The organism is Streptomyces sp. NPDC057950 (genome assembly GCF_042887295.1).
GTDB classification, from domain to species: Bacteria; Actinomycetota; Actinomycetes; order Streptomycetales; family Streptomycetaceae; genus Streptomyces; species Streptomyces kaempferi.
The window spans coordinates 167,120-224,790 of record NZ_JBHVPP010000010.1 but is presented as its reverse complement, the minus strand read 5'-3'; the positions used below and the strand labels follow the sequence as shown (position 1 = coordinate 224,790).

At 68.4% G+C, this 57,671-nt stretch carries 46 protein-coding genes and 3 pseudogenes (2 of these 49 running past the window's edge); 29 read left to right on the top strand and 20 right to left on the bottom strand.

Features of this window, described 5'->3' with window-relative positions; translation table 11 throughout:
- The 7 genes from ACFVTC_RS18835 to ACFVTC_RS18805 form a co-directional block, all read right to left on the bottom strand.
- Nucleotides 1–600, bottom strand: partial view of an alpha/beta fold hydrolase gene (locus ACFVTC_RS18835; protein ID WP_390128265.1) — the 5' portion only. 303 nt of this gene lie to the left of the window's left edge; 600 of the gene's 903 nt are visible here — the first part of the coding sequence; the start codon lies at nt 598–600; its stop codon lies beyond the left edge, outside the window.
- 165 nt (nt 601–765) lie between these two features.
- Entirely contained in the window at nt 766–1,641 is an 876-nt protein-coding gene (locus ACFVTC_RS18830; protein ID WP_390128263.1) for an alpha/beta fold hydrolase, read from the bottom strand.
- Nucleotides 1,642–1,791: 150 nt separating this feature from the next.
- Nucleotides 1,792–2,571, bottom strand: a complete 780-nt coding sequence (locus ACFVTC_RS18825; protein WP_390128261.1) for an SDR family oxidoreductase — start codon at nt 2,569–2,571, stop codon at nt 1,792–1,794.
- Between the two features lie 189 nt (nt 2,572–2,760).
- Nucleotides 2,761–3,051, bottom strand: coding sequence for a putative quinol monooxygenase (locus ACFVTC_RS18820; protein WP_390128258.1), 291 nt, complete (start codon nt 3,049–3,051; stop codon nt 2,761–2,763).
- Between the two features lie 263 nt (nt 3,052–3,314).
- Nucleotides 3,315–3,788 carry a VOC family protein gene (locus tag ACFVTC_RS18815; protein ID WP_390128256.1) on the bottom strand — a complete coding sequence of 158 codons (474 nt, stop codon included), beginning with the start codon at nt 3,786–3,788 and terminating at the stop codon, nt 3,315–3,317.
- A gap of 1 nt (nt 3,789) precedes the next feature.
- Nucleotides 3,790–4,047: an SDR family oxidoreductase gene (locus ACFVTC_RS18810; protein WP_390128254.1), complete on the bottom strand. Its 258-nt coding sequence runs from the start codon at nt 4,045–4,047 to the stop codon at nt 3,790–3,792.
- Between the two features lie 164 nt (nt 4,048–4,211).
- Nucleotides 4,212–5,153 carry an SDR family NAD(P)-dependent oxidoreductase gene (locus tag ACFVTC_RS18805; RefSeq protein WP_390128252.1) on the bottom strand — a complete coding sequence of 314 codons (942 nt, stop codon included), beginning with the start codon at nt 5,151–5,153 and terminating at the stop codon, nt 4,212–4,214.
- 176 nt (nt 5,154–5,329) lie between these two features.
- Between ACFVTC_RS18805 and ACFVTC_RS18800 the strand changes: the two genes are divergently transcribed.
- Nucleotides 5,330–5,914 carry a TetR/AcrR family transcriptional regulator gene (locus ACFVTC_RS18800; protein ID WP_390128250.1) on the top strand — a complete coding sequence of 195 codons (585 nt, stop codon included), beginning with the start codon at nt 5,330–5,332 and terminating at the stop codon, nt 5,912–5,914.
- A 181-nt stretch (nt 5,915–6,095) separates the two neighbouring features.
- Here the strand turns inward: ACFVTC_RS18800 and ACFVTC_RS18795 are convergent, their stop codons facing one another.
- The gene (locus tag ACFVTC_RS18795) at nt 6,096–6,971 is read right to left on the bottom strand and encodes a helix-turn-helix transcriptional regulator (protein ID WP_390128248.1); all 876 of its coding nucleotides are present in this window, start codon (nt 6,969–6,971) and stop codon (nt 6,096–6,098) included.
- 190 nt (nt 6,972–7,161) lie between these two features.
- Between ACFVTC_RS18795 and ACFVTC_RS18790 the strand changes: the two genes are divergently transcribed.
- From ACFVTC_RS18790 to ACFVTC_RS18775, 4 genes are all read left to right on the top strand, one after another.
- Entirely contained in the window at nt 7,162–7,950 is a 789-nt protein-coding gene (locus ACFVTC_RS18790; RefSeq protein ID WP_390128246.1) for an SDR family oxidoreductase, read from the top strand.
- A gap of 278 nt (nt 7,951–8,228) precedes the next feature.
- Nucleotides 8,229–9,272 carry a zinc-binding dehydrogenase gene (locus tag ACFVTC_RS18785; RefSeq protein ID WP_390128244.1) on the top strand — a complete coding sequence of 348 codons (1,044 nt, stop codon included), beginning with the start codon at nt 8,229–8,231 and terminating at the stop codon, nt 9,270–9,272.
- Nucleotides 9,273–9,366: 94 nt separating this feature from the next.
- Nucleotides 9,367–10,389 carry an LLM class flavin-dependent oxidoreductase gene (locus ACFVTC_RS18780; RefSeq protein ID WP_390128243.1) on the top strand — a complete coding sequence of 341 codons (1,023 nt, stop codon included), beginning with the start codon at nt 9,367–9,369 and terminating at the stop codon, nt 10,387–10,389.
- Between the two features lie 571 nt (nt 10,390–10,960).
- Complete coding sequence (locus ACFVTC_RS18775) at nt 10,961–11,701, top strand: alpha/beta fold hydrolase (RefSeq protein WP_390128242.1); 741 nt, start codon at nt 10,961–10,963, stop codon at nt 11,699–11,701.
- Nucleotides 11,702–11,929: 228 nt separating this feature from the next.
- On the opposite strand, the gene ACFVTC_RS18770 is transcribed toward ACFVTC_RS18775, so the two are convergent.
- The gene (locus ACFVTC_RS18770; RefSeq protein ID WP_390128241.1) at nt 11,930–12,661 is read right to left on the bottom strand and encodes a haloacid dehalogenase type II; all 732 of its coding nucleotides are present in this window, start codon (nt 12,659–12,661) and stop codon (nt 11,930–11,932) included.
- A gap of 275 nt (nt 12,662–12,936) precedes the next feature.
- Between ACFVTC_RS18770 and ACFVTC_RS18765 the strand changes: the two genes are divergently transcribed.
- The gene (locus ACFVTC_RS18765; RefSeq protein ID WP_390128238.1) at nt 12,937–13,434 is read left to right on the top strand and encodes a cupin domain-containing protein; all 498 of its coding nucleotides are present in this window, start codon (nt 12,937–12,939) and stop codon (nt 13,432–13,434) included.
- A gap of 223 nt (nt 13,435–13,657) precedes the next feature.
- On the opposite strand, the gene ACFVTC_RS18760 is transcribed toward ACFVTC_RS18765, so the two are convergent.
- A complete protein-coding gene (locus tag ACFVTC_RS18760) occupies nt 13,658–13,948 on the bottom strand; it encodes a hypothetical protein (RefSeq protein ID WP_390128236.1) in 291 nt (96 codons plus the stop codon).
- Nucleotides 13,949–14,136: 188 nt separating this feature from the next.
- On the opposite strand from ACFVTC_RS18760, the gene ACFVTC_RS18755 reads away from it, so the two are divergent.
- Complete coding sequence (locus tag ACFVTC_RS18755) at nt 14,137–14,724, top strand: VCBS repeat-containing protein (RefSeq protein WP_390128233.1); 588 nt, start codon at nt 14,137–14,139, stop codon at nt 14,722–14,724.
- Between the two features lie 184 nt (nt 14,725–14,908).
- On the opposite strand, the gene ACFVTC_RS18750 is transcribed toward ACFVTC_RS18755, so the two are convergent.
- The 3 genes from ACFVTC_RS18750 to ACFVTC_RS18740 all read right to left on the bottom strand — a co-directional run bounded on the left by ACFVTC_RS18750 (nt 14,909) and on the right by ACFVTC_RS18740 (nt 21,344).
- Complete coding sequence (locus tag ACFVTC_RS18750) at nt 14,909–18,124, bottom strand: family 78 glycoside hydrolase catalytic domain (RefSeq protein ID WP_390128231.1); 3,216 nt, start codon at nt 18,122–18,124, stop codon at nt 14,909–14,911.
- Between the two features lie 940 nt (nt 18,125–19,064).
- Nucleotides 19,065–19,610, bottom strand: a complete 546-nt coding sequence (locus ACFVTC_RS18745) for a hypothetical protein (protein WP_390128228.1) — start codon at nt 19,608–19,610, stop codon at nt 19,065–19,067.
- Nucleotides 19,611–20,645: 1,035 nt separating this feature from the next.
- Nucleotides 20,646–21,344: a type 1 glutamine amidotransferase domain-containing protein gene (locus ACFVTC_RS18740; protein WP_390128227.1), complete on the bottom strand. Its 699-nt coding sequence runs from the start codon at nt 21,342–21,344 to the stop codon at nt 20,646–20,648.
- A gap of 175 nt (nt 21,345–21,519) precedes the next feature.
- On the opposite strand from ACFVTC_RS18740, the pseudogene ACFVTC_RS18735 reads away from it, so the two are divergent.
- Nucleotides 21,520–21,603 (top strand): annotated as a pseudogene (locus tag ACFVTC_RS18735) (integrase); the annotation flags it as partial.
- Nucleotides 21,604–21,636: 33 nt separating this feature from the next.
- Here ACFVTC_RS18735 and ACFVTC_RS18730 read toward each other — a convergent pair.
- Nucleotides 21,637–22,893 carry an MFS transporter gene (locus ACFVTC_RS18730; protein WP_390128225.1) on the bottom strand — a complete coding sequence of 419 codons (1,257 nt, stop codon included), beginning with the start codon at nt 22,891–22,893 and terminating at the stop codon, nt 21,637–21,639.
- A 558-nt stretch (nt 22,894–23,451) separates the two neighbouring features.
- Here ACFVTC_RS18730 and ACFVTC_RS18725 point away from each other — a divergent pair.
- The gene (locus ACFVTC_RS18725) at nt 23,452–23,661 is read left to right on the top strand and encodes a cold-shock protein (protein WP_390128224.1); all 210 of its coding nucleotides are present in this window, start codon (nt 23,452–23,454) and stop codon (nt 23,659–23,661) included.
- Between the two features lie 318 nt (nt 23,662–23,979).
- Here the strand turns inward: ACFVTC_RS18725 and ACFVTC_RS18720 are convergent.
- Nucleotides 23,980–24,084: pseudogene (locus tag ACFVTC_RS18720) on the bottom strand (phosphate transport system regulatory protein PhoU); the annotation flags it as partial.
- A gap of 1,541 nt (nt 24,085–25,625) precedes the next feature.
- Here ACFVTC_RS18720 and ACFVTC_RS18715 point away from each other — a divergent pair.
- The gene (locus ACFVTC_RS18715; RefSeq protein WP_390128222.1) at nt 25,626–26,015 is read left to right on the top strand and encodes a VOC family protein; all 390 of its coding nucleotides are present in this window, start codon (nt 25,626–25,628) and stop codon (nt 26,013–26,015) included.
- A 53-nt stretch (nt 26,016–26,068) separates the two neighbouring features.
- Here ACFVTC_RS18715 and ACFVTC_RS18710 read toward each other — a convergent pair.
- Both ACFVTC_RS18710 and ACFVTC_RS18705 read right to left on the bottom strand, forming a co-directional pair.
- Nucleotides 26,069–26,409, bottom strand: a pseudogene (locus ACFVTC_RS18710) (IS5/IS1182 family transposase); the annotation flags it as partial.
- An 86-nt stretch (nt 26,410–26,495) separates the two neighbouring features.
- Complete coding sequence (locus tag ACFVTC_RS18705; RefSeq protein WP_390128220.1) at nt 26,496–31,076, bottom strand: CHAT domain-containing protein; 4,581 nt, start codon at nt 31,074–31,076, stop codon at nt 26,496–26,498.
- Nucleotides 31,077–31,212: 136 nt separating this feature from the next.
- Between ACFVTC_RS18705 and ACFVTC_RS18700 the strand changes: the two genes are divergently transcribed.
- From ACFVTC_RS18700 to ACFVTC_RS18630, 15 genes are all read left to right on the top strand, one after another.
- Nucleotides 31,213–31,584 (top strand): hypothetical protein, encoded by a 372-nt coding sequence (locus ACFVTC_RS18700; RefSeq protein ID WP_390128218.1) that lies wholly within the window; start codon nt 31,213–31,215, stop codon nt 31,582–31,584.
- Between the two features lie 6 nt (nt 31,585–31,590).
- Nucleotides 31,591–32,397: a hypothetical protein gene (locus ACFVTC_RS18695; protein WP_390128215.1), complete on the top strand. Its 807-nt coding sequence runs from the start codon at nt 31,591–31,593 to the stop codon at nt 32,395–32,397.
- Nucleotides 32,398–33,031: 634 nt separating this feature from the next.
- Nucleotides 33,032–33,496 carry a nuclear transport factor 2 family protein gene (locus ACFVTC_RS18690; protein WP_390128213.1) on the top strand — a complete coding sequence of 155 codons (465 nt, stop codon included), beginning with the start codon at nt 33,032–33,034 and terminating at the stop codon, nt 33,494–33,496.
- A 1,003-nt stretch (nt 33,497–34,499) separates the two neighbouring features.
- Nucleotides 34,500–35,693, top strand: coding sequence for an acyl-CoA dehydrogenase family protein (locus ACFVTC_RS18685; RefSeq protein ID WP_390128211.1), 1,194 nt, complete (start codon nt 34,500–34,502; stop codon nt 35,691–35,693).
- 372 nt (nt 35,694–36,065) lie between these two features.
- Nucleotides 36,066–36,764 carry an alpha/beta fold hydrolase gene (locus ACFVTC_RS18680; protein ID WP_390128209.1) on the top strand — a complete coding sequence of 233 codons (699 nt, stop codon included), beginning with the start codon at nt 36,066–36,068 and terminating at the stop codon, nt 36,762–36,764.
- A complete protein-coding gene (locus ACFVTC_RS18675) occupies nt 36,719–37,939 on the top strand; it encodes a DUF6518 family protein (RefSeq protein WP_390128207.1) in 1,221 nt (406 codons plus the stop codon). Before ACFVTC_RS18680 ends, ACFVTC_RS18675 begins: the two co-directional genes overlap by 46 nt.
- Before the next feature lie 179 nt (nt 37,940–38,118).
- Nucleotides 38,119–38,802 (top strand): TetR/AcrR family transcriptional regulator, encoded by a 684-nt coding sequence (locus tag ACFVTC_RS18670; RefSeq protein WP_390128206.1) that lies wholly within the window; start codon nt 38,119–38,121, stop codon nt 38,800–38,802.
- An 846-nt stretch (nt 38,803–39,648) separates the two neighbouring features.
- A complete protein-coding gene (locus ACFVTC_RS18665) occupies nt 39,649–41,130 on the top strand; it encodes an MFS transporter (RefSeq protein WP_390128203.1) in 1,482 nt (493 codons plus the stop codon).
- 135 nt (nt 41,131–41,265) lie between these two features.
- On the top strand, nt 41,266–42,228 hold the full coding sequence (locus tag ACFVTC_RS18660) for a zinc-binding alcohol dehydrogenase family protein (protein WP_390128201.1): 963 nt from the start codon (nt 41,266–41,268) through the stop codon (nt 42,226–42,228).
- Nucleotides 42,229–42,421: 193 nt separating this feature from the next.
- Complete coding sequence (locus ACFVTC_RS18655) at nt 42,422–43,006, top strand: TetR/AcrR family transcriptional regulator (protein ID WP_390128199.1); 585 nt, start codon at nt 42,422–42,424, stop codon at nt 43,004–43,006.
- A 947-nt stretch (nt 43,007–43,953) separates the two neighbouring features.
- On the top strand, nt 43,954–45,267 hold the full coding sequence (locus ACFVTC_RS18650; protein ID WP_390128197.1) for an ABC transporter substrate-binding protein: 1,314 nt from the start codon (nt 43,954–43,956) through the stop codon (nt 45,265–45,267).
- A 1-nt stretch (nt 45,268) separates the two neighbouring features.
- Nucleotides 45,269–46,222, top strand: coding sequence for a carbohydrate ABC transporter permease (locus tag ACFVTC_RS18645; protein ID WP_390128195.1), 954 nt, complete (start codon nt 45,269–45,271; stop codon nt 46,220–46,222).
- 2 nt (nt 46,223–46,224) lie between these two features.
- Entirely contained in the window at nt 46,225–47,127 is a 903-nt protein-coding gene (locus ACFVTC_RS18640) for a carbohydrate ABC transporter permease (protein WP_390128193.1), read from the top strand.
- A gap of 31 nt (nt 47,128–47,158) precedes the next feature.
- Nucleotides 47,159–48,340 (top strand): mandelate racemase/muconate lactonizing enzyme family protein, encoded by a 1,182-nt coding sequence (locus ACFVTC_RS18635; protein ID WP_390128191.1) that lies wholly within the window; start codon nt 47,159–47,161, stop codon nt 48,338–48,340.
- Between the two features lie 76 nt (nt 48,341–48,416).
- On the top strand, nt 48,417–49,253 hold the full coding sequence (locus ACFVTC_RS18630) for an amidohydrolase family protein (protein ID WP_390128189.1): 837 nt from the start codon (nt 48,417–48,419) through the stop codon (nt 49,251–49,253).
- Here ACFVTC_RS18630 and ACFVTC_RS18625 read toward each other — a convergent pair.
- The gene (locus tag ACFVTC_RS18625; RefSeq protein WP_390128187.1) at nt 49,238–50,020 is read right to left on the bottom strand and encodes a FadR/GntR family transcriptional regulator; all 783 of its coding nucleotides are present in this window, start codon (nt 50,018–50,020) and stop codon (nt 49,238–49,240) included. The two genes, ACFVTC_RS18630 and ACFVTC_RS18625, sit on opposite strands and share 16 nt — an antisense overlap.
- Before the next feature lie 538 nt (nt 50,021–50,558).
- Nucleotides 50,559–51,575 carry a LacI family DNA-binding transcriptional regulator gene (locus ACFVTC_RS18620; protein ID WP_390128185.1) on the bottom strand — a complete coding sequence of 339 codons (1,017 nt, stop codon included), beginning with the start codon at nt 51,573–51,575 and terminating at the stop codon, nt 50,559–50,561.
- 284 nt (nt 51,576–51,859) lie between these two features.
- Between ACFVTC_RS18620 and ACFVTC_RS18615 the strand changes: the two genes are divergently transcribed.
- The 4 genes from ACFVTC_RS18615 (at nt 51,860) to ACFVTC_RS18600 (ending at nt 56,786) form a co-directional block, all read left to right on the top strand.
- Nucleotides 51,860–53,173, top strand: a complete 1,314-nt coding sequence (locus tag ACFVTC_RS18615) for an ABC transporter substrate-binding protein (RefSeq protein WP_390128183.1) — start codon at nt 51,860–51,862, stop codon at nt 53,171–53,173.
- A gap of 121 nt (nt 53,174–53,294) precedes the next feature.
- A complete protein-coding gene (locus ACFVTC_RS18610; RefSeq protein WP_390128415.1) occupies nt 53,295–54,284 on the top strand; it encodes a carbohydrate ABC transporter permease in 990 nt (329 codons plus the stop codon).
- A gap of 13 nt (nt 54,285–54,297) precedes the next feature.
- Nucleotides 54,298–55,239, top strand: coding sequence for a carbohydrate ABC transporter permease (locus tag ACFVTC_RS18605; RefSeq protein WP_390128180.1), 942 nt, complete (start codon nt 54,298–54,300; stop codon nt 55,237–55,239).
- An 86-nt stretch (nt 55,240–55,325) separates the two neighbouring features.
- Nucleotides 55,326–56,786: a GH1 family beta-glucosidase gene (locus tag ACFVTC_RS18600; RefSeq protein ID WP_390128178.1), complete on the top strand. Its 1,461-nt coding sequence runs from the start codon at nt 55,326–55,328 to the stop codon at nt 56,784–56,786.
- A 766-nt stretch (nt 56,787–57,552) separates the two neighbouring features.
- Here the strand turns inward: ACFVTC_RS18600 and ACFVTC_RS18595 are convergent.
- Nucleotides 57,553–57,671, bottom strand: partial view of a PadR family transcriptional regulator gene (locus tag ACFVTC_RS18595; protein WP_390128177.1) — the final stretch only. It continues 499 nt past the right edge of the window; 119 of the gene's 618 nt are visible here — the last part of the coding sequence; its start codon lies off the right edge, out of view; its stop codon occupies nt 57,553–57,555.

Here is a 57,671-nt window from a genome sequence, read left to right as displayed (position 1 = left end):
GCGCTCCGTGTCCGCGATCGAGATCGCATCGGGGTTCGCACTCAGTCTGACGTAGAACGAGCGCAGGTAGGGGAACTCGTGGCCTTCGATGAGCATCTCGGCAGCGTTGTCCGCTGCTCCGTGCAGGTGGAAGTGCCAGATCCTGTTCTCGCTGTACTTGCTCGTCGCCACGGCGCTTTCGTATCCGGCGGTGCCCGGGATCGGCGCCTCCGACATCATGAGGCGCGTGACCTCGTCAGGCCAGAGGGACGCGTAGGCGTAGCCGACCAGCATCCCGAGGTCGTGGCTGACGATCGTGATCGGCTTTCGCACGCCGAGGTGATGCAGCAATGCCCTGATGTCGCCTGCCATCGTTTGTTTGTCGTAGCCGCCTGGGGGCTTCGATGATCCGCCGGCGCCTCGGACGTCTGGTGCCACGACGAACCAGCCGTCAGAACGCAGCGGTTCGATGATGTGGCGCCATTCCCACCAGGTCTGCGGCCAGCCGTGAATCAATACGATCGTCCGGTCGTCCCCACCCTGAGCCGGGGATGTACCGGCGGTCACATAGTGGATACGGACACCCTCGTGCTCGAACATGTTGTGGTGAAAGTCAGGCATTGCGCTTCTCCTGATGAGGTCTGGCGGTCTCGGGCTGAGGCTCCGCCGGTTATGTGGCAGAAGCCCCCTCTCGACGCCGTCGCACTTGCGAGCCGGATTCACGGACATATCCAGTTGGGGCCACCCTGAACGCAACCGCTCCAGGGCATGCTTGGCATACGTCCGCTACTTCGAGGCTGCCCGCACGTGCTTGCGGATGTGTTCCGCCCAGGTCTCCGGGGAGTCGACGGGGCTGAAGTGTCCGGTGTTCTCCATGAAGTGGAGGTCGTAGTCGCTGTAGTAGTCGCCGAGCGTGTCGCTCCATTCCGTGGGGAAGAGCGCGTCGCTGTCCGGCCACAGGATGGTGATGTTCTTCGAGAACCTGTCCTCGGGCGCCGGTTTGGTCTCGTTGGCGTAGAAGGTGATGGGGTTGCCCTCGGGGTAGCGGAACCACATCGCGCTGGCCACGAACTCGCCCGGCTTCGAGTGGTTCTCGGTGAGGTGGTCCAGGAGCACGTCGACCGCGGGGGAGCCGGGAGGCGACCAGCTCACCAGGTTCTCCCGGAGCGCGGCGCGGACGGCTTCCGGTTTTCCGTCGATCAGGTCCTCGACCAGCCGGGTTTTGTACATGATGGCGTGCAGGAAGGCGTTGACGGCCTTCTCCTCCAGGATCCGCCGGCCGACGCCCAGAGTCGGCGGCGCGATGACCAGGGAGTGCGCCAGGTCCGGGCGTTTCATGGCGATGGTCTGGACGCTGAAGCTGCCCACGTCATAGCCGCACAGCACGGCGTTGCTGATGCCCAGGTCGTCGATGAGTGCGATGAGGGCGTCGACCTGCCCGGTGAGCGAGTAGGCGTTGCCGACATCCTCCAGATGCTTGTCGGATTTCCCGTACCCGCGCAGGTCCGGTGTCACCACGTCGACGTCGTCGCCCAGAAGCGGCACCACGCGGGAGAACTCCATGTGATCGCCCGGGTTGCCGTGGACGAGGACCACGGGTGTTCCGCTGCCGGAGCGTTCGTAGTAGTTACGGAAACCCTGCACGGGCTGGGAGAAAGGCATGCGGATCGCCTCCGTGAAGGGTCAGGAGGATTTCGTCTGATAGGTCGGTGGCTTCCTTGAGTTTTGGCCGAAGGTGACGATGGTCGGCAGAGACCCGTTCCTGCTTCGCGCCGTGGAGTTGGGGCGAAAGCAGGCGGGGCTTGGCCTGGGTCAGCTGGGCTGGGCGGTGGGCATGATGAAGACCTGCGGGAGGTTGACGCGCAGCGGCAGGGAGGCGATGAAGCCGACCGTGCGTGCGATGTCGTGGGGCTGGAGCCAGTCGATCGTCTCCTTCGAGCCTTCCAGCCAGGCGGTGGCGCCTTCGTCGGTGACATGGGACTGCAGCTCCGTGCCGACGATGCCGGGCTCGATCGCGGAGACCCGCACCTTTTTCGGGCCCAGTTCCATCCGGAGGTGCTTGGACAGGTGGGTGACGAACGCTTTGGTGGCGGCGTAGACGGCGAAGGTCGGGTAGAGGTTCTGCGCGGCGCTGGAGGAGTTGTTGATCAGGTCGGCGACGCCGCGTTCGGCGGCGGCCCGTACCAGTTGGGGGGTGAAGGCGCCGATGACGTTCATCAGGCCGGAGATGTTCAGGTCGATCTGGCGCTGCCACTGGTCGGCGCGCAGCTCCTCGATGGGTGCGGGGAGCATGACGCCCGCGTTGTTGAAGAGCAGGTCGGCGTCGCCCAGCTCCGCCTGCACGCGGTCGGCGGCGGTCTGCACGGCGGCGGTGTCGGTGACGTCGACGGTGAGGGCCATAGCCGTACCGCCGTTCTTGCGGATGCGCGCGACGAGGTCGTCGAGGCGGTCCGCGCGTCGGGCCAGCACGGCGACCTTCGCGCCCAGCGACGCCAGGTGCTCGGCCGACGCCTCACCGATACCGCTCGACGCGCCGGTGACGACAGCCACCCGACCGTCCAGGGAGTCGGTGGCAGAGATCTTCGTGGTCATGGAAAGAACACCTTCTGGAAGCTCGGTGGGTAGAGGGTCTGAGGGCGCCCGGCGATGTCTTGACCGGTTCGGTTAGGGTCCAGCCGGATCACGTGGCGGAGTCGTGGCCTCGCAGCGCCGTGCTTCCGGCGAATCGGGGATCCAGCCGAACCAGAGACGGGATTCGCGCAGGCTGTGCAGGTACTCAGCTCAGCGCGGGATCTCTTCGTAGTGGTGCTCGTCGTAGTTCGACTTCAGATAGCCGTTGACGATGTCGTTGAAGTGGATCCAGTGGGGTGTCTTGCCATGCGCGGCCAGATGCTCCTGCGACTCCCAGTGCTCGATCAGGGCGTAGCTGTAAGGGTCGTGGGCGTTGCGCCACAGCTGGTACAGGCTGCATCCGTCTTCCTTGTTGGACTCCACCACCATGTGGTTCAGCAGCTTCAGGAACTCCGCCTCATGGTCCTGAGCAACGTCGAAGTACACATTCAGGATGATCATCAGGTTCCTCCTGCGGTACACCCCCAGACAACATCGTCCGTCGTGGCACTGCGCCACGCACCTCGGCACGGACTCCGCGCGGAGTCGCGACCGGACCTGCTGGCGCGCGAGGCGTTGGGCCGCCGCCTGTGACGAGCTCGCCCACGACCACGTTCCCGCAGAGGCCGGCTGAACAGAGCGCGGCAAGCCCGCTTCAGGGAGTGGTCGGCGCGGCTCGGACAGCGTCGCGGACGGACGTTGATCTGCCGCTCAGGGCTGGTCGGTCAGGCTGCGGAGGAGGCCGGTTGTGTCGGCGAATCCGTGGCCTGGGTGGGTTCGAGGAGGTTGCCCTCGAGATCACTGCCGTACGCGAACACGATTCCGGGCCGTGTCTGGACGAGGGCCGGCTCTGTGATCATGCTGCCGCCGAGCGTGATGACCGCGGCGAGGACGGTCTTGAGGTCCTGGACACGCAATGCCCAGTGGAACCAGCCCTGGGTCGCTGCTCCTTCGGTGACGCTGGAGTGTCGCGTGGTGCTGGTGTGCCGCGTGGGTCGCGAGCCGGAGATCTCGGTGAGCTCCCGGCAGAGCCCGGAGTCAGAGGTGAGCAGCGCGGTCCGCACCGCTCCGCCGGCGAGCACGTGAATGCCGTTCGCCCGCAAGCCGAAGGCCCCACAGTAGAAGGAGGCGATGCTGTCCAGGTCGCCGACGGACAGGCCGACGTGGTCGCTGGATGTGGTCTCGCTGAATGTGGTCATCTCAGCGCACCGTGTATCCGCCGTCGACAGGGACGATGGCACCGGTGACGAAGGTCGACCGTCCCGAGCAGAGCCAGACGATCGTGTCGGCGATCTCCTGCGGTTGGGCGATGCGCCCGATGGGATGTCGGGCGATGCGAGCGGCCATGACCTCCGGCGAGGCCCCGCGCTGGGCGAGCGTTACCGGGGTGGCCCGGCCGATGCCGCCGCCGCTGACGAAGGCGCGCAGCCCCTCGAAGCGATCGGTGTCGGTTGTCATGTGACGTTTCACTTCGTGTGGGTCTGGCCGCCTGCGTTGAACGGCCGTTGTCGCGGCGGCGCGCACCTGTGGTGACGCGGAGGTGTGTGACGGGGAAGTGGGGGGCGCTGTCGCCCGGGGCGGGGCGGGGCGGGGCGGGGCGACAGCGCCAGATCCAGCTGTGGCTACCGGCCGCCGGTGGTGAGCTGTATGGACAGGTCCCAGAGCTTGCGGGCGTTGTCGGGGTCGAGGGCGTAGTCGGCGACGCCGCGGCGGACGCCGGGGGTGAAGGAGCCGGCTTCCTGGCAGTCCTCGAAGTACTTCCCGGTGACGTCCTGGACCAGAGGGGATGCCGCCAGGAGGACAGATGTGGCGGCGCCCTGGGCGATGGTCTTCTCCGTGACGCCGGTCTTGCCCGACGGGTCGAACGAGGCGGGCGGGGCGTCCATGTGGCGGCCGAGCCCGGTTCCCCAGATCCGTCCGGGGTTGAGCGCGTTGACCGCGATGCCGTCGGCTGCCCAGCGCTTGGCGGCCTCCACGGCGAAGAGGATGTTCGCGGTCTTGGACTGTGCGTAGGCCAGCCAGGGGTCGTAGGGTCCCGCGGTGAAGTCGGGATCGTCGAAGCGGACCGGGCCGTTGACATGCCCGACGGAGCTGAGCACCGCCACCCGGGCGCCGCGGGCGGCGGCCAGGGCGTCATGGAGACCGACGGTCAGCGCGAAGTGGCCCAGGTGGTTGGTGGCGAACTGCAGTTCCCGGCCGGCCGGGGTGCGCAGTTCGGGGGTGGCCATGATGCCGGCGTTGTCGACCAGGATGTGCAGCGGTCCGGTCCAGTCGGACACGAAGGCCGCGACGGAGGCGGGGTCCGCCAGGTCGAGCCGGGCGGCCCGGGTGCGGGTGTTGCCGGTCTCGTCGGCGATCTCCCGGGCGGCGGCGGTACCGGCCTCCAGGGTCCGTGCCGCGATGGTGACCTCGGCGCCGGCCGAGGCGAGCGCGCGGGCGGTCTCGCGGCCGAGGCCTCCTGCGCCGCCGGTCACAATGGCGCTGCGCCCGGTGAGGTCTACGCCGGCGACAACCTCGGACGCGGTCGACTGCGCACCGAAGGGGGTGGTGACGAGCTGTGTCATGTTCCTGTTCCTGTTTCTTCCCGCCGGACGGTGCCGGGGACGGGTGCAGGCGCAGCGACCGCCTACACTGGCCGTAAGCGGATGCAAGTCCGCTTCCTGGCCGTCGTAAGCGGAGCCGAGTCCGCTTCTGCCTTCTCACCGTAAGCGGACGCGGCTCCGTATTGCAAGGAGATGTGATGCCCCGCTCAATGCGCGCGGACGCCCGGGCGAACCATGAGCGCCTGCTGGAGGTCGCTGCCCAGGCTTTCGCCCAGGAGGGCACCGAGGCGTCGATGAAGGCGATCGCGGCCGAGGCCGGCGTCGGAATCGGGACCCTTTATCGCCGGTTCCCCACCCGCGAGGACCTCATCGAGGCGACCTACCGCAACGAGACCGACCGGCTGTGTGCGTCGGCGCGGCAACTGTTGAACGAACAGACCCCGTCGGCCGCGCTGCGGGCATGGATGGAGGCCTTCGTCGACTACATGCTCACCAAGCGGGGCATGGCGGACGCCCTGCCCGTCATCCTCGCCACCCGCGAAGGCCTGCGCCTGCACAGCCGCGACGCCCTGAAGGCAGCGATGACGACGCTCCTGGAGGCCGGGATTGCCGCCGGACAGGTACGCCAGGACGCGGCACCGAACGACATCCTCATGGCGCTCGGCGGCATCACCCTCATCAGCGGACACGAACGCGAGCGCGATCTCGCCTCCCGGCTCATCACCCTCCTCCTGGACGGCCTCACACCCGGCCGCCACACCGACCCGGCGGCCACCGCGTAGCCAGCCGGGGCCGACAGTCGCTGCCGGCCCCTCTCAAGAGACTATTTGACTAGTCAAGTAGATCGCCTGGGACCCCGGGGGACGGCAGACGGCGAGAGGCGGGCCCCGGGGTGCTCCCTGCATGCGGCGTAGGGCACGGACCCGCCTGTGGATCCGCCTGAGGGGCCGGGGCCGGGGCCGCTCAGCTCCCGGGACCGGTCGGGCGAGGGTCCGGTGTGGTGCCAGTGGTGGATGCGTTCCAGCTGCTGAGGATGCGTAGGGATTCGGCTGTGGTGGTGTCCGGCTCGGCCATGTAGACGCAGAGGGTCTGGTTGTCGTCGGGCAGTTGCATCGACTCGTACGAGAAAACCAGATCGCCGACGAGCGGGTGCCAGTAGCGCGCAGCCCCGTGAGTGTGGCGCAGCACGCGGTGGTCGTTCCACCAGCTACTGAACTCGGGTGATTTTAGGGTCAGTTCGCCGATCAGGTCGGCGAGCCGGCGGTCTCCCGGACAGCGGCCCGCTTCCAGGCGCAGCATGGCCACGGTCTCGCACGCGACCTGTTCCCAGTCGCGGGTGCGTTCGCGGGCCTCGGGGTCGAGGAGGTAGTAGCGGGCGAGATTGCGCCGGGGGACGGGCAGTGCGTCGAAGTCGGTGAGGACGGCGTGGGCGAGACGGTTGGAGGCCAGCACGTCGGTGCGTCGGCCGATGATGAAGGCGGGCACGTGGTCGAGGGTCTGCAGCATGAGGTGCAGGCCCTGGCGGACCCGCTGCGGGTTGACCGGGGCGCGCCGGGCGCCGGGGCGGGCGAGGAGGTCGGTGAGGTGCTCGCGCTCGGCGGTGTCCATGCGCAGAGCGCGGGCCAGGGCGTCGACCACCTCGGGCGAAGGGTGGGCGGCCCTGCCCTGCTCGAGGCGGGTGTAGTACTCGGTGCTCACGCCCGCGAGGCGGGCGGCCTCCTCGCGGCGCAGGCCGGGGACGCGTCGCGGGCGTCCGTCGGCGGGCAGCCCCGCTGACTCGGGAGTGATCCGCGCGCGGCGGGTACGCAGGAAGTCGGCGATCTCGCTGCTGCGGTCCATGCATCCAGTCTGGACCGACCGCACGCCGGTCGTCTCCCGCTGGGTGGTACTGCCGGTACCTGTCTGACCAGGGCCATATCCGGGCCGTTCGGGCCCTTCCCCCGGTGGTCAGCTTGAAGCCGAGGAGCCACCGCGGACGTCGGCGGCACCCCGCTTCGAACCCCGCTGATCTTCCGGAAGGTGTCATTCCATGACCATCGAAACCTTTGCTCAGGCCTCCACCAAGTCCCTTCATGGTCGGGTGGCTGTCGTCACCGGCGCGTCGAGCGGTATCGGTGAGGCGTCGGCCGAGCACCTGGCGTCGCTGGGCGCGAAGGTCGCCGTGCTGGCCCGGCGCGCGGACCGCCTCGACGACCTCGTCGCGCGCATCCGCAAGAACGGCGGTACCGCGGTGGCGGTCACCGTCGACGTCACCGACACCGCCGCCGTGCAGGCCGCCGCCGACCGCGTGCAGGCGGAGCTGGGTGACGCGGACCTGCTCTTCAACAACGCGGGCGTCATGCTCCCCGCACCCATCGAGGAGCTGCGCGCCGACCAGTGGCAGCGCCAGATCGACCTGAACATCTCCGGCCTGATGAACGTCATCGGCGCCTTCACCCCCCAACTGGTACGGGCCGCCGCCGAACGCGGCGTCGCCGACCTGATCAACAACTCCTCCAGCGCCGCGCAGAACCTCTACCCGACCTTCGCCGTCTACGCCGCCACCAAAGCGTTCGTCACCCACCTGTCCAAGCATCTCCGTGTCGAGCTGGGCCCGAAGAAGGTGCGGGTTTCCGCGATCGAGCCCGGCATCGTCGGCACGGAGCTGCAGTCCCATGTCACCGACGAAGGTGCCAGTGCATGGCTGGAGGGGTCGAAGGAGACGATCGACTGGCTCCGGTCGGAGGACATCGCACGCACGGTCGGCTTCATCGCCTCCCTGCCGCTGCGCGTCAACCTCCCGCAGGTCTTCATCATGCCGACGGCGCAGCCGAGCTGACCCGGCCAGGCCGACGCCGTACAGGACACGGAAGAGCAAATCTTCGCAAATGCCTGTATGCACCTTCAAAAGGGGTGAGGGTGGTCGCGACTGTCCCTCACCCCTCACAGCAAACCCCCTTCCACGGATCTCTTGAGATGCCTCGACAGCGCCGTCACGGCCGCCCTGATGCGCACGGGCTGTCGCAAGACCAGCAGACCGTCGGCAAGACCTTGCTCTCGAAGGGCAGTTGACCCACACCACCCGCTCACGAACCACTCGGAAATGGAGCATCACCGATGCGCGCAGCTCTCATGTACGGCGCCGGCGACGTCCGCGTCGAGAACGTCCCCGACTCCGTCATCAAGTACCCGACCGACGCCCTCGTCCGGATCACCGCATCCTGTGTCTGCGGCACCGACCTGTGGCCCTACGCCTCGATGAAGCCCGAGGACGGACCCGCCCGCATGGGACACGAGTTCATCGGCATCGTCGAGGACACCGGCTCGGAGGTGACCACCGTCAAGCGCGGCGACCTGGTCGTCTCCCCCTGGGCCATCTCCGACAACACCTGCGCCTTCTGCCGCGAGGGCCTGAACACCTCGTGTTCCCACCCGCAGGCGAACTTCTGGGACGAGGTGGCGCAGGAGGGCGGTCAGGCCGAAGCCATCCGCGTCCCGCTGGCCGACGGCACCCTCGTCAAGCTCCCCGTCGCCGCGGACTCGGCGCTCATCCCCTCCCTGCTGACGCTCTCCGACGTCTTCGCCACCGGTTACCACGGTGCCGTGTCAGGCGGTGTCAACGAGCGCACCCGCGTCACCGTGATCGGCGACGGAGCCGTCGGCCTGATGGCGGTCCTGTCCGCCAAGCGGCTGGGCGCCGAACAGATCATCCTCATGGGCCGCCACCAGGGCCGCACCGGCCTGGGCCGCGAGTTCGGCGCCACCGACGTCGTCTCCGCCCGCGGCGAGGAAGGCGTCGAAGCGGTCCGCGAGCTCACCGGCGGCCACGGAGCGCACGTGGTCGTGGAAGCCGTCGGCACCAGGCCCGCCTACGAGCAGGCCCTCGGCATCATCCGTCCGGGCGGAACCATCAGCCGGCTCGGTGCCCCGCAGTACGAGGAGGCACCCGTCGGCTTCGGCAGCCTCTTCCGCCACAACATCCGACTCGCTGGAGGCCCTTCGCCGGTCCGCGCCTACATCGAGGAACTGATGCCCGCCATCATCAACGGCGCGATCGAGCCCGGAAAGGTCCTCGACGCCACCACCGACCTCGACGGCGTCCCCGCCGGCTACCAGGACATGGCCGACCGCAAGAGCCTCAAGGTCCTTATCAAGCCCTGACTCCGAGACACCGCTAGGGGTGCGGCCTGCGCCGCACCCCGCCCGACCGTCGAACCTCGGCAGACACAGACACCCTCCCCCCACAGGACATGACGTGAAGAACATCGGATTCCTCTCGTTCGGCCACTGGTCGTCCAGCGCCCATTCCCAGGCCCGGTCGGCCGCGGACGTGCTGAACCAGTCCATCGACCTCGCCATCGCCGCCGAGGAACTCGGCGTGGACGGCGCGTACTTCCGGGTGCACCACTTCGCCCGGCAGGCGGCCAGCCCCTTCCCGCTGCTCGCGGCCGTGGCCGCGCGGACCTCGAAGATCGAGATCGGCACCGGCGTGATCGACATGCGCTACGAGAACCCGCTCTACATGGCCGAGAACGCCGGTGCCGCCGACCTCATATCGGCCGGCCGGCTGCAACTGGGCCTCAGCCGCGGCTCACCGGAACAGGTGATCGACGGCTGGCGCCTGTTCGGCTATCACCCCGCCCCGGGCGAGACGGACGCCGACATGGCCCGCCGCCACACCGAGGCATTCCTCACGGTTCTCGCCGGTGACGGTTTCGCCCGCCCCAACCCGCGGCCGATGTTCCCCAACCCGCCCGGACTGCTGCGGATCGAACCGCACTCCGAGACACTGCGCGAGAGGATCTGGTGGGGCTCCGCGTCGAACGCGACCGCCATCTGGGCCGCAGAAAGGGGCATGAACCTGCAGAGCTCGACACTCAAGGTCGACGAGACGGGTGAGCCGCTCCACGTCCAGCAGCGCAAGCAGATCGACGCCTACCGCGAGGCCTACAAGAAAACCGGTCACACCCGCGAGCCGCGGGTATCGGTCGCCCGTAGCGTCTTCGCCCTGACCAACGACCTCGACCGCGCCTACTTCGGCCACGACCGCAACTCCCGCGACCAGATCGGCACCCACGGCGACGTCACCCGGTCCGTCTTCGGGCGCTCCTACGCCGCCGAGCCGGACAGACTGGTCGAGCTGCTCCGGGACGACGAGGCGATCCAGGCCGCGGACACCCTGCTGCTCACCGTCCCGAGCCAGCTCGGGGTCGACTACAACACCCATGTGCTGGAGAGCATCCTCACCCACGTGGCACCGGAACTCGGCTGGCGCTGACCCTCCGCCGACAGGCGACCCGGCTGACGGGTCCCCGCCCTCCGCGGAGCGAGGGCCACGGGGCCGCCATCCCCGCGAGCCTCCCGATCACGCGACCCAGGCGGCTCTTCTCGCCGTGCACCGCACGGCCCGTATCGCCGCGGACGGCGCCCGTCACGGCGCACCACTGCCTGGCCGCGGCTGCGGCCGCCGGCCACAGCCGCCCCGCCGAGTAGGTCGCATGCGGCCTGCGTGCTTCTGCGGGGTATCGCGTGGTTACCAGCGTGCCGCCCGGGCGACCGCGAGTGGACGAGACGGGCGCCCGCCCCTCCGGTCTCTCCTCCCGCGTCGCGGATCTCAGCGGAGGGCCAACTCGATCGCTCGACAGACGGTTTCGGCTGAACCCTGCCAGGCCCGAGCGGGGCTGCGGATGAGCGCCGCAGAGCGGTCGGGCTCAGGAAGATTTCCGCACGGTGAGTTGTGCACAACTAAGTTGTGCGCAATGTGATGTGACGCTAGGTTTCTCTCTGTCGGCAGCGCCCACGCGGCGGACCGGCAGCAGAAGCAGGCCGCAACACTCAAGGAGAACGCCATGAACGGCACCACCGCCCTTCCCGCCTCGCACAAGCCCACCATCGTGCTGGTGCACGGTGCGTTCGCGGACTCCTCCAGCTGGAACGGAGTGATCGAGGACCTGCGGCAGGCCGGCCATCGGGTCCTCGCGCCGGCCAATCCGCTGCGAGGACTCGCGAGTGACGCCGCATACCTCGCCAGCGTGGTGAAGAGCGTGGAAGGCCCCGTCGTCCTCGCGGGCCACTCCTACGGCGGCGCCGTCATCAGCCAGGCCGCCGCCGGGGAACCCAAGATCAAGGCACTCGTCTACATCGCGGCCTTCATACCCGAGAAGGGCGAGAGCGCCCTGGAACTGTCGAACAAGTTCCCCGGGAGCACTCTCGGCTCAGCCCTGAACGCAGTGCCCTTCCCCCTGGCCGACGGCCACACGGGAACCGACCTCTACATCAACCCGGACAAGTTCCACGACCAGTTCGCCGCGGACGTACCGCAGACCGTCACAGCCCTGATGGCCGCCACGCAGCGCCCGATCGCCGCATCGGCACTCGAGGAAGGCGCCACAGACGCCGCCTGGCACACGGTCCCCTCCTGGAGCCTCGTCGCCACCGCCGACAACAACATCCCCCCGGCCTCCCAGCGCTTCATGTCCGAACGCGCCAACGCCGAGACGGTGGAACTCGATGCCTCCCACGCCGTCTCCGTCTCCCACCCCCACGAAGTCGCCCGCTTCATCCAGCGCGCCGCAGAGAGCAACCACTAGCGGCCCGACACGCGTCAACCATCCGACGCGAAGCCACCGCCAACGGCCGAGTTCCTCGAACGACGCCCATGAGGCATCGTCCCCCGCGGATCCGGCGTCGGCTGTGACCTCGCGCCCGCGGGAACGCGTCGGGCCTGGCATGGGTGAGGTGTAAACCGGAGCCCTGGCGGGCCCCTTCGTCCAGCGGCGGCATCCGCAGCGCGATGCTCGACGTTGCCGCGCGAGCCGTCACACGAGCGTGAGCTGGTCCGCAAGATCAGTCAGATCGCGGGCACGGAAGTCGAAAGCCCCGGGTGCGTCCACCGGGTCCTCCCCTTTCCGTCCGACCAGGGCAGTCGCCAGCCCCTCTCGCGCCGCGGCCTCGAGATCCCAGGTGTGCGCGGCAACCATCAGCGTTTCGGAGACATCGAGGCGCAGGGTTTCCACAGCGAACGCGTAGACACGGGGATCCGGCTTGTAGGACCTCGCGAACTCGGACGACAACACGCAGTGCCAGCGGATACCGCTGGCAGCGGACAGATCCGTGAGCGTTGCGGCACTCGCGTTGGACAGTGCCACAACGCGGTAAGTCTCCGAAAGATCCGCGATAGCCGACAGTGAGTCAGGCCAGGCCCTTGGGTGCCTCACGGCGAGGGTCAGCTTCTCCACCGTGGAACTGACGTGACCGGCCCCCTGCCCACCGACACGCTCCAGCGCCTGCACCAATGACCGCCGCATCAATTCGTCGTGTCCCGACCAGGGCCGCTTGCCGGTGCACACCTCGGTGAGCGACGCGTTCAGCAGCATGAACCATTCCTCTGCCAGCAGCTGGGCCCGTTCCTGGTCCAGCCCACTGTCCCTCAAGTAGGCACGCGCAGCATCGGTGACCGTACCTCGCAGATCGACCACCGTTCCGAAGACGTCGAAGAACAACGTCGTGAATCGGCGCTGCGACTTCTGTCGACCGTTGGTCTGATTCACCGTCCGAGCCACCCCGCCTCGAATCAACCACTCCGTATGCCGGGCATGTCATAGCACTTCGGTCATAAAAGCACGGTGGATGGGCATAGGAAATCGGGACACGCAGGAAACCCTGCCAGGGGGCGGCTCATGACGAGTGCAGGCCTCGCCGCGCGACTGGCTGTCACACGCCTGACGCCTTCGGGACGACCGGGGAAACGGTACGCCGAGGGAGACCGCCCCAGGTCGGCTGACGATTGATTGCGCCCCTGCGGGCCATGGCCTAGCGTCGATTTATGGATGATATGGGCGAAGCCGATGGTTTTCACCCTGGCCTGCCTGGGGCTGACATGCGGGCGCGGCCGGGGCTTCATCATGTGAGGGCCGGCGAGCTGGACAGCGGCACCGCTCAGAGCGGTGGGGGGATGAGGAGATTCGCCGCGATCAGCGGTGCACTTGCCGGATCACGCCGGATCTGGATGGGGGAGACCCGTGTCGCCCCGGGAACCGCCTCGAGCGCCCACCATCACGGCGAGTCCGAGACGGCGATCTACGTCGTGAGCGGACACCCCGAGTTCGCCTACGTCGATGACTCGGAAGGCGAGCCGCAGGAGAGGAGAGCGAAAGCTGGTCCGGGGGACTACATCTACGTACCCCCCTACGTCGCGCACCGGGAGGAGAATCCCGACCCGGACGAGGAAGCCGTCGTGGTGATCGCGCGCAGCACCCAGGAGCCGGTCGTGGTGAACCTGCCCTCCCTGTTCCACGACGACGACAGTGGGTCCATCACCTGAAACGTGACTGCCCGCCCGACCCGCGACGGCAGACCACGCAACTGCTGCTGCACCGTCCTCGTCTCCGAAGGGACCGTGTCCGCCCGCTCGAACGGCACGACCGACGTCAGTTCTCCCAGATGTCCTGGAGCGTCGAGTACTCTTCAACTCACCTGTGCGGCTTGCGAAACCGCTACCTAACCGGCCTTGGGGCAAGGCCCCGAAGCTCACGCGGGTATACAGGTCAGGCCGGCGGGCGAACGAGGGTGAAGAAGTGTTGTGCCGCAGGCTGGTTCCTGGTGACGTCCACGAAGCCCGCCTCGATGGCGGACGCAACGGTCATGTCAGTGAAGATCAGGTTCCACAGCGTCCGGACATCGCCTCGGACGATGGCCTCCGGCTCATGGTGTGCGCCTCGCGCCACCTTGATCGAGGGACCGTCGATCTGGACGTCGAAAGAGTCCGCACCGATGAAGCTTCTTCGGGGAGCGAGCGCTCGGGCTGTAGCCTCGAGCGAACCTTGCTGCCTCGTCACATGTGCAAGGGAGAGGCGGTCACGTCGTGCGCAGTGGGGGACGAATAGGGGTGCGGGCGTGCTGCGTCCTGACGCTCGCGGCGTCGACCGTGCTGGTGGCCGGATGCGGCGACGGCCGAGGTGATCCGCCTCCGCGCCCGGCTGCCGGCCCCGCGATCAGAAGTTGCGTGACGTCCTCCGGAGGCCTCGTGGCCGATTTGGACGGCGACGGCACGACCGACCATGTCGCTCCCCCTTCCCTCATCGGCGCCGACCTGACCATCACCTTCGGAGCGCAGAGCGGGCGAGGGACGAAGGTGGGACCCCGGGACCTCGTCGGGGATCGGGGCGAAGACGCGAAGGACGTGCTGGCCGTCGTGGCCGACTTCAACCAAGACGGTTGGAACGACCTCTTCGTCGTCGCCACCCCCGCGTTCAGGGGCGACGACCCCGTGGATCCGGACGTCTCTGAACTGCGGCTGGGACCTTTCTCGGCGCACGGACGCGGACAGAGTGATCACCACGTCGACCTGAGCGAGCCGCGCGCCGTCGTCGTGGCCGACTACAACCACGACCGTCACCCGGACCTGGCGTCCTACGGCCACGGGGGCGACGGGGCCTACGCGACGACGGCCCGTCTCGGCAGCGAGAAGGGCCTCGACCGGGAGCCCGACGACGAAAACGGGCGCTACACGAACACAGCCGATCAGACCGACCGGCCTACCCCCGATTCCATGCCCGAAGCCGACCTGATGACGTTCTACCCCGCCTGCGGCAGCGACGAGGGCGCCGGGTGACGAGCTGCCTCTGTCCGCCGTATCGGACGTGCCGAAGAGGACGATGACGCTCGCGGAACGCGAGGCGCATACCGTCGCTGACGGAAGGTCAGATCTCGGAAGAGCCGTTCTCGTTACGGTCCGGCTCCGGTTCCGTCAGAGAGGTGGGGTCCTCTGACGGAACCGGGTGCGGTGGGTGGGTGTCTCAGCGGTGGCTGGTCACGGTGAACTTCCACTGGCCGGAGCCGACCGTGTAGACGGTCTCGTCATCGCCGACGCCATTCTGCGGTCGCGCACCGGAAGTGGCTTGGACTTTCACGTGGGTCTGTCCGAGGTGCGGGACATGGACGGTTGCGGTGCTGCCGACCGGGACGGTGACGTCGAGGGTGATTCGGCCGTCGGTGTTCGTCCAGGAGGTGGCCATCCGGCCGCGGACGGTCGCGATGGATGTCGCCGCGTGGTGCAGGCCCGGCGGGATCTGCGGGGCGATGGTCACGGTGCTGTAGCCGGGGCCGGTGGGCTGGATGCCGCCCAGCTGCGTGTAGAAGGAGGCGTTGATGCCGGCGAACATGGCGTGGTCGTGGCTCTCCATGCTTGAGGCGTACGTCCACTCCTCCCACGAAGTCGTCGCCCCCTTCGCGATCTCGTAGCCGAAACCGGGGTAGCTGCGCTGGTCCAATACCTTCATCGCCACATCGGTCCGGCCGATGGCGGCGAGTGCGTCCATGAGGTAGCGGGTGCCGAAGATGCCGGTGTCGAGGTGACCGGCGTCCTTGGTGAGGATGGTGTTGACGAGCTGGTCACCGACCTTGCCGATGTTCTGTGCGGGGACCATGCCGAAGGCGAGTGGCAGCACGCTTGTCGTCTGGCGGCCGTCGCCGTAGGTGTCGCCGGCCGCGTTGAGGAACTCGGTGTTGAACGCCTGCTTGATGGCGTCGGCGAGCTGGGTGAAATGCGCGGCGTCGTCGCTGTGGCCCAGTGCTTCCGCGGCTTTCACGACGTCCACGGCCTGCAGGTACGACAGGGCGGTGTTCACCACCGACACCTCGCTGGTGCAGTTGCCGGCGCTCGGGTTGCCGAGGCCGCCGTTGGCGTTGGAGCTGCGGTCGGGCGGGCACCAGTCGCCGAATCCTCGGTTGGCCGGCCAGATGTGCCCGGGCACGTCGGTGGCGTTGGTGTCGACGAACTCTTTCATCCCCGGGTACGCGGTGGCGAGGGTGGCACGGTCGCCGTACTGCTCGTACAGGGTCCAGGCGAGCGTGATCTGGTCGCCGTCCATGTCGGGCTGCTGGGCGTTCCCACCGTCGTTGGGGAGCGGAACGCCGGGTGGCATGTCCTGGAGGTAGTTGGCGTAGTAGCCGTCCATGCCGAACTCGCGGATGGAGGCGTCGTGATAGGCCTGTACGTCCATGCCGGGCGGAGTCCGCTCGTCACGGACCGGGTTGTCGGTGGGAGTGCTCATCGAGTTGTTCAGGATGGTCCACCGGTTGTTCTGCCAGATCTGGTTGAGCAGCGCGTCGGAGGAGGAGAACGTGCCGGTGGATGTCACGTCGGTGTGCACCACTCTGGCGTCGAGGCTCTTGACCGTCGGGGTGCCGGGGTAGCCGGTGACCTCGACGTACCGGAACCCGTGGTAGGTGAAGCGGGGTTCGTATGTCTCGGCGTCGCGGGTGCCGGCCGGCGTGAAGGTGTCGGTGGCCGCAGCGGATCGGTTGGTGGTGGTGTCGAGCATGCCGTCGGCGCCGACGTCCTCGGCGGTCCGCATCCGTACGGTGGTGCCTGCCGCGCCCTTGACGTGCAGGCGCTCCCAGCCGGCGATGTTCTGGCCGAAGTCGTAGACGTAGACGCCCGGCTTCGGCTGGGTGAGCTTCACCGGCGCGAGGGTGTCGGTGACCCGGATGGGTGGCGCAGTGGCGGCTGCCAGAGTCCCGGTCGGGGCCTGCACGGTCCGCACGGGCTGCCAGCCGGCCGCATCGAAGCCAGGCTTGTCCCAACCGGGCTTTTCCAGCTTGGCGTTGTAGGACTCGCCGGCGTAGATGCCGTTGCTGGTGATCGGGCCGGTGGACCAACTCCACTTGTTGTCGGTGGTGATGGTCTGCCGGCGGCCGTCGGTGTAGGTGACGTCGAGCAGCATCACGGCCTGCTGAGGGCCGCTCCAGCGGAAGCCGTAGGGGCTGAACCGCTCGTCGTATCCGTTGCCGAGCCACAGCCCGACGGTGTTCGCGCCGCTCTTGAGGTCGTCGGTGACGTCGTACGTCGTGTAGAGGTCCCGTTTGTCGTAAGGGGTGGAGGCGGGGGCGAGGACCTGGTCGCCGACCTTGGCTCCGTTGAGGTGCAACTCGTAGAAGCCCAGGCCGAACACGTAGGCGCGGGCCGTGGCGACCTTCTTTCCGTCGAGGGAGAAGGCGCGCCGGAGCATCGGGGCGTTGGGCTCGGCGTCGAGGAGTGTCGGGTCGCCGCGGGGTTCGAGCTGACCGTCTGTGATCGCGGTGTCGGGGAAGAGCGGGTCGGGTGAGGTGCTGAAGTCGTCGGAGAAGAGTGCGGCGCCGTCCAGGCCGTGGACCGCGATGTTGTCGTACAGGGCGTCCTCGGAGACACCGTTGGTGACCGAACTGCGGAAGCCCAGGGTGCCCGCGGTCAGGGTGGTGTCGGTACGGGTGTCGACCTGGGTGCCGTCGATCGAGGTGGTGATGCGGCTGCCCTCGGCCCTGATGGTGATGTGGTGCTGGGCGTTGGCGTTCGCGGTGGTGATGACCGGACTCAGATCGACCTCACCGAGGTTGCTGAACCGGCCGCCCGACTGGACGTGCGGGCGCAGCAGCACCTTGCCTGCCGTCTGTGCGGCGTTGATCTGCCACATGTAGTAGTCCCGCGCGTCCTTCACCCGGAACAGGACACTCGCCGCGCCGGCTTTGATGGTGAAGTCCGTGTCGAGAGTGAAGTCCGACCACGAGTCGCTGCTGCCGGTGTCCGGGCTGATCCACTGGGCGCCCTGCCAGTCCGCCGCGTTCAGCAGGCCGGTCTCCCAGCGCGCGGCAGAACTCCACCGGGAGGCCCGGCCCTGGGCGTCCCACACCCGCACGGTCCAGTAGTAGGCACGCGATGAGGTCAACTTCGGCCCGCCGTAGGGCACTCCGACCGAGTCCGCGGTACGCACCCGGCCGCTGTCCCAGACGTCGGCGTCCTTCGTGTTCAGGCGCTTCGGGCTGCTCGCCACCAGAATGCGGTACGCGGTCTGCCGGTCGCCGCGAGTCGAGGAGTGCAACTGCCAGCCGAGGCTGGGATGGGTGTTGTCGGTCCCGAGCGGGTTCGCCGTCCCGTCCACGGTCAGTTGTCGCACGGAGATGTCGCCGGACGCGGCGACCGCGAGCCCCGGACCGCCCGGAGACGCCCCAAGGGCCATCGCCCCTACCAAAGCCATGACCGTGATCCATCGTGATGACTTCCGGTGCCAACGATTGTGCACAGGCTTCCCTCCAGGTCGCGGCAAACCATCACCACTGTTTGAAACGTTTCATTCCGTTGAGGCGTTGGCAATCTACGAGGGTGGCCCATCGGGGTCAATGGATCGGACGAGACTGCTGTTCCTGTTGCACCCTTGTCTGCTGTGGTGTACGCAGGTCAGTCGTTCGTGTCGTTACGGGTAGGGGGCCTTCTCGTGGTCAGCTCAAAGGCTGGACAGAGGGCTTGCTGTATGAGCATCTGTGTATCGGTTCAATCGGTGCCGGCCAGCGTCCGGGTCGCCGGGAAGACGCCACACCATGATGCTTTCCCGTGACGTTGGGGGCGGCTCGCGCGGTTGCGCATCACCCTCGCTGCGCACCGACAGCGTGGTCGTGGTGGGCCACCAACAGGACGCTGAGGCGACGTGGACACGCGCCGCCTGGTGGGCAGTTTGCCGGGACTGCGCATCGTCCCGCCACTGCGGTCGGCTGAGCGAGGAACCGCGTCCCTGCGCGTGGTGTGGGCTGTGGTAACGCCTCACTTTTCCCAGACGTTCCGGACCTGCGTCAGCTTCTCGGCGCTTCGCGGTTCCTCGTCCGTCGCCAAAGACTCCGCCACGGCATTACGAGGTCGGCCCGGCACGATCGGAGACGGTGATCCGCTGGGCGTTGATCGGCTTCATGGTCCGCCGGCTCACCCGCTGCCGTCCCACCACCTGGCTCGGCCCGTGACCATTCATTCGGCTGAGGTCACTCGGCGGTGCGGTTCGAACGTGACCAGGGGCACTGCCGCCCCAGCGGGAGGCGGGGATCAGCGTGGTCGCAATGGCTCACCCGGTGGTCGGAGGAGAGGGTGAATCGGCCGCTCTGGACCGGCCGCTCCGGACCGAGCAGCGAGCCGGACTATGGAGGGGTACGTCAGGTCGTTTCCCGGCCTTCGCGTTCGGGGGATCCGTGCGGGTAGTCGGTGGGGAGCCATTCGCCGACGCTCAACAGGCGACTGCGGAGCAGGTCGCTGTCGGGCTTCAGAAGGCGGCTCGGGGTGTCCTCGTCCAGGTCGAGCCAGGACTGCACCACGCGGTCGTCCTCGGGCTGGTTGAGGTTGGCGATGACGCAGGTCAGTGCGCCCTGCAGGACGTGAGTGCCGGCGGCGGGGGTCCACACCCTGAGAGTGACGGGGGCGAACAGGGCGACCCGGGTGATGATGTACCGGGTCTCCGGCACCGGGTCGTCCCAGTCGAGGTGGGTGTCCGCGAGGGGATACGGCGGGCCGGTGATCACCAGCCGTTCCACTACGGTCCCGGGATCGTGCGCTTCGAGGGCGCACTCGGCCTGGTCGCACAGAAGCTCGAACGGATTGCCGAGGAATCGGGCGAACAGGTCGAGGGATTGGTATCTCTTAACGAATGCCGCGAAGTGGCCCTCGCTGGCTATCCCGGGGACGTCGTCGGGGGTTTCGGCCATGGTGAGTGGGGTGGTCCTTCCGCCGTGCGAGGGTGGAGATCGCCTGTGAGTGCGGTGGGACGGGGGTGGCCCTCGGCGACTCCGGCTGCGGCACCTTCTCACGCCTGATCATCGTGGGCAATGCTGTCGGGAAGGTGCAGCTTGCGCCCGCCGGCGGAGCCGTGCGGCAGCGCTGGAGCCCGCGGCCGTCGATGTCGTGTGCGCGTACGCGGCTCGGACCCGCGAATGCGCGGACCGGTCCGCCGCTGTCCTGGAGGGCATCGGCGAAAACGGCCTGCCCTTGCCTGAGGACTGCACATCATGGGAAGACCTGTGGGAAGGTGCACTTCCCCGCGACGGGCGCGCCGCGGCCGCCGTGGCCCGGAGACCAGCGTTTGTCAGAGGGATCCCATAATGGGTGACCCGCAGTGAGAGGTCGCGGACGTCAGAACCTCCGCCGATTCGGTCAGCCACCCGCCGATTCGGCACGCCCAAACCGTTGTCCGTGCCCTGCGTACCAGGCACGAGGAGATCGCACCATGTGCGTATCACCGGCCACGGGGCGCGCGTACCGTCAGGTGATGACCCGTCGGGAGGACCAGATGAGCGCGCAGCCTGACCACGCGCCCGTCACTCCGTATGCCCCCGCGCCCGGAGCGATCGTCTACCGAGGCATGGAGCAGCTGAGCCCAAGGGTAGCCGTGAGGGGGGGTGGGCAACGTCAACGAGACCTAGATGATCGGTCCCGCTCGCGGGTTGATGGGGCTCGAGAAATCTCCCCACCCCGCGCTCGGGGTGAGACAAACCTGCTCAACCCGAGTTCCCCACCCCCTGGGCGCTGACCTGTGTTCGGGCACCACAGCGAGGGAACCGTCCGATGGCAAGCCAGGTCCAGGGGCGTGGCGGCGAGCTGACCAGGGTGGGCGCATTTTCCCAGGGCCGCTTTTCGTTCCCCAGTCGATCACAGTCGGCCACGGGGATCGGGGCCGGCCGATCGTGGAGTGTGCGCACCGTGCCGAGCGAGCACCCTCTGTCATGTCCTGAAACGCTCGGAGTTCATCGTTCGAGGACTTCCAGGAGCCGGTCGGCCAGCACCCCGGCCGAGTGGGGGTTCTGGCCGGTGACCAGGTTGCGGTCCTCGACCATGTAGGGCTCCCAGATCGGGCCGCGGCTGTACTCGACGCCGATCTGCTCCTTGAGGGCTGTCTCCAGCAACCATGTCGCCCGGGGGGCCAGCCCGACGCCTTCCTCCTCCTCGTTGGTGAAGCCGGTGACCCGGTAGCCCTTGAAGGGCGATTCGCCGTGGATACGGGTGGCCAGCATCGAGGCGGGCGCGTGGCACACGATGAAGAGCGGTTTGCCCGAGGCGAGTTGCGCCGTCAGCAGCCGTCCGACGTCGGCATCCCACGCCAGGTCCGCCATCGGACCGTGGCCGCCCGGCAGGTACACCGCGGCGTAGTCCTCCAGCCGGACGTCCGACAGCGCCAGCGGCCGCCGCATCACCTCCGCGGAACGGATGATCGCCTCGAGTTCCAGGGCGCCGTCCTCGCCACCCGCCATGGAGGGGCGCAGGCTCATCATGTCGACGTTCGGGACGACACCGCCCGGCGTCGCCACGACCACCGCGTGACCGGCCTCCGTGACCTTCTTGTACGGCACCGCGAACTCCTCGGCCCAGTACCCGGTCGCATACCGGGTGCCGTCCTTGAGCACCCAGTACGTCGCACCGCTCACGATGAAAAGCACAGTCGCCATCAGGCCCACCTTCCGGCCTCGTTCATGCGATCCCTACCAAAATCGTAGGCACAAGGCGTGACCGTCGCATGTGGGGAATGCGGGATCCGCGGAACGGGCCCCGCCGGGCGCGTCTTCGTCCCGAAGCAATGCGCGCGACCTTGTGACCTGCGGCCGAACCGCCCAAGGCTGGCATCGTCACCGCGACGTCCCGGTCGCCGAACTCCAAGAACGCGCCCGCATCCGAAACGAGAAGGGAATACGCTGGGGCGGACGTCCCCCTGGTAGCCGCGGCCTGACCAACCTGGCGAACCTACGCGGTCACAGCACCAGGCAGTCGGCTCAGGAGTGCGACGGCGCACAGCACGGGGATCAGCGCGGCGAGCGTCCAGGTCAGGCCGGCGAACTCGGCGGCCCAGCCGATCATGGCGGGGCCGAACAGGGTCCCCGCGTAGGTGAAGGTGGTGAATCGGGAGATCAGCGTCGCGGCTTCCGGGCTGTCCGCCTTCGCCTGTCCGACCGCGCTGTAGGCCAGCGGGATCAGGACTGAGGCACCCGCGCCCGCGACGCCGAACCCGCCGATGGCCGTGACCGGGTTCGGCGAAAGCAGCGCCATCGCCAGGCCGCAGGCAGCGACGAGGCCGCCGGTGCGGAAAAGGGCCGGGGCGCCGTAGCGAAGGGTCAAGCGGTCGCCGATCATTCGGCCGACCGTCTGAGCGCCGGTGTAGGCGGTCACCGCCGTCGCCGCGAGACCGAGCGTCGCGCCCCGGGAGTCGTGCAGGAAGATCGCGCTCCAACCGAGGGCGGCACCTTCACAGACCATCAGCGCGGTGCCGGTCAGGCCGAGTGCCACGACCTGGCGGCTCCAGCCTCCGCGTCGGCTTCGGTGGCGCTGTGCGGGCGAGGGTGTGGGGGCGCGGTCGCGCGTGCCTGTCTCCACCAATAGCCGTCCCAGCAGCAGGCCCCCCGCCATGAGCACGGCGGCGGCTACGGCGAGATGCGTGGCGAACGAGACGCCGGCACGCTCCAGGGCGGCCGTGGTGAGTGAGGCCACGACCGCGCTGATGCTCCAGGCGGCGTGGCAGCCGTTGAGTATGGGACGTCCGATGCGCTGTTGGACGGTGACGGCGTGAGTGTTCATGGCCGCGTCGGTGGTGCCGTGCATGGCACCGAGCGCCATGACGACCACCACAAGTTCGACAACTCCGCCCACCAGGCCGACCAGTGCCAGCAGCACGGGCATGACGACGAGCGAGGTGCGCAGCACCGGCCGCGTCCCGAGCCGCGCCGTCACAGGGCCCACGCCCTGCATGCAGGCGATGGCCGCCACGGCGAAAACCATGCCTATGAGCCCGAGTTGACCGTCGCTCAGATGGTGCTTGCTCTTCAGCGATGCCAGCCGGACGACATACGTCGACAGCGTGAGCCCATTGAGAAAGAAGACCGCAGTGGCCGGCCACCGTCCGCAGTTCCCCGGTCTGCCTGGATCCTCTGATGTGGTCGAGCCGTCCCGGACCGGGTCGGCAGTCGTCGGTGTCGCATGCGCCGCGGGCTGTTCCTCGGCAGTCATCGTGCGCGCTCCGTCACGTTCCCCCCGTGATCCGAGGATGCCCGGACGGCGGATGAGAAACAGATCGACACTAGCACCGCCGCACACTGCCGGGCCGCTCGCCAGCAAATCATCAACGCGGGCCCCTTCGATCAGGCCGATCTGACCCGGTGAGCTTGACCCGCCTGGATCGTGCGGTCGACAGAAGAATCCTTCGTTTCAACGGGTGCTCCTGTCCGGCGACCACGGTCTGGGAGCGGGTCGACGCACGGCTCCTGGCTTCACCGAGCCGGCGCATCGAGGGATCCGCGCGGTCTGGTCCGTGGCCGCGCGCCGGCGAGGCTTTCGTGCTCGCTGCTCGTGACGGGCCTGCTCGCGGACACGAGGAGGCGGAGTGTGACCGGGAGGCGTGGCGAGGCGCTAGAGCTTGCCTGCGGTGGGCCTGACCGGGCCGCCTGCCTGTGCTGTGCGCGGGGGCGCGCGTTGTGTGCTCTGTTCGGGGGATGCCGGGTTGCCCTACCCTCCGGTACGCGAGGGGCTGAAGGCAGTGGCCAGTGGCGTCGGAGGAGAGGTGGCGGTGTGCGGAGCATTCTGCGGGCCGGCAAGGTGATTTCGTTCGACTCTGCGCAGGGGCTTGGGTTCATCGCCCCCTACGGCGGTGAAGACCACATTCCGTTCAAGGCGCAGGCCGTCAGGTTCGTGGACGTGGTCGCGGAGGGGCAGCTGGTCATCTACGCGATCGAGCGTGCAGACGCGGCCGTACGAGCCGTGGAGGTACGCCCCGCCTAGCAGGGGCCGGATCCCGGGCGGGGGGCTGTCGGGACCTGAGCTTCTTGTTCGGGTGCCTTGGCCCCGTGGGTTCGACGGGACCGGACTCGGGGGCCCAAGGCAGCAGGCCGTGTTCCGCCGTGCACGGCCTGCCGCGCTGGGCAGCGGCGGCACCATGCCTACGTGAACGGCACAGTGCGAAAACGGGGTTGTGCCAGGTGCGCGGGAGGAGGAACCGGGCTTTCCGCGGCTTCGGCAATGTCGTCGCCCGCTTCCGCCATCAGGTCTGCCCCGCGGGGGCAGCGACATGGTTGGGGCGTTGTCGCGCCGGCTGTCGGGTTACACGGCTGCGGGGTTTCCTGTGGTCGTCTCGTCGGCGTGTTCGCCGGTGAGGAGGTAGGTGACGCGTCGGGCGACGGATACGGCGTGGTCGGCGAATCGTTCGCGGTCAGCCGCAGCGGGAGCAGCCGTCCCTCACGATCCGCTCGACAGGCAGAAGCCGCCGAGGAAGATTCCGTCGAGTCCGCGCACTGGGCGATGGCCGGGCCGGTACCGCGGTCGCAGGGCGGCGGCCGCGGCGCCGGTGGCGTTGGTGGCTGACGACGTGGTGCGCGATTGCGGGCTGGGGGTGCCGGCCAGGCAGCTCGGCTGATGGGTGATCACCTCTCAGCGGCGCGGTCGGAGACCAGGCCGGCCACTCCCGAGGAACACCGAAGGCATCCGGTGCGAGCAAGCTGAAACGCCTGGTCACGCGGGGCATCCCCGCCGAACCCGAGCCCAGCCTGTTCACTAAGCCCCGCACCTGACCACCGACCCACCCCGCTGGCCAGGGCCCCTTACCCAACCCAAGACCGAAGCGGGCATACGTCACGTACCGCGCTCTCAGAGGCGACCGAACTGGATCAACGCTGTTGCCGCATCGCTTCCTCGACTCTTGCCCTGGTCCGCCTTATCGCCCATGGGCCGGCTATCAGGACCGCAAGAGCAACCACACCCGAACTGACCAAGGTTTCGGTCCACGGTGTTCCGCTCTGCCTCCACACCACGATCGCCGACGCAGTAGTCACCGCGTCGATCCCGAGCATGACTGCCCATTTGCGGCTCGTAGACATCGATCTATCAGACATAGGCCGTACCTTACGACGTGGTGCGTGATAATGATCGAGGTACTGCCGAGGCATGAAGTAGGCCATGCGGTGCGGGTGTTGTTGTGACGCAATACCTGGGCCGCGCGGCCTTGTCCAAGCGTGACTTCACCGACCTCCAGCCGCGGCGGCTCGGCAAACTCGTCGTCGAGCTCGCCGGCGCCTGGACGGCAGCTGAGAAGTCCCGGCTGCGAGAACGCCGAGGTCACGAGTGTTTGCGTGCGCCCGGGGCGGGCCCGGGCAACGAGCTGGTGTTCGTCGACCGCGTCGTTCACCCTGGGGTCGCTGCGCTTCCAACTCCCGCACGGGGCCTTGGCGGAGCTCTATCGGGTAGACCGCTCCACGGTCACCCGCGCGATCCGCGAGATCCGTCCGTCCAGGTCCAGGCCCCGCCGCTCAAGCCGAAGAAGGATGCGACACCGGAGGAGGTCGCCACCTGGGACGCGGAGCGTCACCAGCAAGCCTCGGAACGGATCACAACGGATCGGAACGGATCTGCGTAGAACACGCCAACGCCGAGCATGAACAGTGGCGAACCCTCCAGCGGTTTCTCGGACGACGCGAATACTTCGAGGAGACCTGTACGGCCGTGGCCGCCTGGTCTCCGACCGTCCCGCCGAGAGGTGATCACCCATCAGCCGACCCGCCTGGCCGGCACCCCCAGCCCGCAACCGCGCACCACGTCGTACTACTCCAGCTGTAGATCGCGATCTTGCTGTCCTGTGCCGTCGCGCCTTGAGTGGATGCCGCCGAAGTCTGACTGCAGGGCGGCTCGTTCATCGACGTCTGATTTCCGCTGGTCACAGCCGCTGCTGAGTGCCCGTTTGAGAGGATCGGGGCATGGCGGACTCACCTATGCAGATCAATGCCCTCATCGTCGATGCCACAGCCCCCGAGCGACTCGCTGCGTTCTGGTCCGAACTGCTCGGCAGGCCGGTCGTGGGACGTATGGGCCCATACGTGTGGCTGCGGCGGGAGAACGGCCTGGGGCTGGGCTTTCAGCGAACTGCCGAACCCAAGTCGGGCAAGAACCGGATGCACTTCGACGTCACCTCTCCCGATCCCGCCGCCGAGCAGCAACGGATCGAGATGCTCGGCGGGCACAGGCTGGAGCAGTACGCCGGCGGAGGGTTCCTGGTGATGGCGGACCCGGAGGGCAATGAGTTCTGCATCATCCCTGAGGGCCCCTTCGAGCTCGACGACGAGGGGCGCGCGAACTATCTCGGCTGATGGCCAAACCCGATGGCGCAGGACACTTGGTGGTCGGGGCCAGTCTGCGGCGCCGGGCGGTCACGTTTTCCCCGCACCGACGGCACTGCCTGCAGGAGCGGAATCAGCCGGGTGACGTCGTTGCGGTTGCCGTCGGCCAGGGGTGCCGTGAGCGGGATTCCTGTGGCGCCGGTGATGAGTTGGTGCTTGCTGCCCGCTCTGCCCCGGTCGACAGGGCTTCGCCTGGTCTTGGATCCCCCTTCAGCGCACGGATGTGGGAGCCCTCGACCACCACCGTCCGGGAGAAGTCCACGGCATTCGCGCGTCGCAGCTTCGCGAGGAGAACCGCGTGCAGGAGCGGTCACACACCGGCTTCCGTCCACGCAGGCAGGCGGCGCCAGCACGCCATGCCCGAACCGAAGTCGAGCTCCTGAGCCCTCACACATCAACTCCACGGCGCAGAATCACTGCCGGTCCGCCCGCTGGTCCGCGCGTGACCGCCTACGGCCCGAAGTGCACGTACGACGCCCAGCCGACTGGGCGGTACGGTTGCCGACGTCGGGCGCGGTCGACTGCCTCGTGCAGTGCGTATGCCGTCCGGGACGCATCGATACCGAGCCCCGGGTCGGCCACGATCTCGTAGACCTCCTCGGTGATCCGTGGGGCGGTGTCGTCTCCCACCGTCCATAGAGTGGAGACGACGTTCCGGAAGGTGCCCAGGAGCAACGCCCCCGCGAGATGGATGGCCTCGTTGGGCAGTTCCGTCCCGCCCACGGCCGTCTGGCACGCGGACAGCACGGCCAGCTCCGCCGACGGCAGGTCGAGGCGGGCCAGGTCGGAAACCCTCAGGGGGCGGTCGTACAGGTACAGCGCACCCGCGCCGGGATCGGCGAGGTCCTGCCCCGCATGGCAGGCGAAGTGGACGTAGGAGTGTGAGGCCAGGAGCGACAGCGCCTTCTCACACGTGGCGTCCGCGTCGAGGTTGACTGTGTGCCGGCCGGGAAACCGGCGGCCGAGCGCCTCCGCCTCCTTGCGTGCGCCGGGCAGCGGGCGCAGCACGGGCGCGTACGGTGGCTGGTCGCGCAGGGCCAGGACCAGCAGCCGTCGCTCCGCGTCCGCAGCGGCTGAGGGGCGCCTCGCCCGGATCAGGCTGCGCAGCGTGGGCATGTACGACGACACGACGCGCGCCATGACGGCATCGTGCTCGCGACCGTCCTCGGGGTCGTGGTAGCCCGCGGCATGGACCGGAAGCAGGGCCAGTGGCCCGGTGGGGCACCACCAGACGCGCCGATCTCGCCAGGCGGCCATCTCCGGGGAGTCGAGCACCGGCGCGGCGACCGTGTCCCACAGCCATTCCAGCGTGGCCATCACAGTCTGTTGACTCGGGCCCGCGGACACTCCGGGGCGGTTCAGCCTGTCCAGCGCGGCCAGATACCGCTCCGTACGGTGCTGTGCCTCGTCTGCGGTCAGGCCGGGCAACGGGATCAGCGCGACCCGGCCCGGCGTCACGACGAGTGCGTCGCACCGAAACCGGCTGACGTTGATGATGACGAGCGGTCCGGCGGCCGTCGCCCCGGACAGAGCGGAGAACGGCAGGCGTTCCAAGAAGTGCTCGAACCCGGGCAGTCGTCGGACCGTGCCGAGCAGGTCCTCCCACTCCTGGGCGAGCCGCCGCCGTTGTTCCCCCGTGTCCTGCTCCGGTGCGGCCCACATCCCCTCTTCCAGCGCGGCCCGGAGGCCTGCCAGCCGGTCCGCGAGCGCGGGGTGAGCCTCTCGCAGCGCCGTCAGATCGGTCCGCGTGTCCAGCACCTGGCCCCACAGCACGGACCGTCCGTGGTCGAGGAGTTCGACCGCCTGTTCCAGTCGACCGCAGGAGATCGCACAGCCCGCGGCCTCGCCGGACACGTGCGAGCGCCGGGCCAGCAGACGTTCCCGGTCGATGCGTGCCAGGCCCCGCCACGCCGTCAGCGGAAGCAGTTCAACGGCTACGGCGTAACCGTCCGTCGCCTCCTGCCAGGAGCCGTTGCCCGCCGCGGCACGGTCGGCGGCGAAACCGCCCCAGGCGACCGCCGCGGTCAGCCGTTCGCCTGCCGGGGAGGTGGGTGCCTGCGCCGCCTCGCGGTACAGGGCGAGGCCGCGCTCCGCGTCGCTCGCGCGGGAATCCGTACTGGCCCGTTCGCTGCGTGCGGCGAGCATGTTCGCCAGGGTCAGCAATGTGTGGGTGCGCTGCCGCGAGGAGGCGTGCAGGATGTCGGCCACGGCCTCGGCGTGGCCGATGGCGGCGTCGAGGTCGGCCGGGTCGTCCCGCAGCAGGCACCGGCTCCACAGGGCGAGGGCGAGATTGATCCTGCTGTTCTCCTCGATCCGGCCGCCGTGCGTCAGGGCGACTGCCTCATCGCCCAGTGCGACGGCTTCGTCGAGGTCTGAGGCATCGTGGGTGAGCAGGTAGCGGGTCCGTAATCGGTTGCACATCGCTCCCAGCGCGGTCAGCTGCTTGTCCGTCTCCGGGCGTATCCGGCGGGCGAGGGCCAGCCCTTGGCGCCCCAGGTCGACAGCCCGGTCGAGGTCGGCACGGTCGCCGGTGTGCTGGTGGCGCCGGAGCAGTGTCATTCCCAGGGTCTGGAGTTGGGTGCAGCGTTCGTCGTTGGACTCGCGAGGTGTCACCTCCAGCGCGCGGCGGGCGGCTGCCACCGCTTCGTCCAGGTCGGTGCTGCTGCCGTCGTGCTCGAACCGGCGCAGGTGGGCCCCGGCCAGGGCCGACAGTTCGCTGCTGCGCGGGGGACTCAGTTTCAGAAACGCATCCAGCTGGGTCCCCAGGGCCTGCCGTAGTTCCTCCATGCCGGCGTCGGGCAGGTTCAGCGCGTTGCGCAGTTGCTGCACGTTGGGCAGCGGCCCGTAGGCGCCGAGCCGCAGGTGCTCGATCGCCTCGTCGAGATCTCTCCGGCCGCCGTACTGTTCGAAGCGGCGCAGCAGCAGAGCGCCGAGCCCGGCAGCGGTCGACGCGCGCTCCGGATGCTGGGCGGGCAGCCCGGCGAGGAGGCGGTGGCCGGTGGCGATGCCGGCCTCGAGCGCCGATGTGTCACCGGTCCGTTCGAAGCTCTGCCGTGCCTCGGTGAGGACGTGCAGGTACTGCTGCGCGACCTGGAAGTCCTGCGCCGCTGCCTCGGGCGCCACCGAAAGCTGGTCGGCGGGGCCCGAGTGGAACGTCGAACGGCGCAGCACGGGCAGGACGGCTTCCTTGTACGCCTTGCGCTGCTCCTCCCGCCGTCGGGCCGCGGTGTTCAGCTGCTGCTGCGCGCGGTCGCGTCGCGGATCCCCGGCGGGCAGCAGTCGCAGGGCCGTCGACAGACAGTCGCAGGCTTCGTCGAGGTCATGCGGCGCCTCGGTGTCGCGGGCACGTCGGGCGAGGGCCTCACCCAGGATCAGAGCGGTGTAGCCGGGGTCCTCCACGGAGGGGCCGGCCATGGCGAAGGCATGTCGCAGCAACTCGACCGCCTCGTCCGCGTCGGCCAGCGCACCAGTGCGTTCGTACCGGATGGCCAGATGCGAGCCGAGGTTGTGCAGCGTCTGCCAGTACTCCCGCTCGTTCGGCGGGGCGAGCGACAGCAGCCGGCGCCGCGCGGCGACCGCGGCGTCCAGGTCATCCGGGGCGCCGTAGCGCTGGAACCGCGTGTACGCCACCTCAGCCTGCAGGGTGAGGCATCCGACCATGTTCGAGCTGTCCGGCGGGCATGTCCGCACCGCCTGGTGGATCGCTTCCTCCGCGGCCGCCAGGTCCGCCGGGTCACCGCCCCCGTGCTGATAACGCCTCAGCAGCGCGTAGCCCAGATATCCGTTGCACACCGCCAGATCGACGTGGTCCTCGGGCAGCTCCCGCAGCGCCGGACCCAGCAGCTCGATCGCTCGATCGCGGAACAGCGGATCGCCGTTCGCCTTCCACCTCTCGATCAGCCGGCTGCCTTCCTCCAGCCTGCTCTGCGCCGTCGGCGGAGCCGGGCGCTGGGTGACCTGCCTGGGTCCCTCGGCGCGCTGCCGCTCCAGCTCGAGCTGCTCCGCGCGCAGGGACGACGCCTGCGCGGTGTTGGACCGGGCGGCCAGCCGCGTGGCCGCGTCGAGGACCCCGATCGCTTCTTCGAGGTCCTCGACGGCATGCGTGAGCCGGTAGCGCTGGTAGAGGGCGACGGCCAGATTGCGCAGCAGATCGGGGCGTGTGCCGTCGGCGCGTCGTTCCCGTTCCGTGCCCCGGCGCAGGAGATCCACGGCCTCGTCCAGGTCGGCCGCCGCCTTCGTGTACTCGAACCGGCGCAACAGGACACTGCTCAGGGAGAGTTCGGCACTGGTGCGGTCCTGGCCACCGACCGGGGTCACGGAGAGGAACTTGCGGCACATCTCCGCAGCGGCTCTGGCGGTCTCTGCGGTCTCCTGCTGTTCGAGGAGCCTGGTCAAGCTCGCGCACGCGGTCCGCAGGGCGTCGGCGCGCAGGGGATCCTCGGGACCGGTGTGGGCCAGCGCCCGTCGGCTCAGGGTCGCGGCGTTCTCCAAGTCGGTGGTGATACCGGTCAGTCCGTGCCGCTCCAGCCACCCGGTGGCGGACACCCAATGGTATTCGGCCAGCTTCGGATGGTCCGCCGGCAGGTCGTTCAGAGCGCCCTCCAGGGCGACGAGTGCGAAAATCGGGTCATTGCCGGCCTGCGCCGCGCCCAGCAACGCCGTGACGGCGGCCTGCACCCGGCCGTCCGGGTCGGCGCCGAACTCCACCGCGAGTTCCCAAAGTTGGCCAGTGACCAGGTCCGGGTTCACGTCGTGCAGCAGGCCGAGCAGCATGACGGTGGTGGGCAGATCCGGGAGGTCCGGCTGCTGGGCGAGGTTGCCGTTCTGTGCCAGACAGAGCCATCCGGCGAGTTGCAGCGCACGCCGCCTGGGATCGGAGCGCACCGGATCGACGGCGGACTCGTGCAGCAACCGCATTGCATCCGCGATCAGTTGTGGACTCTCGACTTCTGCGGCCCAGCCCGTCCGCAGATACTCCCGGACGGCGTACTCGATCCTCTGCTCCGGACTGCTCCCACGCTGCCAACGCATGCCGCGTCGCCCCTTCCGCCCTCACCGTCACGATATCCGTGGCCGCGCGGGGCGGGCCAGACTGCGTGCCCGGTGATGTCCGGCCGGGTAATCTCGCCGGTGAGCAGCCAACGGGCGGGCGCATGCGGGAGGTTGGGTGGCAGCCGAGGAACTGACGGACGCCGAGGCGATGGCACTGTGGTGCGCTCGTCTGCCGGGGCTGCGGGAGCAGGCGCGGGCGACCGGTGTGGTCGAGCGCCTCGAGCGCGACGCGGCCAGGGTCCGCGACGGCGGCTCCGCCCAGCGAGCGGTGCGCAAGTGGCTGCAGGATACGGAGACGGCACGGAACTGGTCGGGCCGCAGCGTCCTGAACCTGGCCGGCTTTCCGGGCGCACCGCGTACGCCCACGGTGAGCGCGGGCCGCTACGGGTGTCCGCTCGGCAAGTGCGACCGTACCGCCGGGCGCGATCCGCAAGGGCACACGCCCGTCTGCCATGCCTTCGGCGCAACGATGACATCGACGGTGTGACACGCGATGGTGACCGGCATCCTCTCCGAGGTCGGCAAGCACGTCAGCAGCCGCTGGGTCACCGCGGTGTTCCTGCCGGGGCTACTGCTCGTCGCCGTGGCGACGGCGGGCTGCCATCTCGGCCACGCCCACGCTCTCGATGCCGGCGAACTGGCCGACTGGGTGGATCGTTTGGCGCGCGAGGCGCACCGTCGCCCGGCGCGGGCGGCGGTGGCCGCAGGGGTGGCGCTGCTCGCCGCCGGCCTCGCCGGTACCGTGGCGGCCGAACTGGGCGGGGCAGTCGAGCGGTGGTGGCTGCGTACCGGGCCGGGCCACGGCGGCAGGCGCCGAGCACGTGCTCTGCGGGCCGCGGAGCGGAACGGCATCTCGACGGTGGATGCCTACCTGCCGCAGCGGCCGACCTGGATGAGCGACCGGGTACGGCTCATCGAGGCGCGGATCCGCGCACAGCACTGGTTCGACGCGGTGACGGCCTGGCCCCGCCTGTGGCTGCTCCTGAGCGACGAGGAGCGGCGCCCTGTCGCGGAGGCGCGGATCGGCTTCGCCGAGGCCGTCACCCTCGCAGGCTGGGGCTGTCTGTACGGGATCGCCGGGATCTTCTGGTGGCCCGCCCTCGTGACGGCGGCTTGTGTCCTGCTCACGTCATGGCGCCGCGCCCGCTCGGGCCTGGAGGAGTTCGCGACCCTCGTCGAGGCGGTTGTCGACATCCGTCACCGTGCTCTGGCGGACGCGTTGGGTGTCCCCCTGGGCGACGGAGGCATGACCGAGGCGGAGGGGCGAAGGATCGATGACATCCTCCGCAAGGGCGGCTGACGGCCGCTGAGTCGCGGCACCGGCCGGAGCACGAGCAGAACTGTTTGACTGATGAGGCTGTGTTCCAACGCCGAGTGATCCCGACACCGTCAAGGACGGCCAGTTCGAGATCAGCGGCCTCGCCAAAAACCGGCGCCGACGAACGCGAACGCGGCACCTGCCGCGCCGCCGCCTGCGCATCGACGCAAGCCGCGGCGACTGGAGTGACATCGAGGGGCTCTGGCTCGCCGCCGACCTGCGTGACGGCGACTTCGAAGACCGGTTCGTCGAGTCCCATTTCGGTTCGGCCGCCACCCCGGCCGCAGGTCGGGCAGGGGAACGGGGGTGGTGAGTATCGGTTCGGGCAGCGTCCAGGTCGCCCCGGATCCCTTCCCCACGGCGGTGCGCGGCGTCTCGCCACCGAAGGAGGAGAGGACTTGCGTGATGCGGGCCGCGGTGAGGCCACACCGCGGCCCGCATCGAAGTGTGCCCCTCGTCGATGAGGGTGACACGGGCATCAACGCAGAGACCTCCTGGCCCAGAGCTGCGAGGCCGAAACGGACGACACTCGTCCACATCGTGGTAGTCTCACCGAAAGGGACGACCGCCGTCCGTTTACTGCCCGCCTGGGCGCCGTATTCACAGGAGGCTCGACATGAGTGATCTCGACGCAATCTTCCGCCGACTGGACGCGATCGAGAGCATCGAAAGCATCAAGCAGCTCAAGGCCCGCTACTTCCGCTTCGTGGACGAGAAGAGGCACGATGAGCTGGCCGCACTGTTCACCCCCGACGCCAAGATCGTGACCGACGGGATCGCCTTTGCCTCCCCGGCGGACTTCGCCGGCACGGTCCGCGACTTCATCGGTGCCGCACCGACCGTCCATCACGGACACATGCCCGAGATCGAGATCACGGCACCGGACACGGCATCCGGGATCTGGGCGATGGAAGACCTGCTGACCTTCCCCGCGGGTGAGAACGCTCCCGAGGGGCACAACGGCTACGGACAGTACCGGGAGACCTATCGGAGGGTTGACGGGAGCTGGCTGATCGAATCCCTGTCGCTCACCCGGTTCCGGACGGACCCGCTGGAGAACTGGACGCCGGACTCGGTCTGACCCCGAAGTCAGGCTTCTGGCCATGGGTGGTCAGGCAACCCGGCCCGGCGCCTGCTGAACCCTGCGGCCGTCGCCGCCCGTGGACGCGGGGCTCGGCTCTGGTGTCGAGACGGCAGGCACGGTCGGGCTTGTCGCAGTCCGCGAGGAAGCGGCCGGGGTGTACCGCACCGTCGCGGGCCGGAACGGCGGGTCGGGCGCCGGCACGACACCGGGGCCAGCCACTGCGGACATCACCCCCGCACCCTTGGTCGGCCGACAGGCCGCATGAAGCTGACGGGTGTAGGAATGCCGTCACCTGTGTGCCGCCGCGGCCGGCCGCGGCAGACGGCCACGACGACCAGATGCCCGCACGGCATGTCGATCAGGCTGACGCCCTCACGCGAGAGCCGCCTCAGCGAAGCAATGCGCTGGGAAACGTGGGGCATTGGCGGCCACGCGAAGAATCACTTCCGCTACTCACTCCACCCGTACACCGCAAGAGGACTTGGCATCGTGGTCCACTCTGGCCGGCGAGCAGCCCGGCTTTCCGCAGCGCACGTGTGACCTGCACAGCGGGTTGCGTCGCGGTGCGGCGAGCACGCAAGTGACGGTGTCCGGGAACCGGACGCATCCCGGCGCGGAGACGGAGGCGTGCAAGGGCACGCGTCCCTGCCGGACACTCTGCGCTGCGATCGGGGTTCACCTCGACGGCGCGGCCATTCCTTGGCCCGTGAACACAGGAATCACCTCTGCCTCTTAATGTGGCCGCCCTCTTTCCAACTCTGGGTCACCGGTTCGTCAGCCTCGGCCTGGCCGGCTGTGAAGCTGTCGGCCTCCGGATCGAGGCGATCACGGCGGCTCCCTCGGCCCGGCAAAGCGACCGCGGTGCGGTGGCGTTCAGTTACGCGGACTCGCGGGGCTTCCATGTCGCGGGACATGCGCCAGCAGTAGACCGATCTCGAGTCCGTAAGTGTGCAATTGATCAACTTTTCACCTTTCTGAACATGATGGAGAACCAACAAGCATGGACAGCACCACGTACGGGAACAGCTTGCTGGCAAGGGAAGTGGCACGTCGTGCCACGGCACTTCAGCCACTGTTGCGGGAGCTGGCAGCACAGGGTGACGCCGACCGTGTCATACCGCCGGCCGTCGTGAAGGCTCTGAGCGAAGCGGGCATGTTCCGGTTGCTGACCCCCGCGAGGTTCGGCGGCCTCCAAGCGGACCTTCGGACGCTCACTGCGATGTCGGAGGCCGTGGGTCGGGCCGACGGCTCGGCAGCATGGGTCGCAATGATCATCTCGGTGACCAACTGGCTGGCCTGCCTCTTCCCGGACGAGGCACAGGAGGAGGTCTTCGGCGCTGACCCCGACGCGCGGGTGACGGGTGTGGCGGCGCCCACGGGCGTGGGGGAGGGGGTTCCCGGCGGGTGGCGCGTCAGCGGGCGCTGGGCCTACAACTCCGGCGCGCCGTACGCGACCTGGGCGGCAGTCGGCTCCCTCCTCAAGAACGAGCACGGGGAGGTCGCCGATCAGGCGCTGGTGCTGATCCCGGCTGCCGAACTGGCCATTGAGGACACCTGGCACACGGCGGGTATGCGAGGTACCGCCAGCAATACCTTGATCGCCCAGGACGTGTTCGTCCCTGAACACCGGGTGCTTTCGGTCCCGGCTGCCGCCGAAGGTGTCTACCCCCGGTCCTCCAACGGTGAGACCCTCTATGGTGCATCGTTCGGACCCATGCTCGTGCTCTGCCTGGCCGGACCGCTGCTGGGCCTGGGCCAGGCCGCTCTCGACACGGTGGTGGCCGCGGCCGATTCCAAGCCCCTGTCGTTCACCATCCACGGTCGGCAGGCGGAGTCCGTGGGCTTCCAGACGCAGGTCGCCGAGGCGGCGCTCAAGATCGAGACGGCGCGGCTGCACATCTACCGAGCGGCCGAGGAGGTCGACACGGCTGTGGCCCAGGGCCCGCTGGACTACCCGGCCCGTGCCCACATCAGGGCCCAGGCCGGTTACGCGGTGCAGGAGATCCTCGGTGCGATCGGCATCCTGCTCAACGCCCACGGTTCCGCGGCCTTCGCCGAAGCCAGCCCCCTGCAGCGCATCTGGCGCGACGCGAACACCGCGGCCCGCCACGCCGGCCTGGTCCCCCTGGTGGGCCTGGAGGTCTACGGCAAGACCCTGCTGGGAGTGAACGACCGCGTCAGCCTCATGGTCTGAGCACTGCGGCGACTTCAGACGCTCTCCAGCCGCGAAACGTTGGCGCGGCTGCGCGGACCGACGCGCTCTGAGCCGGACACGGTTGTACCGGACCGCCTCCCGCCATTGCCGTTCAGCGGGCACTCCGTGTCTTCACGGCACCACCCTGGGTGTTCGTCCCAGGCAGCCGTGAAAAGCCGGCCGTGGCGCCAGCATCGATCGCGAGTGCTACGCCTCGCGGCATTCACCCACACCCGGGTCCCGCAATCCCCGCAGTTCGACCGACTCCTCCGGCACGTCGGTCCTCTCTCGCACGCATCTGCAGAACCTCATAGCCCACGGGGGACTGGCGCACGCCGCTCGCCCCATTCATCCGATCACCGAAAGCCAGCCATGACCGTGAAGACTGTCCAGCCGAACCGGCCGACCCTGCTCCTGGTCCACGGAGCCTGGCACGGCTCCTGGTGCTGGGACCCGCTGCGGGCGGCGCTGGATGCCGACAGCTGGACCACCCGAGCCCTCGACCTGCCCAGCGCCGGGGACGAGAGCGCCGGCATACACGAAGACACGCAGGTGTTGCTGCGGGAACTGTCGGCCATCGACGGTCCGGTGGTGGTGGTCGCGCACTCCTACGGCGGCGTGCCGGCCACCCAGGCCGTCGCCCAGGCACCCAATGTCGTGCACGTCGTCTACCTCGCCGCATACCAACTCGAGGTCGGCGAGAGCCTCCTGGGCTTTCACGGAGCCGCGGTGGCCGCCGAGCCACGGGGTGTCACGCCGCCGCTCGGAGACCCGGTCCGGGCCCTGTACGGGGACGTACCACAGGCCCTCGCCGAGGCGGCCGCCGCGCGGCTGGTGCCACAAAGCGTGAAGTCGTTCAGTGAGCCGGTGACCCGCGCGGGATGGCACACCGTCCCTTCCACATACGTGGTGTGCGAACAGGATCAGGCGGTGCCACCGGCGTCGCAGGAGGACATGGCGAGCCGCGCGGATGCGGTTCACCGGCTGCCCAGCCATCACTCCCCGTTCCTCTCCATTCCCGTGGAATGCGCGACGCTCCTCACGAAAATCGCCCTCGAGGCGACTTCCTGAAGCGGCCCGCGCAAGGCGGTCCGCCGTGCTGTCCAGGCGACGTCCTGCGCACCGCTGCGCCGAGCCCTTTCCTCAACCACCGAACGGACATCATGTCGACGACGACGCCGACTTCCCGCTCACAGAAGTACTCTCCGGGCCTCAGCACGCCGGCCGCAGGACTTGCCGCAGGGCTCGTCCTTGGCGTGCTCACCAACCTCGCGCAGGGCTGGCTCCCCGGTGCCTTCAACCACATAGCGAACTCGGGGGCGGTCTGGTCTGCCGTCGCTTTCGCCGCCGGCGCGATCCTGGCCCACCGGGCACCCCTCGTGATCGCCGCCGTGACCGGGCTGCTCACCGAACTCGGACTCGTCATCGGCTACTACGGCTACGCCGCATTCGGGAGAGACGGCATCGGCTCCCTCACCATGCCGCTCGTCTGGGTGGCCGCAGCCTGCGTAGCGGGCCCCCTCTTCGGCGTCGCGGGCCTCTGGTCCCGCAAGGGCCAGAGCGGTGCACGGCGCATCATCGGGACCGCCGCCCTCGCCGGTGTCTTCGGTGGAGAGGGCGTTGCCCTTGTACGGGCGCTGCCTCACTCGACCGAAGCGACAGCCTGCATCGCCGTGCTTCTGCTCGTCTCCCTCCTCCTGCCCCGCACCCTCAAAGATCGCGCCCTGACCTTGTCGGCCGCCGTCGCGCTGTCCCTCCTGTCCCACGTCGTCGTCGGTGCGGCCGGGAGCGTCTTCGCCGACGCGCCGACTATCGGCACCGTGCCGGGCCTGACCGACGCCAAACTCCAGGCGACGGTGGCCGCGATGGTGCCGCCGGGACTCGAAGTGACCAGGCGCGGTGGTCAAGACGGCGCGAACGCATACGTCGTGGTCACGGACAGCAGGGGCGCCTCGCGGATCGAAGTCACGGTGCAGACAGGTATGTCCTTCACGAAGAACGAACTGTTCACCGGCTCCACAACCCTGCCGGACGGCACCCTGCTCAAGACCTCGCGGCAGGCGGACGGGACGGACGGGCTGGTCACCTGGACGGCCGACACCTTGCGGGAGGACGGCCTGCGAGTCGTCGTCACGGCATACAACTCCGCCGGCCTCACCCCGCCTGTCACCCGCCACACGCCCGCACTGTCCATGCAGCAGCTCACCGCAATGGCCACCGACGAAGAATGGAAGTCCCTCCCGTAGCGTGCGGACGGCATCGGTCCAGGCACCGCCTGCGCCACCGGCCCGCGAGACAGCGGCCCACGCGAACGGAGGGTAAACGGACGATGTCCGTCCTCTTGTGGTAGCCTGCACACGGGGATTTCCCACCCGACCGCCTGGTTGTCCGAGCAGGCGCCGCGCACGCACGAAAAGGCCACATGGTGAGCGATCGCAAGGAGATAGTCCGCCGATCCGGCCGGTTGAAAACCGGGATTCAGGTGCCGCCCGGTCTTGGCGCCGCGCCTGAGCCTCGGGCGGACGCGCAGCGTAACCGGTGTGCGCTGATCGTCGCGACGCGGGAAGCGATTGCCGCTCGTGGGCTCGAGGTCTCGGCTCTGGACATTGCGAAGGCGGCCGGCCTGGGCGTGGGCACTCTGTATCGGCGCTTCGGCACCAAAGAGGCACTGCTGGGCTTCGTGGTGCTCAGCTTCTATGACGAGCTGTGCGTCCTCGCGCGGGAATGCATGGAGCGCGAGGACCCGTGGGAGGGGCTGGTGGAGTTCGTGATGCAGCTCGCAGGGGCACACCGCGACAACATCGGCCTGGCAGAGGTCACCGCGGCGTGTGACGAGCCGCCCTCGCCCGAGCTCGCGGAGCGGACCGCTGCGGTACAGGAAGCCGTTGTCCAGTTGACCGAACGGGTGCGTGCGACAGGCGTCCTGCGCGAGGACGTGACCTGGCAGGACATCATGATCTGTTCACGCGCCTCACTGGACATCGATCACTGCCTCGGCGTCGACGCCGGTCCCGACGGATGGCGCCGGGTCGTCACACTCCTGCTTGACGGAATGCGATCCCCGGTACGAACCCCGCTTGAAGGGCCTGGGCCCCAAGTCCGCCTCTGACGCGCACTGTCAGACGTCCAGAAGTGGGCACATCGGCGTTGGCGGTCGCCACACCGTGCTGGGCTGACCGTGGTGCCGGGCCGACCAAGGCGCCATAGCCGCAGGGCGACCGGGTAGCTGGACTTGCCCGCGCCCGCCTACGGTCCGGGCCTGTGGTGTTCCCGGCGCAGGACAAGCGTGAGCCACGGGCGCTGTCCTTGGCGTCCGCGGCTGCCTCGTCGCCAGCGAGCAGGCTCTTCTCCACAGTGGTACGCGGCGCACACCTTGGCGCCGGTCCCGACTGTCGGCACGACAGTCCCTCCCTGTGAGTGACGACAGGCATCTCGCGGTCCGCCCCTCCGGCCCCGCGACGGACGGCGCGACAGGTTCGGGCCCCCTGTCTTCTCCTGCGCCGAAGCGCCAGGGCCGCCGTTCGTGGCCCCCTTCAGCTCGCCTTCGCAAGAAAACACCCCGCAGGATCGCCGTGGCTTCCGCCCGGGTCTACGGGGGCGCTCCGCGCCGCGTTTCCTCGGGACGCCGGCAAGTCCACAAACCGGACCGGACTCGATCTCGGACCAGCACAACTCCGATCCCAAGCCGGCGACCACTGTCCGAAGCGAAACGGACGACCCGTGTCCGCTTATGCTACATTCGCATAAGCGGATGAAGCTCGTCCGTTTCATGGTCGCCTGTGCCAGGGGGCCGCGCGTCCACTGAACCACTGCCGTCCGGCCCCTGGTCGGCTCTACCCGGCCAGTCAGATTGCCGAGACACGCCGTCCGCCGGAGGCCGGCGACCCCGTCCGCCGCATCGTCCGGGAGTACCGATCTCCCTCCCTCCGCTTGTCTTCGAGGAGTGACTCTTCCCATGGCTGCAACATCCGCACATCCGAATCCGCGCCGTTGGGCCGCGCTTGCGTTCATCTCCATCGCCCAGCTGATGGTGTTCCTGGACAGCGCGATCATGAACATCGCCCTGCCCTCAGCCCAGCAGGCTCTGCACTTCTCCGACGGCGGCCGCCAGTGGGTCATCACCGCCTACGGGCTGGCGTTCGGCGGCTTGCTGATCCTGGGCGGGCGCCTGGGCGACCTGCTCGGCCGTAAGCGTGCCTTCACCATCGGCCTGATCGGCTTCGCGCTGGCTTCCGCGCTCGGCGGAGCCGCGGGCAATCTCGGCACCCTGCTGATCGCCCGTGCCGGCCAGGGAGTCTTCGGCGCGCTCCTGGCCCCGGCGGCCCTCGCCCTGATCTCGCTGACCTTCACCGACGCCCGGGAACGGGCCAAGGCCTTCGGTATCTACGGCGCCATCGCGACCGCCGGCGGCGTTCTGGGCCTACTGCTGGGCGGGTTGCTCACCGAGTACCTGAACTGGCGCTGGTCGATGCTCGTCAACATCCCCATCGCCGTCGTCGGCATCATCGGCGCGATCACCGTCGTGCAGGACATCCCCACCGAGGGCAAACGCACCCGCCTCGACGTACCCGGCGCGATCCTGGCCACCCTCGGCCTGGTGGCCCTGGTCTTCGGCTTCTCCGAGGCCGAAAGCCGCGGCTGGTCCTCCGATCTCACCATCACCCTGCTCGTCGCAGCCGTGACGCTGATCCTGGCCTTCCTGATCGTGGAGAAGAAGATCGCGTCACCGCTGCTCCCGCTGCACGTTCTCGCCGAACGCAACCGGGCCGGCGCCTACCTCTCGGTGGGCCTAGCGGTGATGAGCATGTTCGGCATGTTCCTGTTCCTCAGCTACTACCTGCAGCTCGTCAAGGGCTACTCCCCGGTCCTGACCGGCGTGGCGTTCGTGCCGCTGGGTGCCGCACAGGCTTTCGGTTCCATGGCCATCGGTACCCGGCTGTCCGGCAGACTGCGTCCCGGGTCGCTGATGGGTGCCGGCTACTTCGTCAGTGCCATCGGCGTCCTCCTGCTCGTCCTGCTGCGGGCCGACAGCTCTTACGGGCTGCTGGCCGTCGCCGAGGTCATCACCGGCCTCGGCATCGGCACCGCCTTCATGCCCGCCATGAGCCTGGGCACCCACGGCGTCGAGCCTCACGATGCCGGTGTCGCATCCGCCATGGTCGGCACCGCCCAGCAAGTCGGCGGCTCGGTCGGCACCGCCCTGCTCAACACCATCGCCGCCAGCTCCACCACCGCTTACCTCGCGACCCGGGAGCACGGCCGGGCGGTGACCGATGCTGCACTGGTCCACGGATTCGGCACGGCTTACTGGTGGGCGTTCGGCTTCCTGCTCCTGGCGGCGCTGATCTCCCTCGTCGCGGTCAACGCCCCGCGCCCGGACCACGGCACCGCTTCTGCCGGCGCGACTGCCACGGAAAAGCCTGTCGCGGTGCACTGACAGCCCCGGAGGATTCCTGACCCTCGGGCGTCCTCTGTTTACCAATTCGCGCATATTTGAGCCAATTTACGGCATATCATCGCGCGCCCAGCAGCGCGGCGGGCTACGCGTCATCGGAAAGGTGGAAAAAACGACATGAAGGCTGTAGGAGTGTTTCGCTACGGCGAGCCCGAAGTGCTCGAGGTCGTCGAACTTCCCGTCCCGGAGGTGGGACCGGGGCAAATCCGGGTGCGCGTGCGCGCAGCGGCGGTGAACCCCGCGGACGTGCTGCTGCGCATGGGGTACACGGACCGGATGCTTGCAGGTCGCCTGACCCCGCCATACCGGCCCGGTATGGACGCGGCGGGCGTGGTGGACGCCATAGGTTTGGAAACAGTCACCTCTCTTCGGACAGGCGATCGCGTGATGGCCATGGTTGTCCCCATCGACCCATCAGGGGGCGCCTATGCGGACTACATCGTCCTGGATGCCCGACAAGTGGTCAGAGCCCCAGCCGGATCCACGCACGCGGAGGCGGCCACGCTTCCGCTGAACGGACTCACCGCACGCCGCGCCCTCGACGTCCTTTGCCTGGCCCCGGGAGACTGGATAGCGGTAACCGGTGCCGCAGGAGCCATGGGCGGATACACCATCCAACTGGCCAAAGCCGAAGGCCTGCGCGTCGTGGCGGACTCGGCTCCCGCCGACGGGGCACTTGTGCACGCGCTGGGCGCTGACCTGGTCGTCGACCGAGGACGGGGGGTCGGCCAGCGCATCCGCGACGTCGTTCCAGGCGGCGTGGACGCCGTCGTGGACGCCGCGATCATGGGCCCCGAGGTACTCCCCGCCCTCCGGACCGGGGGGCAGATCGCCCTGGTACGCAGCACAGACGAACCCGGAGTCACTCCCCTTGGCGAACACGAAGATGTGACTGTCCGGAACATATTCGTACCGGATTATCGCTACGCCAACGACAAACTCGACGCCCTGCGCGCACTCGCGGAGGAGGGGCGGATCTCGCTGCGGGTCGCGGAGGAGTTCCCGGCCGACCGAGCAGCAGAGGCGCACCGCCGGTTCGAAGCGGGCGGGGTGCGAGGCCGGCTCATTCTGACTTTCTGAGCGCCGCGTCATGGTGGCGGTGGCTGCCTCAACCCCCTGGCGCGGCCATCGGGTCCACCGGGGGTCGGTTCCGGAGCGTCGCACGAGGCGGACTTGTGCGCGGCTTTCAGGACATGGAGAGGTGAGTGGGGACGTGGTGATGGCCTGGAGCAGCGGGAGTCGGCGGCCGGGGCCTCGCCCCAGAGCCGACGCGTTGATCAATCGTGAGCGCATCATGGTCGCCACGTGCGAAGCGTTCATCGAACACGGCGCGGGTGTTTCGTTGGACGGGATCGCTCGCCAGGCGGGCATCGGGAACGCCACGCTCTACCGGCACTTCCCCAACCGGCGAGACCTCATCCGCGCGGTCGCTCTGACGCTGCTCTCCCACACCGCAGATCAGGCCGAGGCCGCCCTCGCCAAGGAACCGACCCCGTTCGAGGCCCTACAGCGCTTCCTGCACCAGGCTGTCGACGAGCACTTCGCGGCGCTGTGCCCGTTGCTCGCCGGCCATGCCGACGTCCGCGCCCCGGAACTCGTCCGCGCGCGCTCACGCCTGGAGAACGCCGTCTCGCATCTCGTCGCGGCAGCTCAGCAATCGGGCGGGCTCCGGACCGACATCAACGGCGCGGAACTGACAGCTGCCGTCGCCCAACTCGCGAGGCCGCTACCAGGCATTGCCTCCGGGGAAAACGATCATTTCGTCCATCGCCACCTGGGACTACTCATCGACGGTCTCAGGGGACGCCGTTACTCGCATCCGTGCACCAAAGCCGGGGGAGTGAAGAGGTGTTCGTGAGCGTGGTGTGGCCTCCCCGTGGTCCACACCGGCGCAGTGGCCCCTGGCGGGACCTACACCGGACCGGAGCTGCGTGCTTCTCACCTGCGGATCGTGGTGTGGGGGATATCGGTGCGGGTGCGGGTGCGGGTGCGGGTGCGGGTGCCGGCGGGCAGGGTGGCGCCAGCGGCCGGCTGTGTCGCGGGCGACGTCGGCGGCGACATCCACGACAGGCGCGGGTTTGACCGGGGTGACGTCCAGGGCATCCCGGGCTGCCCCACCGGGCGGAGAACGACCGTCCTGTCCACGGACGCCGGGCCCGGGCCACGGTGAGCAGTGGGGCGACCGCGGCGCGGGCGGTGCGGCCGATGTACTGCAGGCGTTCCTGGTGGGCGCCACCCCCGTGATGAGTTTCGCCGCCGGGATGGTTTGGCGCTGCCGGTCCAATTGATGTTGCTCCCTGCCGGCTACACCGAGGTGGCCGGCACGGCGGGCCTGCCTCGCGCACAGGATGTCCCGGACGTGCCGGCCGTGGTCGGGTCGCGAGGCTGTGGCGTCGAGGGGCGGGGTCTGGTCGTGCGAGGGCAGGTGGCCAAGTCGGGCCGGCCTCCGCATCGGTGGATCATGCAATCACGCGTCGGTGCCGCTGAATCGAGCTCCACCGGATGGAGCGGTGCGGCAACGGGGCTTCCAGGATCTCGGCCGGCGTCGCGACCTCGGGGTGCGAAGAGGCACTGCTTCCACGCCCGCAGTTGACGCCGATCAAACGAACGAGACCACCGTCAACACCCCATCCCCCAAGGGAAATGCGGCTCAAGGTGGTGTGTCTCCAGCTCGTGACAAACATCATACGTATGCCCTAAAGTCCAGGCGCGGAGTCGTCAACGAAGTCGACAAGACAAGGACATCCCATGGTCGGAATCCACTCTGTGGTGCTTTCGCGCCGTACGACGTCGACCGTCGCCGTAATGTGCGTCGCAACGGCGCTGACGGCCCTCACAGGTTGCGGCGGTCAAGGCAGCTCGGCGAACGGGGCGTACGGGTTTCCCCAGGCCAAGCAGGAAGCCTCCTCGGCGATCACGGTCTGGGTGGACGCGGACCGGCAGGCGGCCGCGAAGGCGTTCCAGGCGGAGAACCCGGACACCAAGATCAAGGTTGTCGCCTACGACGGATCGGCCAACGGGTCCAACTCCTTCCGGACAAAGATGCAGCTCTTCGACCGCGCGGGCAGTGGCTGGCCCGATGTCGTCTTCTCCAGCCAGAACAACGACTCCGCATGGGCCAGCCAGAAGAGCGGCGGCAAGCAGGCGTTCGCGGCCGTGTTGGACAAGGGCCTGGTCCCGAAGGACACGCTCAGCAACTTCACCGCGGGCTCGCTCAACCCCTGCACGGTCGACGGCCGTGTCTACTGCCTGCGCAACGACCTCGCCCAGGCGGTGCTCTGGTACGACAAGTCCCTGCTGGAGCAGTTCGGCTACACGCTCCCGACCACGTGGGAGGAGTACCAGGCGCTCGGGGAGAAGGTCGCCAAGGAGCACCCCGGCTACATCATCGGGACGGCCGGCGACGCCTGGACGCCCGAGGTGTTCATGTGGGGGAGCAGGTGCCAGGCCAATGACGTGACCGGTCCCAAGTCCGTCACCGTCAAGACCGACTCGATCGAGTGCAAGCGGGCGGCGTCGATGCTCGACACCCTCCGCCAGAACGGAACCGCGCCGGTGGTCAGCGTGTTCACGCCTGAGTTCCTGAAGAAGTACTCAGGCAAAGTGCTGATGATGCCGGGTCCGGCCTGGTACGCCGGAGCGATCTTCAACAACCCCGATTCGCTCAACGTGCCCGCCGGGCGGCTGGGCGTCGCCGCGCCGTTGCCGTGGAAGGGCGAGAGCAAGGCCGCGACGGGCAACGTGGGTGGCGGAACCTGGTTCGTCTCCAGCCATTCGAAGAACTTGAAGGCCGCCGAGAAATTCGTCCAGTTCGTCACCACGGCCGACAAGTATCAGGTCGATGTCGCACCGGGTTACCCGGCCTACGCACCCGCTGCACAGAAGTGGATCGCCAAGAAGGAGGCGAGCAAGTACTACGCCACCCCGCTGCAGCCGGTGGTGACCGCGGCGTCGCAGGTGTGGGACGGCTGGGATTACCCCATCTTCAGCCAGGAGGCGATATGGGCGAAGACGGTGACCCCGGGGGTCACGGGCGGTAAATCGATCGTGGACCTGCTGCCGACCTGGCAGAAGGCGATCGAGAACCAGGCCAAGGTCAACGGATACAAGGTGAACTGACATGACCGTCGCTGCACCGACTGGCCGGCCGGCCGTGGACGCCTCGGGGCATCGGCGGTCAGGCCGGGGCAGCGGCCGGTCCGCCGGCCGCGCCCTCACTCGCAACCGGATCGGCTATCTCTTCATCTCCCCCTACGCGTTGCTCGCCATCGTCTTCGGGATCGTTCCTTCGCTCTACGCGGTGACACTCGCCTTCACGAACGCCGACGGTGGATTCGCAGGCTTCGACAACTTCACCAAGGTCGTCGGCGACTTCCGGTTCTGGCCGGCCGTGTTCCACGTGACCAGCTATCTCCTCATCTGGCTCCTCGGACTGCTCGTCTTCGTCGTCGGCCTGGCGCTGGTGGTGCACGCCGTCAGTGTGCGGTGGGTGAGCACGACCCTGCGCTTCGTCTACTACCTGCCCGGCGCGCTCGCCGGTGCGTCCAGCGTCCTGCTGTGGCTTTTCGTCCTCGATCCGACCGCGAGTCCGGTCAGCGGTCTGCTCAGGACGATGGGGTTCGAGAGCTTCGTACAAGTGATTCAACCCGGCCACCTTCCAGCGATCTTCGCGATCATCGCGTTCTGGACCGGAGCCGGCGGATGGATCCTCATCATGTACGGCGCGCTCAACAACATCAGCACCGACGTGATCGAGGCCGCTCGCATCGACGGCGCGACCGCCGTCCAGATCGCGATCCGGATCCAACTGCCGATACTGCGCAAGTGGATTGCGTACATGGGAGTCATGTCACTCGCGGCCGGCACCCAGCTGTTCGTGGAGCCACAGTTGCTCAGCCAGGCCAGCAACGCGGTGGTGCCCAACGACTATTCGCTCAACCAGCTGGCCTACCAGTACGCCTTCCAGCAGAACGACTTCAACGGCGCGGCCGCGATCTCGCTGATCCTGCTGGTCGTCGCACTCCTGCTGTCCTGGGTGTTCGTGACCCGCGGCGGCCTCTTCGAGAAGGATTGACCATGGCAGCACTCTCGGCCGGACGCCGCCGACAGAGCCTCAGCGGGTGGAGCGCGCGGTCCATCACCGGCGTCCTGCTCATCGTCTTCGTCCTGTTCTTCGCCATCCCGATCATCTGGCTGCTCCTCGCGGTCACGAAGTCCTCGAAGACGCTCGTCGTGGCCGACCCGTTCTCGTTCGGGTCGTGGTCGGACGTCGTCGCCAACTGGCATCAGCTGTTCGACTTCCAGGACGGTGCGGTGACGACCTGGATCGGGAACTCCGCGCTGTATGCGATCGGTGCCTTGGTGGTCACACTCCTCGTGAGCATCCCGGCCGGCTACGCGCTCGCGCTCACGGAGTTCAGGTTTCGGCAGGCGATGCTCGTGCTGACGCTCGTCGTCATGCTGATCCCCAACACCGCACTGGTACTGCCGATCTTCCTCGAGCTGAACAGCGTCCAACTGATCGGTAGCCCGCTGTCGGTGATCCTGCCCATGTCGTTCTTCCCGTTCGGCGTCTATCTCACCTACATCTACTTCTCGACCAGCATCCCGCGTGACATCCTCGCCGCCGCACGTATCGACGGCTGCAACGGGTTCCAGGTCTTCACCCGGGTCGCCCTTCCGCTGGCCGCCCCGATCGTCGCCCTGGTGGCGTTCTTCAGCTTCGTGCAGAACTGGAACAACTTCTTCCTGCCGTTCGTGATGCTGCCCTCGAGCGACGGCTACCCGATCCAGGTCGGGCTCACGTCGCTTCTGGCCTCGACCCCGGCCTTCAATCCCAGCTCCGCGGGATCCGGCTCCGTTCAGCTGCCCACTTTGGCGCTGGGGACGATCGTGTCGATCCTGCCCGTCCTGGTCGTCTTCCTGTTCTCCCAGCGATTCCTGGTCGCGGGCATGACAGCGGGGGGAACCAAGGAATGACCACTCGCGCATGCAAGGAGAACCACTCCCGATGAAGATCACCGGTTACCGCAGTCTGAACACCGTTCACGACTGGGGCAGAATCACCGGGGACGTCAACGGTGTCCAGCCCGGCCACGTCACTCCGGTCCCTGTGCTCATCATCGAGACCGACACCGGCATCGAAGGAGTGGGCCTCGGGTCCCACGCCGACATCGCCCGTGTCTTCCCCGCGATCGACGGAGACGATCCACGCTCGGTCACGGCGCTCTACGACCGGATGCTCGACTGGGTGTTCAAGGCCGGCCACTCGGGATCCACGTTCGGCACCATCGGAGCCGTCGACATGGCGCTCTGGGACATCAAGGCCAAGGCCGCCGACGAGCCCCTCTGGCGGACCCTCGGTGCCCGCGAGCGCTTCGTCCCCGGTTATGCGTCCGGTCTCGAGTACGGCCTGACCGAGGACGAACTCGCAGACCTCTACCACCGCTTCGCGGACCGCGGATTCAAGGCCGGTAAGCTCAAAGGCGGCCGCGACCTCGACCGCGACCTGCCCCGGCTGGAGATCATGCACGACATCCTCAGCCGCAACACCCGCCGGCCGGCGCTCATGTTCGACGCCAACGAGTCGTGGAACCACGCCCAGGCCGCCCGCTACGTCGCGGCCATCGAGCAGCGCGTGGACCTCACCTGGGTGGAAGAGCCGCTACGCCGGTGGGACGCGGCCGGAATGGCCACGCTGCGCGGGAAGGTGCGCGCGGCGATAGCGAGCGGCGAGAACCTCACCGGGCTCGAGCAGTACCGCCCCCTGCTGGACGCCAACGCGGTCGACATCGTGCAGGTCGGCAACGTGTGGGGGATTACCCACTTCCTCCGCGTCGCGACGCTCGCACACGCCCACGATCTGCCGGTGAGTCCCGTCGCGTACCACGCGAACCCGGTGGCACACGCCGCCGCCGCCGTGCCGAACCACCTGGCGTTCGAAGTCCAGGATCTCGGCTTTCCCGTCGGTCTCGACGTCGACCAGCAGTTCGACGACGGAGGCATCGTCCTGGGCGATCGTCCAGGCATCGGGATCGCGGTCGACGAATCCCGGATGTCTCCAGAGGGAGCCGCGACACCCCGGCCCGCGGCGGCCGGACCACACATCCGGCCCGAACGCGCAGCCCTGCGGCTCGTGGACGAGCCGGACATGACAGACGACCCGTCGTACCGCGGAGTCCGACGCTCGTGACCCACCAGGTAAGGATCGCCGAGGAGCGTGATCCCGGGGCGCCGTGGCAACTTGTCGACGAAGTGTGGCACCTCTCATGAACGCAGGCATCGACGCCCACGTGCACCTGTGGAATCGAGCCACGGACCCGCAGGACTGGATCGACCCGAAGACCATGGCGCCGATCGCCCGCGACTTCGGACCCTCCGACCTGAGTGAGATGCTGGCCGCGACCGCACTCGACGGTGCCGTGGTCGTGCAGTCGAGCAATAGTCTCGATGAGAGCATCCGGCTCGCCGAATTCAACTCCGCGGCCATCGTCGGCCTCGTCGCCTGGGTCGACCTCACGACGGAGGTCGAACCTCAGCTCGACCAGATCCGCGAGAACGCCGCTGTACCCGTCGTCGGGGTGCGGCATCTGGCCCACATCGACCCGGATCCGGAGTGGCTGATGCGCGAGGAGATCAGCAGGGGCCTCGCCGTACTCGAGGGTGAGGGCCTCTGTTTGGACCTCGTCGTGCGTGAGTGGCAGCTCCCGCAGGCAACCCGCCTGGCCGCGCGGCACGAGGGACTCCGTTTCGTGCTCGACCACCTGGGCGGCCCGCCCGAGCCCGGGAAGGACAGGAGCAGGTGGGCAATGCGGCTGCGGGATCTCGCGCGGCAACCGAACGTCGTCGCGAAGATCTCAGGACTCACGTCGGGCCTCGCCCCCGGATCATGGCGAGCAGCCGATCTCACCGACACGGTGACGGTCGCCCTGGGATCCTTCGACCCTGGGCGTCTGCTCTACGGCTCCGACTGGCCATTGGCCGAACTCGGCGGGGGAGCGCAGCTCTGGAAGTCCGCTCTGGAAACCCTCCTCAACGGACTCTCCGTCTCGGAAAGGGCACGCGTGTTCGGCGGCAACGCTGCCGACGTCTACTCGCTCTTCTGACCGGCTGCCCGGCCGCGCGCACGTGGCGCGTGGTCGGGCAGCCGACGACGCTCCCACGAGATGTGGATGTGATCATGCATCGCCTTCTGGGCCGCGGCGACGTCCTTCCTCGAGATGGCGTCCACAATCGCCGCGTGTTCGTCCAGCGTCAGAGCGACCGCATCCGGGGGGTCGATGCCCTGGTAGCGGCTGGACTCCACAGCCCGCTTGTACAGATGCTTGGCGATGTTCTCCGCCAGCCGGTTGCCGGAGATCTCCATGAGGGCGTAGTGGAACACCACATCCGCCTGCCGGAAGGAGTCCGTCTCGGACTCGCTTTCACGCATCGTGGTCAACGCGTGCTCCAGCCTCCTCAGCCCGTCTGCACCGCGAGTTGCGGCAACCGCGCCCGCCATCGCCGACTCGAGGCTCGCCCGCACGATCGTCAGTTCGTCAAGGACACCGAGCGTCGCGTCGTTGTCGATCAGCGCGGACAGCACCACCGGATCCAGCATGTTCCAGTAACCCGGTGCGCGCACCTGGGTGCCGCGCCCCTGGGAAACGATCACCAGGCCCTTCTCCTCGAGCCGCTTCACCGATTCACGCAGCACTGTGCGGCTCACGCCGAAGTGCTCGCTCAGCGGACCCTCCGGCGGCAGCAACGCGCCTTCCTGCAGCTGGCCGGTCACGATGAGGTCGACCAGCTCGGCAACGACTGCGACACCCAGGCGGCCGGCGGGCAGGCGGGGCGGGAACAGGCGATGCGAGGGCTGCGACTCAGTTGGCATACGTATGACCTTATCGCTCGGCCAATCCGCGGTCGAAGAGGTTCATCGTTCACGACCCGGCGGGACCATGCCCACCCGTGCGAGGAGCAGATCCGGCATGGAGGGCTGATCTGAAGGCACGCAGCACCCCCTGGGGGCTGGATCCGGCCGGGGCCCACGAAGTCGATCGTCTGCAGGGCCTCATGGAGCTTTTCACCGTGCAGCCGAACCGGCGGTGAACTGCGCTCCGCGGAAACCGCGATGCCCCTCCCCGCAACGACAGGTCGATCAAGCTCCGGTCCGCGGGCTCTGTCGAGGAGCAACTGCCGGTCATCGATGCTCTGATGTTCTGACGTTCCCCGAAGAGGACCGCCGGCACAGGCCACAGCGCGAGTGGGGCGGGCCCGGGTACCACGTCGCTGCTCTCCGTAGGACCCGGGACTTCTGAACGCGCTGCTCCCCGCTCCACGCGTGGCGTTCGCGGCGGTCACCTTGTGTACGGACGGCCGTCGGGTTCCGTGCATCGACCGGATCCACACACCTGGCGGACGCCACTCGGCTACGAGGATTCCCGCACCACTAGTTCGGTGGGAAGGACGATGTGCCTGCGGGGTTCCTCAGGATCATCGATCTCTGCCAGGAGAATGCGGGCGATCGTAGTGCCGATCTCCTCGACCGGTTGGCGCACGCTGGTGAGGGGTGGGGTGCTGTGGCGGGCGATGATGGAGTCGTCGAACCCGATCACCGCCACGTCGTCGGGAACGCGGCGGCCCTGTCGGCGTAGTTCCGCCAGCGCTCCCGCTGCCATGACGTCCGAAGCGACGAAGACGGCGTCGAGCGAGGGGACTTGTCGAAGGAGCGAACGCATGGCGGTCTCGCCGCCCTCCTCGGTGAAGTCGGCCGAGGCCACGAGCCGGTCGGGGACTTCATGACCCGCCTTCTCGAGGGTTTCGCGCCACCCCTGGAGCCTGCTGCGGGCCACGTCCATGTCCAAAGGCCCGCTGATGGTGCCGATCGTCCGGCGTCCCCGGGCGAGCAGGTGCTCGACTGCCGCCGCGGCTCCGCCGGCGTTGTCGGAGTGCACGTGGCTGAGTGACTCGTCGGCCGAGCGGCGCCCGGCGAGCACTGTGGGTAGGCCCATGTCCTCCAAAAGCCCCGGCAGCGGGTCGTGTTCGTGAACCGAGACGAGCAGGACCCCGTCCACCCGCTGCTCCGCCACCGACTCGGTGAGCTGGTCTCGTTCGGACTGATCGCGTACGAGGATGAGGTGCAGTTGCGTCCGGGTCTCGGCCAGAGCCGTGCTGACCCCACGGATGACTGCCGAGAAGTACGGCTCGGAGCCCAGTCGGCTCTCCGACTCGGGTATGACCAGGGCAACGGAGTTGGTCCGGCTCGTCACGAGACCCCGGGCGACGGAGTTCGGGACGTAGTTCAGTTCGGCGATGGCGGCGAGTACCGCGGCCCTGGCCTTCTCGCTGACGAGTTCGGAACCGTTGATGACTCGTGAAACCGTGGTGCGTCCGACGCCAGCACGCGCGGCCACGCTCTTGATGGTCGGGCGTCGCCTACCCCCCATGCCGTCTCCTCGCTCCCTCGCTGTTCCAGCGGCTTTCACCTGCGCATTGTGCCAGATACCGGAAGTGCTCCCGGAGGATGCCGGCGCGGAGGCGCGACATCTCTCGGCAACGAACTGGATTCAACTTCTTGACAGCAGGTGTTGAGTGCGGCCACGCTTCGGGCCTCCGAGTGGGCACGTTCCCATTCTCCATTGGGAACGTGCCCACTAGGACAAATCAGGGCCCTCGGGCTGGACCGTGGGCTCGGACTCCGGTGCGTCAGCGCCGCCGCTAGGAGGACGAAATGGGCAAGGTCCGAAGGAACTTACGTACACGAGCCGTGGCCGGCGTATCGGTCGTATCGGCTCTCGGCCTGGTCGTCGGCTGCGGGAGCAGTGGCAGTGGCGGGACGGGCGGAGGAAAGAAGGACGGCAAGGTCACCATCACCATGGGGCTGTTCGGCGTCATGGGCTTCAAGGAAACCGGTCTGCTCGACAAGTACATGAAGGAGCACCCGGACGTCGACATCAAGGCCGACGTCGCCGGCGACGAACAGACCTACTACACGGCTCTGCAGACCCACTTGGCCGCCGGCAGCGGGCTCAAGGACATCCAGGGCATAGAGATCGGCCGGGCCAAGGAACTCTCCGACACCCACAAGGGCAGCTTCGTCGATCTGGCCGGTGTGGCCGGCACGGACCACTTCCTGCCGTGGAAGCAGAGCCAGGTCACCACCACGGACAAGAAGGTCATCGGCCTCGGCACCGACATCGGCCCGATGGCCGTCTGTTACCGGAAGGACCTCTTCGAGCAGGCAGGCCTGCCGACCGACCGCGAGGAGGTCGCCAAGCTGTGGGAGGGGGACTGGTCCAAGTACGTCGACGCGGGAGTGGAGTTCAAGCAGAAGTCCAAGGGTGACAAGGTCGCGTTCATGGACAGCTCCAGCGGACTGTTCAACGCCATGATCTACGGCCACTCCCAGCAGTTCTACGACAAGAAGGGGGAGTTGATCTATACCTCCAACCCTGTCGTGAAGGACGCCTGGAAGCTGGCATCGAAGGCGGCCACCTCCGGTCTCACCGCGAAGCTCCGCCAGTTCCAGCCCGGTTGGGACCCCGGGCTGGCCAACAGCACCTTTGCCACCACCGTCTGCCCGGCGTGGATGCTCGCGCACATCAGTGAGAAGGCGGGACCGGGGAACAAGGGCAAGTGGGACGTCGCCAAGTCACCCCAGGGCGCCAACTGGGGCGGATCGTTCCTCGGCGTGATGGAGAAGAGCCCCGTGAAGAAGGAGGCGCAGGAGCTGGTGGCCTGGCTCACCGCCCCTGAACAGCAGGCGTACCTCTTCAAGAAGATCGGCAACTTCCCCTCGTCGAAGACCGCACTGGCGATGCCGGACGTCATCGACGCCAAGTCGGACTACTTCAGCGGCGCGCCCATCGGCCAGATCTTCGGCGCGGCGGCCAAGGAGATCCCCGATGAGCAGGTGCTGGGCCGCAAGGACGGCACCATCAAGGACATCTTCTCGCAGGGCCTCAGCTTGATCGAGTCGCAGCACAAGAGCCCGGACGACGCGTGGAAGACCACTGACGAGCGCATCAAGAAGGCCGCCGGCTGATCTCGGGCACCGCTGCCCACCAACGGAGCCGCCCGGCGCTCCACGCACGGCCTGTCTGGGCCGCCGGGCCGGCCTCCGCCCGCTCCCGTCACCCTCCAAGGAAGGACGCCTTGCGGTGGCCATCTCCACCTCGACAACCCCTGACGGACCCCCCGGCGCCACCCTGCCGACCGGGACCGACCCTGACGGGGACCTGCTTCGTCGCCGCACGCTGTTGCACCGCCTCGACGTGCGCGGTGCCCCCTACGCCTTCATCGCGCCGTTCTTCGTCGTCTTCGCCGCCTTCAGCCTCTATCCACTGATCTACACCTGGTGGATCTCCCTGCACCACGTCGAACTGTCGACCCTGAACTTCATGGAATGGGTCGGTTTCGACAACTACACGGCCCTGTGGAACGACGACCGCTTCTGGAACGCGCTGCTCAACACATTCACCATCGGCGTGCTGTCGACCGTGCCGCAGCTGATGATGGCCCTGGGGCTCGCCCACCTGCTCAACTACCAACTGCGCGGCTCCACGTTCTTCCGCGTCGCGGCTCTGACGCCCTACGCCACGTCGGTGGGGGCCGCCGCCCTTGTGTTCACGATGCTCTTCGAACGCGACTTCGGCATGATCAATTGGATGCTGAACCTGGTCGGCGTCGACAACATCGACTGGGAGAACAACAAATGGGCCGCTCAGACGGCGATCTCCACGATCGTCATCTGGCGCTGGACCGGCTACAACGCGCTGCTGTATCTGGCCGCGATGCAGGCGATCCCGCGCGACCGGTACGAGGCCGCGGCGATCGACGGCGCCTCGCGTTGGCAGCAGTTCCTCAAGGTCACCGTCCCCGGGATCCGCTCCACCATCGTCTTCACCATCGTCCTGTCCACCATCGGTGCCACACAGCTCTTCGGCGAGCCCCTCATCTTCGGCCAGGGCCCGAACGGCATCACCGGAGGAGCGGACAACCAGTACCAGACGCTGGGACTGCTGCTGTACGAGGAGGGCTGGAAGAACTACCAGATGGGCCGGGCGGCCACGGTCGCCTGGGCGATGTTCCTCCTGCTCATCGCGGTGTTCGTCGTCCAACAAGTCGTCAGGCGCGTCCTCGCGCGCAGGACGTGACCGGGAGAACCTCATGACCACAGACAGCATCCCGGTCCACACGGCCGACACCCGCCCCATGGCCGCACCCAAAGCACGGAGGAACACCGCGCCCGGGGGACAGGGCCGACGGCTGTTCCGGCACCCCGGTGCCGGACGCCAGCATCACGCGGGACCCGTCGCCTACATCCTGCTGGGTATCGCAGCGCTCTTGTCCCTCTTCCCGCTCTACTGGACGCTGGTGGCGGCTTCGACCGACAACACGCGCGTCACCCAGACACCGCCGCCCTTCCTGCCCGGACCTCATCTGCTGGACAACCTGGGAAAGGCATGGCGGGACGCCGCGCTGGGCAAGGCCATGCTCAACAGCATGATCGTGGCCGGGGTGATCGCCCTCTCCACCGTCCTCTTCGCCACGCTGGCGGGTTTCGCGTTCGCGAAACTCCGCTTCAAGGGCCGCAACATCCTGCTCATGCTCGTGATCGGCACGATGCTGGTCCCACCCCAACTCGGCGTCGTCCCCCTGTTCATGATGATGTCGGAACTGGGCTGGGGCCAGACACTGCCGGCCGTCATCTTCCCCACCCTCGTCAGCGCCGTCGGCGTGTTCTTCATGCGGCAGTACCTGACCGAGGCACTGCCCGACGAACTCGTCGAAGCCGGCCGCGTGGACGGTGCACACTCCCTGCGCATCTTCTGGAGCATCGTGCTGCCGATCGCCCGCGCTCCCATGGCCGTACTCTTCATGATCACATTCGTGCACGCCTGGAACGACTTCTTCTGGCCGTTCATCGTGCTCGACATGACCAATCCGACAGTGCCGGTCGCCCTCACCCAGCTGAGCGCCGGATACGTCCGCGACCAGTCCCTGATCATGGCCGGCGCACTGCTCGGCACGCTGCCCCTGCTCGCGATGTTCGTCGTCTTCGGCCGACAGATCGTCGGCGGAATCATGCAGGGCGCCGTCAAGGGATGAACGGCGCCCCGTCCCCCTGCTCGCACGGCCCTCCGCCGTACGGTGCTTCGCTGTTCCCGCCCCGCAGAACCTCTGGAAGGACTCACGTGACCACCGCTACCCGACGTGTCGCTCCCGCCCCGAACACCACCGACACCAACCGATTCCCGCAGGGGTTCACCTGGGGCACGGCGACCGCCGCGTACCAGATCGAGGGCGCCGCCACCGCCGACGGCCGCACCCCGTCCATCTGGGACACCTACTCGCACACTCCCGGCCGGGTGCGCAACGGTGACACCGGTGACGTGACCACCGACCACTACCACCGCTGGCGGGAAGACGTCGCGATCATGGCCGATCTCGGCGTGAGCGCCTACCGGTTCTCCCTGTCGTGGCCCCGGGTACAGCCCACCGGCCGCGGTCCAGCCGTCCAGAAGGGCCTCGACTTCTACCGGGCTCTGACCGACGCGCTGCTGGAGAACGGCATCGAACCGGTCGTCACGCTCTACCACTGGGACCTGCCACAGGAGTTGGAGGACGCGGGCGGCTGGCCGGAGCGCGTCACCGGCGACCGGTTCGCCGACTACGCGACCCTGGCCGCCCAGGCACTGGGAGACCGGGTGAAGACCTGGACCACCCTCAACGAACCCTGGTGCAGCGCCTTCCTCGGATACGGCTCCGGTGTCCACGCCCCCGGACGCACCAACCCGGTCGCAGCCCTGCGCGCCGCGCACCACCTGAACCTCGCCCACGGCAAGGCCGTTCAGGCCCTGCGCGCCGAACTGCCGTCCTCCGCCAGGGCATCCGTCACGCTCAACATCCATCACGTGCGCGCACTCACCGAGTCCGCCGAGGATGTCGACGCGGCCCGCAGGATCGACGCACTGGCCAACCGCATCTTCACCGGCCCGATCCTGGAGGGCCGTTACCCGCAGGATCTCCTCGACGACACCGCCGGCCTGACCGACTGGTCCTTTCTGCGACACGGCGACACGGCCACGATCCACCAACCGCTCGACTTCCTGGGCGTCAACTACTACACACCCACCCTCGTCTCCGCTGCCACCGGCGAGGCCGGTCACAACTCGGACGGCCACGGGGTGAGCGACCACAGTCCCTGGCCGGGCGCCAGCCACGTCGCCTTCCACCGTCCCCCGGGCAGTACCACCGCGATGGGCTGGGCGGTCGATCCCACCGGACTGTACGACCTGTTGCTGCGCCTCAAGGCGGACTTCCCCGCCATGCCGTTGATGATCACCGAGAACGGGGCCGCGTTCGACGACTACGTCAACCCGGAGGGCGAGGTGACGGACCCGGAACGGATCGCCTACCTCCACGGCCACCTCTCGGCCGTGCGTCGGGCGATCGCCGCGGGTGTCGACGTCCGGGGCTACTTCTTGTGGTCCCTGCTGGACAACTTCGAATGGGGGTACGGCTACAGCAAGCGCTTCGGTGCCGTCTACGTCGACTACCCCACCGGCACGCGCATCCCGAAGGCGAGCGCGCGGTGGTACGCCGACGTCGTACGCAAGGGCAGCCTGCCAGAGAGGAGGGCCGAGACGGAGTGAACGCCCACGGGGCCCCGGCGCTCGGCCCGTTCCTGCGCACTGGCCCTTTCCCGAGCGGTCGCGTGTACCCGCTTGCCGGCGGGATGCCTGGGCCGCGCCCGCCGTGTCTTTCCTGACCTCACGGGAGGAACGAGTACAGGCGCGTCCCGTGCGACCCGTCCGCCCGGCGGAGCGTTTCGTGGAGGCCGCCGGCGAACACTCGCGCGGGAGCGGACGGCGGACGGACGGCGGATCGCCGTCCGCCGCGGGTCCAGCGCCCGCCGCCAGGCCAGGACGTCCTGCGGCGAGGCCTTTTGACCTGCGCCAAGCGGACGGGCCGGTCCAAGTGACAGACCCTTCCTGAGATGCGTACACCCGCAACAGATGCGTACACCCGCAACTGTCCGCCGCGGGCGAGACGTGGCCGGTCCGCGCCGGTGTGGGCACCCCGCTGAGATCGCACCTGCCGGTCGTCTCGGCGCCCGTCCGGTCCGCCAGGTCGGGGCGGGCACGGTGCCGAGCGCAGGGAATCTGCTCGTGCCGCACACCGGCATCCAGTGCCGTCATCTGCCGCAGGGGTTGGGATTCGGCTCCTGCACGGCTTGTTGGCGAGGGCCGGCCGCCCGGAACGAGGACACTGTCCGGGGCCAGGTACATGTTTGCTGAGGGAACTGCTGGCGAATCACCAGCTGGACCGCGCGCGGACGGCTCCGGGCAGCGGTTGAGACCTGGACGTTCATGCCGCACGGCTTGTGCTTCCCCGGACGGCCCGTGCGCGGTGCGTCGACTACGCGGACCTTTCCGCTCCGTCGTCGCTGTCCGTGGCCCTGACGGGGTCGGGCATCTGCTGTTGTGTATGCGCTGACGCTTGCGCGCCCTGTGCTGCGGCGAGTGGGCGCAGATGTT

Bases quoted from the DNA above. Each gene is read 5' to 3' on its own strand.
- ACFVTC_RS18830 (WP_390128263.1), bottom strand. From the start codon at position 1,641: ATGCCTTTCTCCCAGCCCGTGCAGGGTTTCCGTAACTACTACGAACGC.
- ACFVTC_RS18825 (WP_390128261.1), bottom strand. From the start codon at position 2,571: ATGACCACGAAGATCTCTGCCACCGACTCCCTGGACGGTCGGGTGGCT.
- ACFVTC_RS18820 (WP_390128258.1), bottom strand. From the start codon at position 3,051: ATGATCATCCTGAATGTGTACTTCGACGTTGCTCAGGACCATGAGGCG.
- ACFVTC_RS18815 (WP_390128256.1), bottom strand. From the start codon at position 3,788: ATGACCACATTCAGCGAGACCACATCCAGCGACCACGTCGGCCTGTCC.
- ACFVTC_RS18810 (WP_390128254.1), bottom strand. From the start codon at position 4,047: ATGACAACCGACACCGATCGCTTCGAGGGGCTGCGCGCCTTCGTCAGC.
- ACFVTC_RS18805 (WP_390128252.1), bottom strand. From the start codon at position 5,153: ATGACACAGCTCGTCACCACCCCCTTCGGTGCGCAGTCGACCGCGTCC.
- ACFVTC_RS18800 (WP_390128250.1), top strand. From the start codon at position 5,330: ATGCCCCGCTCAATGCGCGCGGACGCCCGGGCGAACCATGAGCGCCTG.
- ACFVTC_RS18795 (WP_390128248.1), bottom strand. From the start codon at position 6,971: ATGGACCGCAGCAGCGAGATCGCCGACTTCCTGCGTACCCGCCGCGCG.
- ACFVTC_RS18790 (WP_390128246.1), top strand. From the start codon at position 7,162: ATGACCATCGAAACCTTTGCTCAGGCCTCCACCAAGTCCCTTCATGGT.
- ACFVTC_RS18785 (WP_390128244.1), top strand. From the start codon at position 8,229: ATGCGCGCAGCTCTCATGTACGGCGCCGGCGACGTCCGCGTCGAGAAC.
- ACFVTC_RS18775 (WP_390128242.1), top strand. From the start codon at position 10,961: ATGAACGGCACCACCGCCCTTCCCGCCTCGCACAAGCCCACCATCGTG.
- ACFVTC_RS18765 (WP_390128238.1), top strand. From the start codon at position 12,937: ATGGATGATATGGGCGAAGCCGATGGTTTTCACCCTGGCCTGCCTGGG.
- ACFVTC_RS18750 (WP_390128231.1), bottom strand. From the start codon at position 18,124: ATGGCTTTGGTAGGGGCGATGGCCCTTGGGGCGTCTCCGGGCGGTCCG.
- ACFVTC_RS18745 (WP_390128228.1), bottom strand. From the start codon at position 19,610: ATGGCCGAAACCCCCGACGACGTCCCCGGGATAGCCAGCGAGGGCCAC.
- ACFVTC_RS18740 (WP_390128227.1), bottom strand. From the start codon at position 21,344: ATGGCGACTGTGCTTTTCATCGTGAGCGGTGCGACGTACTGGGTGCTC.
- ACFVTC_RS18730 (WP_390128225.1), bottom strand. From the start codon at position 22,893: ATGACTGCCGAGGAACAGCCCGCGGCGCATGCGACACCGACGACTGCC.
- ACFVTC_RS18715 (WP_390128222.1), top strand. From the start codon at position 25,626: ATGGCGGACTCACCTATGCAGATCAATGCCCTCATCGTCGATGCCACA.
- ACFVTC_RS18705 (WP_390128220.1), bottom strand. From the start codon at position 31,076: ATGCGTTGGCAGCGTGGGAGCAGTCCGGAGCAGAGGATCGAGTACGCC.
- ACFVTC_RS18695 (WP_390128215.1), top strand. From the start codon at position 31,591: ATGGTGACCGGCATCCTCTCCGAGGTCGGCAAGCACGTCAGCAGCCGC.
- ACFVTC_RS18690 (WP_390128213.1), top strand. From the start codon at position 33,032: ATGAGTGATCTCGACGCAATCTTCCGCCGACTGGACGCGATCGAGAGC.
- ACFVTC_RS18685 (WP_390128211.1), top strand. From the start codon at position 34,500: ATGGACAGCACCACGTACGGGAACAGCTTGCTGGCAAGGGAAGTGGCA.
- ACFVTC_RS18680 (WP_390128209.1), top strand. From the start codon at position 36,066: ATGACCGTGAAGACTGTCCAGCCGAACCGGCCGACCCTGCTCCTGGTC.
- ACFVTC_RS18675 (WP_390128207.1), top strand. From the start codon at position 36,719: ATGCGCGACGCTCCTCACGAAAATCGCCCTCGAGGCGACTTCCTGAAG.
- ACFVTC_RS18665 (WP_390128203.1), top strand. From the start codon at position 39,649: ATGGCTGCAACATCCGCACATCCGAATCCGCGCCGTTGGGCCGCGCTT.
- ACFVTC_RS18660 (WP_390128201.1), top strand. From the start codon at position 41,266: ATGAAGGCTGTAGGAGTGTTTCGCTACGGCGAGCCCGAAGTGCTCGAG.
- ACFVTC_RS18650 (WP_390128197.1), top strand. From the start codon at position 43,954: ATGTGCGTCGCAACGGCGCTGACGGCCCTCACAGGTTGCGGCGGTCAA.
- ACFVTC_RS18645 (WP_390128195.1), top strand. From the start codon at position 45,269: ATGACCGTCGCTGCACCGACTGGCCGGCCGGCCGTGGACGCCTCGGGG.
- ACFVTC_RS18640 (WP_390128193.1), top strand. From the start codon at position 46,225: ATGGCAGCACTCTCGGCCGGACGCCGCCGACAGAGCCTCAGCGGGTGG.
- ACFVTC_RS18635 (WP_390128191.1), top strand. From the start codon at position 47,159: ATGAAGATCACCGGTTACCGCAGTCTGAACACCGTTCACGACTGGGGC.
- ACFVTC_RS18630 (WP_390128189.1), top strand. From the start codon at position 48,417: ATGAACGCAGGCATCGACGCCCACGTGCACCTGTGGAATCGAGCCACG.
- ACFVTC_RS18625 (WP_390128187.1), bottom strand. From the start codon at position 50,020: ATGCCAACTGAGTCGCAGCCCTCGCATCGCCTGTTCCCGCCCCGCCTG.
- ACFVTC_RS18620 (WP_390128185.1), bottom strand. From the start codon at position 51,575: ATGGGGGGTAGGCGACGCCCGACCATCAAGAGCGTGGCCGCGCGTGCT.
- ACFVTC_RS18615 (WP_390128183.1), top strand. From the start codon at position 51,860: ATGGGCAAGGTCCGAAGGAACTTACGTACACGAGCCGTGGCCGGCGTA.
- ACFVTC_RS18605 (WP_390128180.1), top strand. From the start codon at position 54,298: ATGACCACAGACAGCATCCCGGTCCACACGGCCGACACCCGCCCCATG.